Here is a 57,671-nt window from a genome sequence, read left to right as displayed (position 1 = left end):
AATTGTGGATCTTGCTGAGCGAAGGCAGGGACGCTCAGGGCAAGGACAAAAGGAAAGATTTTTATGATATTCATTTTAGTAATTTAAGGTTTCGAGTCGTTTCAGACTGGCAAAATGGAACCCTCAGTTGATTCTCAAATAACTGGATTGTTCAAAAACCGAGCGCAGCATCGTTTCGAAATCGACACCGTCGAACAGACCATTTCCTCTGATTTCGGCGTTCCATACCACATTATATTTTTTGTTGTCGGTATCAGGATTTTTGAAATCGATCATTTCCAGGTACCAGTAGTTTTCGCGAGTCTGAACGTAAGAGTACGAGGACGGGTAGCCATAGCCGTAGCCGGGAAAAAAACCTCCACCACCAAAGCCACCGCCCCAGTAATTGCCATAGTAAGGGTTGATAGGTTGTGATACAACATTGAGATAAGCGTTGCGTACCTGTGCCACATTGATTCCCACATCCGGGCTTTGCCTGGGACTGACGTATTGGTATCCCAGATTCTTCATTTGTTGTATTACAGTATTCAAAAATTGGACATCGGTGCCACTGAGCGTGGTGCCTGTCCTCTGATTCCCAATAATCAACACAGAGTCCACAATGCTAAAGGTTTTGAACTGCTTAAAATTGGTTGATTTAGTATAATTGGTGATGAACACTTGCGAATCTTCCACCGTTAAATCACTTAACGGGTCGTTCTGACAAGAAGAAAAAATTCCGATTAGAGCGAACAGCCCTAGTATTTTGGTGTATTTCATGGGTTGAATTGTTTTAAGTCGTAATAGTAACGCTCTTATGCTCCAAATCATTTTATCGAGCCTGGCTAACACTAGTACGTCGGATCACAGCGAACAAATACTATAATGAAGTTGTACATAAATTACTTTAATGACTCAATTGGCAGTATATGAGAGTTTTGACCCTTGTATTTTTTAAATGAGTTAAGTACTTAAATATAAAAAGATCGTGCCTATATATCTGTATAAAAAACTTTGATGCTGAAGATAGCCTATTGCCCTATATATTCACACCCATTACCTGAGGGGCATCGTTTTCCGATGGTCAAATACGAACTCATCCCTGAGCAATTGATCTACGAGGGTAGTTGTACTAGTGAGAACTTTTTTTGTCCAAAACTACTGTCGGAAAAATGGATTCTAGGTGTCCACGAAGAAAGGTACTGGCTAAGCCTAAAAAATGAGACGACCCCTCCCAAAATGATTCGAAGAATTGGATTTCCACTGTCTGCAAAACTAGTGGAGCGGGAAAGGATTATTGCACAGGGGACAATCGACTGTTGCCACTTTGCTAAATTAACTGGTGTAGCTATGAATGTAGCTGGCGGAACGCACCATGCTTTTCCCGACAAAGGTGAAGGTTTTTGCCTTTTGAATGATGTCGGAATTGCCGCAAACTACTTACTCGAAAACACTATTGCGAAGCGAATTTTGGTTATCGACTTGGATGTACATCAGGGGAATGGAACCGCAGTTATGTTTCAAAACGAGCCTCGCGTATTCACATTTTCAATGCATGGTAAGGCCAATTATCCATTACATAAAGAAAAATCAGATCTTGATATTCCGCTGAAAACTGGTACATCCGACGAAATATATCTCGATAGTTTAAGTAGATATCTGCCCAAATTAATTGAAAATCATCAATCTGATTTCATTTTTTTTGTAGCAGGAGTCGATATTCTCAATACAGATAAACTGGGCCATTTGGCCGTTAGCCGGGAGGGGTGTCGCCAGCGAGACGAGTACGTATTCAGCGAATGCAAACGCCGAAGTATCCCCCTAGTCGTATCGATGGGAGGTGGGTATTCACCTCGCCTTACCGACATCGTGGAGGCCCACTGCAATACTTTCCGAATGGCGCAGAAAATATATTTTTAGCATGAGAATTATTTGATTTTGTAGAAAAAAGCACGGATTTTGCAGGGTAAACCCTAACTGCTCATGCAATTATCTCTGGTTGAACTATTCCCAGAATTCAACCGAAGCCTGTTTCTCGATATTTTCGCCAAAATGTGCATTGACGCAAAGACTAAAAGTCTTACGCTCCGCACTTTAGCCGGGCAACGAGTACCTGCCGACTTGAAAGTTCGTTGTCTGCGCAAGTCTATAAACGCCTTTCCCGAAGGGACGATATATAAACTAGATGTGAGACTTGTAGATTTGAGAAATAAAAGACCTTATTTTTCCGCCATCAAGAATCATGAAATCAAACGTGCCATCGAATTTTATGATCATAATCTCCGACTTCAAAACGGTTTAGATTCTTGTCCAAAGCCAGTTCTTAAAACAGAGACTTTTCAGATCAAGTTGTGAGGGGATTTTTGCTTGATAAAATGTCTGTTTTAACTATTTACACCTGAGCTATCCCTAAGAATAAACTTTGCTCTACATATGCTCGTCCACACAATACGTCTCCTGCCTGGTCAGGATTTGAAAAATGAATTGGTAAACTTTGTAAATAAGCAGCGCGTCGAAGCTGGGTTTATCCTGACGGGCGTCGGTAGTTTGACCAACGCGAATATCCGGCTGGCCAATCAGGACACTGGCACTGAATATTTGGGATATTTTGAGCTTATCTCCTTAGCGGGTACTCTTTCGGTAAATGGTTCGCACTTGCACATCGCCATAGCCGATTCAACGGGCCAGACTACAGGCGGGCATTTGCTCGAAGGCTGTAAAGTTTATACTACCGCCGAGATCGTGATCGGCGTGTTGCCCGAAACGGTTTACAAACGCGAGCCAGAACCTGCGAGCGGTTACGATGAATTGAATGTGTACCGAAAGCAGAGAAAATAAGTCTGATTGACCTTATGCCATGCGCAGTGACGGTACCCGGCTCTTAATTAGCTCAAAGGAACCGAACAGCAACCCTGAAAAGAATATATCTCCCATAACAGTATTGAAGAAGAGATTGCCGAAAAAGTCTTGCTGATAAAACTGTAATCCAGCCAGATAGCAAGCCCCCAAGCCGGGAAGCGTTTGGGGATAAAAGCCCGCCGAACCGTACCACACGGCGAAGTTGGTGATAAGGAAAAACAAAATTGAAGAAATTACGGCGCTTCCAAGTACCCGTAGTGCGGTCACTTTCTGCAAGGCACCCATTCCGATTGCAACGATCAGCACGAATGAGAAATAGACTGCCCACATCGAGCTGTGAAAGCCAATAATTGCGTCGCTCAGTAGCATCGCAGCCAATGGAATTAAGAAAGCCAAATATTTTTTTGAGAAATAGGCTCCACCGAACAAGGCGATGGCCCCGATTGGCGTGAAGTTGAAAGGGTGGGGCAGGAGTCGGGTCAATGCGGCTGTGATAACTAACAGGGCAAGCGTGACGAAGCGGAGATTATTGATTTTCATGATTGTAAATTTCTTGAAATCAGAATGAGCCACAAAGATAAGCCAAGCTGGCAAGGCATCAAAATGGCAGACTATACAAAAAAACGGACGCTCATGTCCAAAGCGTCCGTTTTTGCGGTAATAGAAAAATAAACTTAACTGACATCCTGGTAAGGCTGAGCTATACCAAAGTCCGGCAGCTTAATTCACAATGATCGCTTTCATCTCCGTTTGACGAGCGGCGTTATTGAACGTTGGTACATCGCGGTTGAGGATTTCCGATAGCTGATTGAGTTGTTCGTCGATTTTCCTGGAGATGTTGTCGTAGGCTTCGTAACTCGACTTTGTGGGCTTTGCTTCGCTCGACATCACCACAGTTTTTACCCCGGCTAGTTTATCGTTCAACTGAATCGGAAAATTCAACGGATCCTGCCCGGCTTTGGACTTGGGCTGCATGAGGGTGTTTTCGATCTTTTCCAATTCTTCCAGCATTGGCTTCGAGAGCTCTTTAAGCTGTTTGGTCACTGAGGAATCTTTCACCGACTTCATGTAGTCTCCAATCTGCTTACGGACACTGCGAATTTTATTAATACCCTCGTGCGTTTCGGAAAGTTTGTCATTGATTTTTCGAGCCAAATCAAACTGTGCCTTAAAATCGGCATCGGTAGTTTTCAGTCGAGGATCTTTCTTAATCTCAAAATTTTCCTTGCCGATAAGCTTATCACCCGAGTACAGGTGGACCTGATAAGTACCCGGTACTGCCTTGGGACCAATGCCTGAACCCGACCACATCACGTTTGTGCCTTCGACCTTAGTGGCATCGGCGTAGCGCATGTCCCAGACGAATACGTTGGTGCCGGCTTGCGTGGGCAAACTACCAGGACGAGTGATGGTTTCATCGGTATAGAATTCTTTTGTCACCTTGATCGGTTCCCCTTTCTTGTCTTTGATGCTGGAAAAACTACTCACCGTGTCCTCGCTGGCTGTAAGAAAGTGCATTTTCAATTCTTCTTTCGCGGGTTCCTTCATGTAGTAGCGGATCACCGCGCCGTTAGGTGGGTTCTGGCCCGCTGATGGAATCTCCTGCTTTTGGCTACCGCCGCTCATGCGGTAGGCATGGGATGGCTTAAAAAGGTGAGCATCGGATTGGGCGATCTCTCTGTTCAATTCGTGCAGCGGGCTGATGTCGTCCAGAATCCAGAACGAGCGACCATGAGTGGCAACGACAATATCCTTTTCCCGCTTCTGTATCACCAAATCGTGGATCGGCGTAGTCGGTAGGTTTAGTTGGAGGGACTGCCAGGAGTCGCCACCGTCGAATGAGGCCCACACGCCCTGTTCGGTTCCGGCGTAAAGGAAGTCTTTCTTGTTGGGGTCTTCCCTAATGACCCGCGTGAACTGGTCTTTGGGAATGCCATCGGTTATCATTTTCCAGGATTTGCCATAATCGGTCGATTTGAGCAAATAGGGTTTGAAGTCGTTCAGCTTGTAGCGCGTTGCTGCTAAGTACACCGTTGCCGGGTCATGCGTCGACACTTCCACGATGCTCATCATTGAAAATTCGGGCAGGAGGGAAGACTTGGGTGTGATATCAGCCCAGTTTTTCCCGCCGTCCTTACTGATATGTACCATGCCATCGTCCGAGGCGGCGTAAAAAACTCCTTTTTCCAGGGTCGATTCTTCAAAAGCAAAAATGGTAGCGTAGGTTTCCACGCCAGTGTTGTCCTTGCTGATCGGTCCACCGCTGGCTCCCATAGTTGCAGGGTCGTGACGCGTAAGGTCCGGGCTTATTTTCTCCCAGCTCTGTCCCCGGTCGGTAGACTTGTGGACGTATTGCGAGGTCACGTACATGGTATTCGGATCGTGGGGCGAAAACATGATCGGGAATGTCCACTGAAAGCGGTACTCGCGGGTGTCGGAGCCGTGGCCCATATAAAACTCTGGATAGACATTTATGAGCCGCCGCTCGCCCGTACGGTGGTTATCCACGCTTAGAAATCCGTCATAACTACCGCCGTAAGTGATGTCAGGATTGAGTGGGTCTTCAACTACATACCCCGACTCGCCGCCCGCAACGGGCCACCAATCATCTGTGTCGATGGTGTAGCCGTTGGAGCGGCTGGCGATTCGTACCGTACTGTTGTCCTGCTGGGCACCGTACACGTTGTAAGGAAACTCATTATCGGTATGTACGTGGTAAAACTGCGCAGTCGGAATGTCCAACTCAGTAAAGTTACCGCCGCCATTGAAAGTCACCTCACCACCGCCATCGTCACCGATGATGAAGTTGTCGGGATTATCGGGATTGATCCACACGTCGTGGGTATCGCCATGGTGAACGTCGATTTCGGTGAAACTTTTGCCGCCGTCAAAGGATTTGTAGGCGTTAACGTTCAAAACGATCAGACCATTCTCATTTTTTGGATCAGCGGCGACGTTCATGTAGTACCAGGGGCGCTGTTTCAGGTTTGGGTCTTCGTTAATAAGCTGCCAGGTAGTTCCCGCGTCTTCTGAGCGGTATAAACCTCCCTTTTCCTTGTTTTCGATCATTGCGTACACCCTATTCGAATTGACGGGTGAGACCGAGATTCCTATTTTGCCCAAGATTCCTTTCGGCATGCCTGGATTCTTTGTGATTTCCTTCCAGGTATCGCCGCCATCAACCGATTTGTACAAACCGCTGCCCGTACCACCACTGCTCATTGAAAAGTGGTTGCGGTAAGCTTGCCACAAGGCAGCGTAAAGAACATTGGAATTATTGGGATCCATTTTTACGTCCACGGCTCCGGTGCTATCATTCTTTGCCAGTACCTGCTTCCAGGTGTTGCCCCCGTCTTTTGAACGATACACGCCTCGCTCGGGATTAGCCCCAAAAATATTGCCCATTGCTGACACATATACTAAGTCAGGATTAGTAGGATGTACTTGGATGTTGGCAATGGCATTGCCCTTTTCCAAACCCACGTGCCGCCAGGTTTTGCCCGCATTGGTGGATTTGTACATACCATCACCGTAGGAAATGTTGCCCCGGATGTCGGTTTCGCCTGTGCCGGCGTAAATTACATTGGCATTGGAAGGCGCTACTGCAATGGCTCCCACTGAACTAGCTTTAAAAGTAGAATCCGAAACAGGAAACCAGTCATTGCCGCCGTTGGTACTTTTCCACACACCGCCTCCACTGGCTCCAAAGTAATACGTATAAGGATCGCCGATGACGCCCGTCACCGCCGTGGAGCGGCCGCCGCGAAAAGGCCCGATATTCCGCCACTCCAACCCTTTCAGCATTGCCTTACTATAGGTAGCTTCAGACGTGTTGGTTGGCGCGTTGTTGTTCCTGGATTTTTTTTGTGAAAATGCCGGAGAGATAACCGCTGGTAGCGAAAGGAAAAGCAGCACGAGTGTGAAATTTAGGCTGCTACGGAAGTATTGTTTCTTCATGCCGATCTTGTTTAGGTTAAAGGTTGGAATGGGGGCTAAATTAAGTACAGATGGTTAGAGGCCCAAATCAAGTAGCTTATTTTCTGAACTTAGTTTTGGCAAATTGGCTTGTTTTGGATTAATCCCCCCGAAAAATAATATTTGCACACCAAACACCTTACAATGGAAACAAAAGAAGAACTCCTCCGAATAATAGATCTGCTCAACGATACCTACGAAAGCGAGGAAGCCTGGCACGGTTCATCGGTAGTAGAAATTCTGAGAGATGTTACGCCCAAGCTAGCTGACAATCGTCTGTCCCCCAAGACCCACACGATTGCCGAATTGGTGTACCACATCACCACTTGGCGGATTTTTGCCGTTAGGAAGTTGCAAGGAGATAAAGAGTTCGATATAAAGACCAAAGAGAAAAACTGGAAGATTTTCCCGATGGTGGATGCCCTTGAATGGGAAACGCTGCAAATGGAACTGAGCCTCTCACAAGAAGAGCTGGTGAGCGAATTGGAAAAGAGAACGGATGACGAATTTTTGGAAAAAATTGTCCCAGGACGAAATTATTCCTTTTACACCCTGCTGCATGGCCTAGTCAACCATGATTTGTACCACGCTGGGCAAATTGCTCTGATAAAAAAAGGACTAGGTCAGGCAATATTAGAGGAAGAAAGTTTGGAAGATAGTGATGATAGTGCTATTTTTGGTTCTGACTACGACGAATTCAACTGAGAAATAAGTTAATGAGTCGTCTTACCGCTTTATTTAATCGGGAGACGAATCAAAGAAAAAAGTTTGGTCCGCATGGGCTGGGCTTTTAATGGTGTGGATATATGTCGGAAAGCCATTCGAAATTTCGAATGGCTTTTTTGTATGGCCTACAATCGCTTTATCTTGTAATAATTATAAATATAATCCAACGATCGAACGAATGAGGATACTCGTGGTGGAAGATGAAACCAAACTCGCAGGCTTCATCAAGAAAGGCTTTGAAGAGCAATCTTGGGAGGTTGAAGTAGCATTTGACGGACGCATGGGCAAGTACCTTGCATTAGGCAGCGGGTTCGATTTGATCGTCATGGATGTCAATCTGCCTGTGATAAATGGCTTCGATCTTTCACAGCAACTGCGCCAAGAAGGCGTGTCGGCTCCAATTCTCATGCTGACGGCACTCGGAACCGTCGAAGATAAGTTACAAGGATTTGATTCAGGTGCAGACGGCTATTTGGCCAAGCCCTTTGAATTCAGGGAATTGATTGCTCGTGTCAAAGTACTTGCTAAGCGGAAATATAGCCCGGAGAGAAGTCAGCATTCGCTCAAAATCGCGGACTTGGAGTTGAATTTAGACGAAAAAATTGCCCGTCGAGCCGGGCAACGTATAGACCTTACCGCTAAGGAATTTGCCCTGTTGGAATATTTAATGCGTAATCGTGGGCGGGTTGTCTCACGCGTGGACATCGCCGAAAAGGTCTGGGATATTCGCTTTGATACGGGTACCAATGTCATCGATGTGTATATCAACTTCTTGCGGAAAAAGGTAGATAAATCCCATCCGACGAAACTAATTCATACAGTTGTGGGAATGGGTTATATATTTAAAGAAAAATGAACATAAAAGCCCGTCTTACGCTCCTATTCACGCTGCTGGTGGCTTCCATCTTGCTTATTTTTTGCTTTTTAATTTACTACTTCTACGATCAATACCGCGAGCAGCAGTTTTCGGCCTATTTGCATGAGCGAGTGGTTACGATAACTCGGCTACTCGAAGATGTGAATGGCATTACCAATGAGGAAATAACGCGCATCGAAGAAGCAAATAGCACCATTTTGTTCAAAGAGGAAATCACGGTTTACAATGAGCAAGATTCGGTTATTTATGATAGCGGTAAAACTCGAATTCCAGTCTCGGTGAGCGAATTGGCCCAGGTACGTGATGGGAAAGAAGTGCAGTTACGGGAGAGGAATCGTGAGATTATCCTGATCCGGCACCTACATGACTGGGAACAGGTCTGGGTCATTGTGGCAGATGCTGAGGACACAATCGGGCTGAGCAAGCTCGACCGCCTGCGTGACATCCTGGTAATGGGCTGGCTGGTGAGTCTGTTATCGGTAGCTGTAGCGGGTTGGTTATTTGCCCGTGACGCCATCAAGCCTGTGGCGGAAATCAATCACCAGGTTGATAACATCTCGGCGGGCAATCTTCATGATCGTCTTGTCGTGGGACGAGAAAAGGATGAGTTAGCAAAGCTTGCGCAGACGTTCAATCTCATGCTCGACCGCCTGGAACTGGCCTTCAAGGCGCAGAAAAGTTTCGTCTCCCGCGCATCGCATGAATTACGCACACCACTGGCGGTTATGATGGCAGACGTAGAGGTAACGCTCATGAAAGAACGAACTGCGGACGAGTACCGGAAAGGATTGAAAAGTGTCCTGGAGGAGGTTCGCAATATGAATCAGATGGTCAATCAATTGTTGGAACTAGCCAGAACAGAAGAGGGCGTTCCGCTGAAATCATACCAGAAAGTCAGGCTTGACGAGGTACTTTGGATGGCGCAAGAATCTGTGATGCAGAAGAACCACGGCTACGTGGTGACCGTCGAATACGATAAGATACCCGAAGACGAAAATGAAATTGCGGTACTTGGAGAAGAAACCCTGCTTAGAACTGCTTTTGCTAATCTGATGGAAAATGGCTGCAAGTACTCTGACACTAAGACGATGTCCGTTCATTTAAATGCCGAGTCGGGATCAATTGTTCTGCACTTTAAGGATGAAGGGGTAGGGATACCGGCCGCAGGCATTCCATTTTTGTTCGATACTTTTTACCGTGGCGAAGAGACGAAAAACCGCCAGGGCCATGGTATCGGCTTGGCGCTCACAAAGCGCATTATCGAAATTCACAAAGGAACAGTTACCGTTGAGTCCGTGCCGCAAGAAGGAAGTGATTTCATCCTTACGTTTCCCAAAGTCGGTTTTATAGAAATTTAATCTCTTTTTAATCCGACCTTAATTTTTCTTTGCCGCATTATAAAGAGCTTTGTGAAATCAAAGTCGAACATCTGTACACGCCAGAGCGGAACTTTGGATTCCTAAGTTCGAAAGTATACCTATTCCTATCAGCCGACTTCGCTGTTATGCGAAGAGTCTGCACTGACCCTATAATTTAGTTGAGTTGTGTTAATGTTACTTAAAGTGGCTCGGCGTCTGTCGGGTCACTTTTTTTAAGGGAAATCGGTATGTTTGGCAGAGCTTTAGGGTACTTGGCGTTGATAAACTCGATCATTTTCTCCCGCACTTCGCATCGAAGATCGAATGCGTCCGGAGCATTGCGGGCTGACATAACAGCCCGCAACACTATGAACTGATCTTTAGTGTCCGTCAATTGTAGAGCAGCCGTAGTACCATCCCAGAGCCGACTTTCCTGCAAAATTTTCATTAGTTGATGGCGGAGTTTGGAAACGGGTGTGTGGTAGTCGAGATAAAAGAATGCCGAGCCAATTACGCTCGAATCAGAGCGCGTCCAATTTTGAAATGGCTTCTCGACAAAATAAGTTATGGGCAGAATCATTCTTCGCAAGTCCCAGATTTTGACAACTACGTAGGTTAGGTTGATTTCCTCAATGTGGCCCCACTCGCCTTCCACAATGACTACATCCTCAATTTTAATGGGCTGCGTAAAGGCAATCTGAATTCCCGCCAGTAGATTGGCAATGGTTTTCTGCGCCGCGAAACCCACAATGACCGAGACAATACCTGCCGAAGTCAACATGCCTAAACCAAACTCCCGACCTCTCTTGAAGCTCAACAGAAGCAGGGCTACTGCCAAGACTAATACCGAAATCACAATCAATCGCTTTATAAACTTGACCTTGGTAAAAAGCCTGCGTTCCTGTAGGTTGTTGGTCTTGTTGAGATCTAGTTGATTAAGGATAATTCGCTCCATCAGTACGACAAGGCGAATTGCCAGCCAGGTACTTACCGCAATAAGAATAATCTTACTGGCGCTGAAAATAAAATAGCTTTCTGCCGCCGTTGCGTAACGGTTGTTAGCCAGAAGGTTAACAAAGAGTGCTGTAAAGAAGAAGTAAAGGACACTGGTGATACTTTCACGAACAGTACGCCAGCTTTTATTGCTTTGCTTTCGGGAGACGAACTTCAGTAGCCGAATAACCAACCAGCCTGTTAGTAGACCCGTCACTGCCGCCAGGGCCAGAATTTGCCAGTATTCTATTTGCATAAATTGAGAAGAAAAGAAGTCCTTCGACCGCCTTATGACCCGCTATGGTTGAGATGACGAGGTAAAATGGAAGGTGAAAATTACACCAGTACTGGTATCCTATCCATTTTTTAGCCATTCAATCGAAGTACGATAATTCCGCTGTGGCGCTTTACCGAATTGAGGTAGTCTGCTAGCGGTTCGGGACTCTCGATCACTTTTTTTGCCGTGGTAGAAGCATGGACGAGATACGCGCGGCCTTTCTGCATTTTCACGATGCCCTGATGGTTGCAATCCAGCCCGGCGATTGTAGAGGTGATGCCAATGATATCACCATCTTGCAGCTTACTTTCGATGTTTCGGACAGATGTTTTAGGAATATATTTATACTCCTCGGCGTTGACTGCCTGCTCGTTGTCTTTTATTTTGTTCAAAGCAGTTTCTGAGTCGATTCCTTTGTACAAATCGGCATGACCGGACATGAAGTTGATTTGTTTATCATAAGAAATGCCGCCTAAACCCTCGGTCACATCATTGAGCAGTCCGCTAGCTACGCCCTGATTCCGCCATGAGAGAAAATAATGTTGCCGCGAAGGGTAACCATCGATAACGCCGCCCATGTATCGCAGTTGGGTCATTATACTTAGAAACTGTTCGTAGGTCAAATCCTCTTTTTTGGCTAGAGCCAAAGCCACTGACACATCAACCAGAGTAGTGCAGTCCAATGCGTCGAAACGACAAACCAACTGCTCATTCGCATTACCTTCCAACGTGTGCGCAACGTAAGGAATCCCCATAAAGGTCTCGGCCATGCACAAAGTCAGTTCAGGAAGTGTCCCTGAACTGACCTTGGCAATCTTCTCCAAAAAAACTTGTTCGGGGTTCTCAACTCTTGGTACAAAACCAAGCAGCGCCGCTCCCCATAAAATTAACACTGTTTTGAAATACCTCATCTCCGAATAACGATAGAAAACACTTTACGAACCAGTTGAACATCTAGAAAGCATTTAGCACAATCAACCCACACAACTACTCTTTGAATGTGGTCAATAATTCCATGACCGCATACTGATTCTTAATGTGTTTCTTCGCGATGGAAAGTGCGTCACCCACTTTTACGGTATAGGCCGATCCAGGCAACGCTTCGAACATATCTTCGTCCGTGGTATCATCGCCCATTGCCAGTATGAAATCAAAATCATCTTCTTCAACGAATGATTTTGCCGAAGTACCTTTGTTGAAAGCGGTTTTTTTGACCTCAATTACCATATTGCCTTCGATGATCTGCAGGGCTTGCTCGGGCTGAATGAAGCTTTTGAGCTGCCAGGCTAGTTCCTGCGCTCGGCGTAATGCGTACTCATGATCGTCAGCTGTGCGGTAGTGCCAGGCCAAAGAAGTTTCTTTTTCCTCCACAAATGCACCCGGACAACGCTTTACGTACAATTCCAGAATCGGACGAATGCCGTCTTTCCAATCTTCTACATAAGCGGGATTCATCATAAATTCCCGCTCACCTTTTTTACGGATCAAAGCGCCGTGTTCGGCCACGATATGGACAGGTAGATCGCCCACAACGTTCATCAGAAAGGCCCGATCGCGACCGCTGATTACGACCACCGTGTCGCGCTCAGCTAGTTCGGCCACGATGGCTTTGGTTTCTGCCGAAATGATGGCATCCTCCGGCTCGCGGACGATGGGAACAAGGGTGCCATCATAATCGAAGAAAAACAGACGCTTTTTCGCTTTGGAGTAAGCTTGGTTCATCTCAACGATATCCGCATCCGTGAGGTAATCTAATTTCAGTCTTTTATGTTCTTGATCAATCATTAGCATTTGGGTAAAAAAGTCGTTAGTCCACGCAAATACGTCGTATTCTCGCAAGCGCTGCTGCATGGCTACCATGCGCTTCCGTTGGTCTTCGGGTTCCATCGCCAAGGCTTTGTTTATGGCATCGGCAATGTCCTGGCTATCAGTTGGATTAATAATCAGTGCCTCGCCCAATTCAGCGGCGGCCCCCGCCATCTCACTCAATACCAAAACACCTTGCTCATCTTTTCGACTGGCTACGTATTCCTTACACACCAGGTTCATGCCATCGCGAACGGGCGTAATCAATGCCACGTCACTGGCCGTATAAAGCCCCACCAACTCCTCAAAGGGCATTGAGCGGTACTGATAAATGATGGGCTGCCAATTGATTCTGCCGTATTGAGCCCCGATACGACCCACCATCTGGTCGATTTCGGATTTCATCTGTTGATATTGCTCGATTTGGTCGCGCGAAGGTACAACCATCATCACAAACGATACCCGTCCGTGCCACTCCTCATATTGTTCAAGAAAACGTTCATATCCTTTCAAACGATTGAGCAATCCCTTTGAATAATCTAGTCGATCGACAGAAAAAATAACTTTCTCCATTAACGGTACCCGAGCTTCCTGTCGCGCTTTGCTAACTTTCGGGTCGTCAAAGGCATCGTTGAATTTCTGATAGTCGATGCTGATCGGAAAGGCATCTACCTTTACCAACCTATTATTTAGATTGACATAGTGCATTCGGTTGCCCTGCCCAATGACCATCCGCACGGCTTTTAGGAAATATTCGACATAATCATTGGTGTGAAAACCTACTACGTCGGCCCCCATAATACCGTCAATAATGGCATCGCGCCAAATCGAGGGTAGTAGGCGAAAAATCTCGTAGGAAGGAAAAGGGATGTGAAAAAAGAAACCAATTTTATTATTGGGGAACTTCTGCCGAATCAAGTCGGGCAGCATCATCAACTGGTAGTCATGAATCCAGATCACGTCATCAGGCTGAATGACATCCACCATCGCTTCGTAGAAAAGCAGATTCGCTTTCTGGTATGCCTCAAAGAATTCATTTTCAAATTTGGCCAGTGTAGGGAAGTAGTGAAATAGCGGCCAAATCAGGTCATTACAAAATCCTTCGTAGTAGTTATCATTGAGTTCCTGAGAGATAAACACTGGATGTGCCTTGAAATTGTCGTTTTCAAGCGTAACGCCTTCAAGTTCCTCGGCAGTGTTGTCGGTATAGCCTATCCACTGGATTTTATCCTCAAACTCGAAGCTGGTATTCGTGGCACCCTGTGCCAGGGAAAGCACGGCGGAAACTAGTCCACCGGAATTTTGAAAAAGCGAAGTACCGCTACCGTTTTTGATTATTTTAAAAGGAAGACGGTAGGCGACGATGATTAATCGGCCTTTTTTTCGGATAGGTAGTTGATTCATAATATGCGCTGATGTTCTTGGGCTAGGGAAGTGCATGCTCACCCTCAATTTAGAAAAAATGTGCCAATGTGCCCGAAAAACAAGCTGTAATCTTTAAATCTTCCAAACTGCCTGTTTGATTATCCTGCTGTTGACGCGCTCACTTTTTTCGGTTCATCTTGCACTCGCAGACAAAGTAATCCGGCCAGAATCATCGAGCATCCCCCCAAAACCAATGCGTAGATCGGCTCGCCACCAAATAACGATTTTATCAAATACCCCAATAGGGCTGCGGCTACAATCTGCGGAATGACGATGAAAAAATTGAACACTCCCATATAGTAACCCATCTTGGCGGCGGGCAGAGATCCCGACAAAATGGCGTAAGGAACCGACAAAATAGAAGCCCAGGCTATACCTATTCCAACCATCGCCAGCATCAGATAGTCGGGATTGTTCATAAAATATATGGAGAGTAGCGCCAGTCCGCCTGCGCTCAAACAAAGCAAATGCGTAACGCGCCGACTTGTGAACCTCGCTACTACCGGTATACCAAACGCCACCAAGGCGGCGACGCCATTATATACGCCCATGCAGAGCCCAACCCAGTCGGCCCCGTCATTATAAAGTTTGGAAGTAGTGTTGGTGGTGCCGTAAAGGTGGCTTGTTACGGCTGGCGTCATATAAATCCACATGGCGAACAAGGCAAACCAAGAGAAAAACTGCACTACGGCCAGTTGTTTCATAGTAGCGGGCATGGTTTCGAAGTCGTTCATGATCGTCACAAAACCATTAGCGTACGAACCCTGCCGCTGCATCAGCCCCGAGAGCATAAAAAGCACGCCGACGATGAATATACCTACGGTGAAGACGTACAGTTCTTTATTTAAACTCTGAGAATAAAGCCAGCCCGATAGAATGAGGCCAACCACAGCCACAGCTAGACCTTTCATTATTTGCGATTGCCCTTTGCTATCCGATATTTTGGACTCAAGCACGCCCTTGCCGTCCAGCGTCTTTTTGTCGATTGGTTCCGAGAATGACCGCAACTCTTCGGGCGAGTACTCCCTGGATCGAAATACGGTCCAAAGCACTGCGATGAAAAACACCGCACCGCCCAGGTAAAAAGACCACTTGACCGAATCAGGAATAATTCCCTCGGCGGCTTGGTTGGGTACTCCAAACCAATTGGTTAAAACGTAAGGAAGCGAAGAGGCTATGATGGCCCCGGTACCGATGAAAAAACTCTGCATTGCGAATCCCGAGGTAGTTTGGTCGGTAGGGAGATTGTCACCCACGAAAGCCCGGAACGGCTCCATAGAAATATTGATCGACGCGTCCATGATCCATAACATCCCGGCGGCAAACCACAGAGTGGGGGAATTAGGCATCACGAACAGGGCCAGCGAAGCCAACACCGCACCCATCAAAAAGTAGGGACGCCGCCTCCCCAACCTCGTCCAGGTACGATCGCTGAAGTACCCAACTACGGGCTGAATTAACAGCCCAGTCAATGGTGCTGCTACCCACAGAATAGGAATGTCGTCCACACTTGCCCCCAGCGTCTCGAATATGCGGCTCACGTTGGCGTTTTGCAGCGCGAAGCCAAACTGAATGCCCAGGAAGCCAAAGCTCATATTCCAAATGTCCCAAAAACTCAACCGAGGCTTGGGCCGGACGGGGGGGATGTTGGCGGAGGGAGGAGGGGTGTCCACTATTTAATTTTGAATAAGTGAATTACTGTAAAAGTAGATGGAAGTTAAATACAAAATATGCTTGGATTTACGATATTATTTAATCATCATTGAGCCATAATCTCAATGATGATCACGGAAGAAGGAGGAAGCGTAATTGGGATACCTTGGGACGATATTTCGTTGGCATTCAATTGTTTCTCGTATTCTCTTCTTGGAAAAACTTCATTCAATTGAAAAGATTGACCATTTGCTAAACCCAGTGTATCCAGGATTACCACTTCCGGAATTTTGACCGATGTATTGATGGTGTTCGCTTTGTCAAAATTATAGATGCAGAGAAAACGCTGGGTTTTGGTGTAGCGCAGATAAGAATAAGTTCGGGTTTTATCGTAGCCAGGGCTCTGTCCATTGATGTTGACGTACTGCAAATCGTAAAATTTACCAGTGCGAATAGCCTCATTTTCTACGGCGAAGTGGTTGAGGTCATGGTAAAATTGGCGGAGTTTCTTTTGGTTTTCGTCCAGGCCTCCGCCGTCAAATTTGCCGCCGTTGACCCACTTTTGGAACTCAGGTACTCCCCAGTAGTCGAAAATAGTTGTCCGACCATCGTCACCCTGGAAGCCTTCGGGCTCCGTGGGGTTCACGCCTACCTCCTGCCCGAAGTAAATCATCACTGGCCCGGTATGTAACGTGGCGCTGAGGGTCATGGCAGGAACTCCCACCCATGGGTCGCCCGCAAAGAAGCGGGAGGCGATGCGCTGCTCGTCGTGGTTCTCCAGGAACCGAAGCATATGGCTGGCTATGTCGCCTGATTCGTTTTGCCACAACCGCGTGATGTCCTCGACCGTGCCGCTGCCCTCCATGATGGGCCGGAGGTAGTTGTAAAGTCCCACTTTGTCGTAGAGATAATCGAATTTGCCAGTTTTGATATAGTTGTGGTATTCAGCAGGATTGTAGATTTCGGCGATAAAAATAATATGGGGGTTTGCGTTTTGAATCTCGGGGATTACCCAACCCCAGAATTCCACAGGTACCATCTCGGCCATGTCACAACGGAAGCCATCTACGCCCTTTTGAGTCCAATAAAGCAAGATGTCCCGCATTTGGAGCCAAGTAGCGGGGAGCGGATCGAATTGTCTGCTGCGGCCATCGAGGTAGTTTACGCCGTAGTTGAGTTTGATAGTTTCATACCAATCGTATATGCTCGGATGAGGGGTGAACACGTCATTGCCTGTTGCTCTGGCTGGATTTTCCACGTAGGTTTCCTCGGCTGATACAGGCGATTCGATTGCTTCCGGCGAACAGAAAGGCTCACCCGGCAGGTAGTAAAAATTATTCTGCGGGTCGAAAGCCAAATCCATGCGGTCGCCTTCGCCAAAATCGCGCAGCCCAACGGGCTTCGAGTCGGAGGCGTATTGCCGTGCGACATGGTTGGGGACGAAGTCGATGACAAGTTTTAAGTCGGCGTCATGGGTGCGCTGGACTAAAGCCTCAAATTCAGCTATGCGATTGTTGACGTCCACGGCTAGGTCAGGATCCACATCGTAGTAGTCTTTAATGGCGTAAGGTGAACCCGCTCGTCCTTTAACGATCAATGGGTTATCGGCTTCTATTCCATACTCTGAGTAATCGGTCATCATGGCGTGCTCAATCACGCCCGTGTACCATACGTGCGATATGCCAAAATCTTTCAGGGCTTTGAGCGCTACGGTCGTGATGTCATTGAACTTACCTACGCCGTTAGTGTCGCGCGAGCCGTAATACTTATTAGTGAGATTCTGGTTGCCAAAAAGGCGGGTGAATATCTGGTAGATTATCAGCTTGTCGTGCTCTGGAACGGGGGATTGCATGAATTTCAAGTAGTTTTCTCGTACAAGCCGACAAAAAAGCAATAATTATTTGAATTAGAGTAAGAGAATTTCTCTAGGCATCCAGCAAAGGCTTCAATCTACAAAAATAGAGGGTATTTTTTATTACAAAAAGATCAAAAAAGCTTAATTTGGCCTTTTCAAGCTGTCTTCAATCTATGTTGCGTCTCTTTTCCAAAGCTCATGTTACGTTCCTCATCTGTTTGCTCGGACTGTGCCTAAAGGCATTTACCCAGCCCATAGTTATCGACCGTATTGCCCCGCTCAATTGGTGGGTGGGCATGAAAGACCCTCGTTTACAGATTATCGTGCACGGGGAAAACTTAGCCGCCGCCAAGGTGGTTATCAACTACCCCGGTTTGACCTTAGTGAAAGAAAATAAGGTCGATAATCCCAACTACCTCATTCTGGATTTGACCATTTCGCCCAACTGCCGGACGGGAACTTTCAATATCGAGCTAAGCCGCGAAACGGAAGTGAAAAGAGGCCGAAAGACTACGACTCGAACTTTTACCAAAACTATTCCCTACGAACTTCGTGCTCGCACCGATTTCGTTAAGGCGCAGGGCGTGGATGCATCCGACCTTATCTACTTATTGCTGCCTGACCGCTTCGCCAATGGCGATCCGAGCAACGATAAATTTGCCGACATGGCCGATACGCAGGCTGATCGCTCCAATCCTTTTCTGCGGCACGGTGGTGATTTGCAGGGAATTATAGATCATCTTGATTATTTTAAGGAGTTGGGCGTGACCGCACTTTGGCTGAATCCAGTCATTGAAAATGATCAGCCACTTACTGATGAAGGTGGCTCACCCCGCAGCGCCTACCACGGTTACGGCTTTACGGATCACTATCAGGTAGATAGGCGGCTTGGCGGCAACGACTCCTATAAAAAGCTGGTAGATGCTGCCCATGCCAACGGTCTGAAAATTGTGCAGGACGCGGTGTACAATCACGCAGGCGTCAATCATTGGCTGCTTCAAGATTCGCCCGCCGCCGATTGGCTTCACCAATGGCCTACTTACACCAATACTTCTTACAAAGAGCAGCCTGTCCTTGACCCTTACGCTTCGAAGCTTGACCAGAAAGTCACCTCTGACGGCTGGTTCGTGCCGTTTCTTCCCGACTGGAATCAGAATAATACTTATGTAAAAAACTACCTGCTGCAACACGCGATTTGGACTGTGGAGTATTTTGGAATTGACACCTGGCGCGTGGATACTTACATGTATAACGACCTGGAATTTATGAATCAGGTAAATGCGGCTTTACTGGCCGAGTACCCCAACATTCACATTTTTGGGGAGAACTGGACCAAGAGTGTACCTAACCAGGCTTACTTTCAGCAAAACCATCTTGAAGTGCCTTTCAAAAGCAACTTGCCCGGAGCCTGTGATTTTCAAACTTATTACGCCATAAATGATGCCCTGAATCAAGAAGTAGGTTGGGACAGTGGCGTGCAACGCATCTACGCTACGTTAGGACAAGACTATCTATACGAGAACCCGATGAAAAACGTGGTTTTTCTGGATAACCACGATACCGACCGTTACCTCTCCGTTGTTGGCGAAAATATGGACAACTACCGCATGGGCATTATCTGGCTTCTGACCACACGCGGCATTCCGCAACTCTACTACGGAACTGAAATCCTGATGAAGAATTTTAAAGACCCCTCCGATGCCGAGGTGCGCCGCGACTTTCCCGGCGGGTTTATAGGCGATAAGGAAAACAAATTTGCGGAAGTGGGACGCACAAATGCCGAAAACGAAGCCTTCGATTTTATAAAAAAGCTGGCCAACTACCGCAAAAACAACCCCGCGCTCCATAGCGGGAAGCTGACTCAGTTCTTGCCGATGGAAGGCGTTTACGTTTATTTCAGGTACGACGAGAACAAAACGATTATGGTCATTATGAACTCTAATAAAGAGTCTATTTCGCTCGAAACCGGGCGATTTCGGGAAAGGCTTGGTACTTTTGCCACAGCCATCGATGTACTTGAGGGCTCCACTTTTAACCTCAATCAACCTCTAAAACTAGCCGCACGAACTGCTTATGTGTTTGAGTTGGGAAACTAGATCACAGTGCTTAACAAGCAAATACAAACTGCGAACAGCTTTACTCTGAACCGCACGGGCGGCTATATCTGCTCTCCAAACAAGAAATAATGTCCGAACTAAAAGCATGTCTTTTCGACCTCGATGGGGTTATTGTCGATACTGCCCAATTTCATTATCTCGCCTGGCGCGAATTGGCCAACGGTCTGGGATTCGATCTCACCGTAGCTCAAAACGAGCAGCTGAAAGGCGTTAGCCGTGTGGAATCACTTGAAATTATTCTGAAAATCGGAGCGGTTGAACTAGATGCTGAAACTAAGAATCGATTAGCAGCTACGAAAAACGAACGTTACTTAGAACTCTGCCAAAAAATGTCGTCCGAGGATGTATTGCCTGGTGTGCAAGTTTTTCTCGACTCACTGATTCAGGAAGGCATCAAGATCGGCCTAGGGTCGGCCAGCAAGAATGCTCGGCTGATTTTGGCACAAATAGGGATGACGCGTTATTTCGCTACGATTGTGGACGGCAACCGAATAACAAAAGGCAAGCCCGATCCACAAACATTCCTGATGGGCGCGGAGGATCTAAAAGTTAAACCGATTAATTGTATCGTTTTTGAAGACGCTATCGCGGGTATCAAAGCTGCTAAGGCGGGCGGTATGATTGCTGTGGGTGTCGGCGAGCCCGCCGGACTTAAAGCCGCAGGCGCCGATATGGTCATCCCGGGTTTTCAGGACATTGACGCTACGACGGTGAAACACCTTTTTTAGCCTAGCGATAAATAGGTATTGTTGAGTAAGTGGCCGGAAATCCAAGTTTTGGGTTGGAGACAAATATATTCTCTTTCCCCCATTTTACTTGTAAACCCCTGATCCGTAGGTGCGGCTTAGCTGCAAGCATTAGAAATTCTCAAATAAAGACACACTTATCAGCAAATGATAAACTACATTACACACGCTCCCTGGTCAGTAATCGAAGAAGGTTTCCATCCTAAACACAACGAAATCACCGAAAGCCTAATGAGTCTGGGCAACGGGCGGATGGGACAGCGGGGAAATTTCGAAGAAAAATATTCGGGCAAAACTCTACTCGGCAACTACGTGGCGGGCGTTTATTTTCCTGACAAAACCCGCGTGGGCTGGTGGAAAAATGGCTACCCTGAATATTTTGCCAAGGTTATCAATGCCTGTAACTGGATCGGAATTGACGTCGAAATTGAAGGGGAAACCTTGGACTTACATCTATGTAAAATCGAGGAATTTCGGCGGGAGTTGGACATGAAGCGCGGTGTGTTGGAGAGAGAATGTACGGCAGAATTACCCAGTGGCAAACGGATTAAAATTCGGAGTCAGCGTTTTTGCAACATGGTTGAAGATGAGTCGGGAGCAATTGCCTATTCGATTACGGCGCTGAACTTCGACGGTCAAATTACACTCACGCCTTATCTTGATGGTAACATACGCAACCGCGATTCAAATTACGACGAGACATTTTGGAATGAGATCAAAAAGGAAACTTCCTTTGCTGAGGGCATCCTGACATTGCAGACAAAGCCCAATCCTTACGGGGTAGAGCAGTTCGAGGTGGCGACGGGAATGCGCTTTGACCTAAAAAAGAACGGCAACAAACTTGATTTTCAATCGCATCCCGTCAAGAACGAAAAGTACGTGGCGGGTAAAGTGCCCGTACAAATCAGCGAAGGCGATGAAGTGATGCTTTACAAATACGCAGTAAATCTCTCTTCTATGAACTATGAGCGAGAGGAACTGACGGAAAAGACAAAGGCTTACCTTGACCGCATCACCCACAAAGGCTACGACAAACTTTTGGCTGAACACGAGGCAGCCTGGGTGGAAAAATGGGAGCGTAACGACATCGAGATTGTTGGCGACATCGCGGCGCAGCAGGGGATACGTTTTAATATTTTCCACTTGCAGCAGACCTACACTGGCGAGGACGAATCGCTGAACATTGGTCCAAAGGGCTTTACAGGCGAAAAGTACGGTGGCGTGACTTATTGGGATACTGAAGCGTATTGTATTCCATTTTACCTGTCGACTTCGGGAAAGCACGTAGCACGTAATTTGCTGATCTACCGACACAAGCAACTGGGTAAAGCTATCGAGAACGCCCAAAAACTGGGCTTCAAGGACGGCGCGGCGCTTTATCCGATGGTGACGATAAACGGTGAGGAAAGCCACAATGAGTGGGAAATCACCTTTGAGGAAATCCACAGGAACGGGGCGATGGCCTACGCCATTCACGATTATATAAATTACACGGGCGACCAAGGCTATTTGGCTGAGTACGGCCTGGAAGTGCTGATAGCGATTGCGCGTTTCTGGAAACAGCGCGTCAATTGGTCGGCTGCGAAGGAGAAATACGTGATGCTGGGCGTAACGGGACCTAACGAGTACGAAAACAACGTCAATAATAACTGGTACACCAATTACATCGCGGTGTGGTGCCTGAAATACACGCTTGAAGGGATCGATTACGTGAAAAGCCAAGATAAAGCAGAAGCAATTTTTGCAAAAACCAGTTTTGATGAAGCAACGGAAATCGGCGACTGGCGGGAAATCATCGGGAAGATGTACTTTCCGTACGATCACGAGCGCGAGGTTTTCTTGCAACAGGATGGATTTTTAGATAAAGAATTGAAGTCCGTTGAGGAAATCGCCGACGAGCGGCCCATCAACCAAAACTGGTCGTGGGATCGAATCTTACGCTCTTGCTTCATCAAGCAGGCAGATGTGTTACAGGGGCTTTACTTTTTCGAGGATCATTTCGATGAGGCTACTATTCGTAGAAACTTTGATTTCTACGAACCCATGACGGTACATGAGTCTTCGCTTTCGCCCTGCGTGCATTCGATTTTGGCGTCTGGCCTTGGAAAAAAGGCGGAAGCTTATGAAATGTACGTCCGCACTGCCCGCCTCGACCTAGATGACTACAACAGCGATACCGAAGATGGCCTGCACATTACTTCTATGGCTGGTACTTGGATGAGCGTGGTGAAGGGCTTCGCCGGTCAGCGGGTACTGAACGATACGCTGGTGCTAAATCCTTATATCCCGGAAAAATGGGAGTCTTACGCCTTCCGTATCGACTTCCGCGGAGTCACTCTGCGGGTGGAGGTGACGCAGGAGGCAGTCGAAATAAATAATCCTACCCAGCAGGCAATCGACGTAGAAGTACTAGGTAGTAAAGGGAGCATTGTAGGAAAGAAGCGTTACGAATTGCAGAATACTGCTATGGAGTAGTTTTGAAATAAGAAATTGGTCGTCAATTCACGATCAGGCAATCCGCAACCAAGGATGTCGTTGAAAAAATGTCGGGTTTCCCTTAGCTTGACGAAGATGATTGTCCCCGAATAAAGAAATTGTGATGCTGAGGGTTAGGTTGGTTTGTGTGGTTTTGGGATTGTTGCTCTTGGTGAAAATCCAGGCAGCACAGGCTCAGGAATTCCGTGAATCCCAGGGTTTGTTTGAAAAACTACTTCGGGATTTTAACAAATCCTTTGCCGAAAATAACCCTCAAATCACTCGCTCCACCGACTACCGCCGCGATCTGATCACCCTCCAAAAGTCCTACCAATCATATCACAAGGCGAATTTCAATCCTGCTGATTCGATTCAAAAGTTCAATAATGAAGCGATGCTTAATGCCCTGTCGGGCAATTATAATAAAGCGCTTCGCTTACTCGGCTCGATCGACTCTCTCGATTCGCAAACAAATTATTCTATGGGCTTGCTTCACATGCTTAATCAAAATTATGAGCAAGCACTTCCATTGTTTGAGGATGCTGCTGAAAGCAAATCGGCAGCTCTGAATACCCTGGTCGTATATTGTAAGCAGGGTCGGATACAAGACGGGCTTATATATGGTCAGAACATAGCCCCTGGAAACACCCATGGAAAGTGGAACTACAATCTCGGTTTGTTATATAAACTTAACGGTCAATTGGAAGAGTCGGTGGCCGAGACATCGGCCGCCATCCGGCAAAGCGATGAAATGGCTTATCGGCTGTTGCGGGGAGATGCGCTCATGAAACTGAACCAACCAAAGCGTGCGGTATCAGACTTTGAAAAAATGGCCAAAAAGCACCCCAAGGCCCAAATCCGCTACGCCAACGCACTGTTGGATTTACAGCGTTACCAAGAGGCAACCCTTATTTTTCAAGAATATTTAGAAGGAAAAGACCCTGCCTTCCGCAAGGACGCTTTTTTGGGCTTAGGGCACGCCTACTATGGCCTCAATCAAATGGACAACGCCCAAAAGTACTATCGGCTGGCTGCAACCATGATTCGTGATAGCCCGGTAGCGATCTGCGGACAAGCTAATGTACTGGTATCCCAGCACGAATATCAAGCTGCTCAACTACTTTACAACCGAATTCTTGAAAAGGACAGTACCTATCTTTCCGCCAAACTAGGCAGGGGGATCACGCAATACGGATTAGGAAACTATGCCGAAGCGCTGGAAGACATGAAAGCCGCCGATCAGCTTTTTGACCCATCGGATCGCGCACTTGCGGATATTTTTGTGTGCCGGGGTTTTGCCAACTACTATACCGGAAAAGCTGGTGCGGCTATGGCCGACTTCGATTCGGCCTTACGGCTGGATGGCGCTCGCTTCGAAGCTCTGGCCGGAATAAGTAGTATATACGTTGACCAAAAAAACATTTCCGAGGCGGGCCGTTACCTTAGTAAAGCACTCGGTTTCGAGAAGAAGGACGACAAGATGTGGAGCAACTACGGGAACATGCTCCTGCATTTCGATATGCACAAAAAGAGCTATGATGTTTTCAAAAAAGCGATTGCTATAAATCCCGAAAATAATAAGGCTCAGAATGGTTGGGGTCTCGCACTATTGGAGAACGACAAGCTGGATCAATCCAAAGTACTGTTTGATAGTTTGGTGAAAGCCAACCCTGAAACTCCTTATCTACTCAATAATCGGGGAATCGTGAATGCGTACCACGGTAATCGTTTTGATCAATTGAGCCAACCAGAAGCGGCTGACAATCAGTATCAATTGGCCTTCGATGACTTCAAAGCAGCCATGGAAGTAGCGCCCGCTAGAAAATTTTACAACGTTAACCAAGGCAATGTCTACCGATATTGGCAACAATACGAAGACGCTAAATTGAGTTACCAGGCGCACCAAGACAAAAGTGCTTTGAATAATACCGCCGTGCTTTACGCGGGGTTAGAAAATCAGAAAGACGCCAAATATTATCTGGAAATTGCCTTGCAGCTCGACTCCGCGCACCGCGTATTTCAGTTTAACATGAACTTGTTGCTGAAAGGTAAGCAAAAGGAATTTGCCCAAACTTTGGCTCGGGCTGTGGCTTCAAACGACCAAGCTGATGGGCCATTTTCGGATATAGGTATCAAATATAGCCGTGACGGTTTCGTGACAATCTACTTGTACGACTATGAATATGACACGCTTCATTTTACTGGTAGACACCATCTGCCCTTGCCCGTAGCCGAGTACTCTGAGGAATACTTTATTCCGGAGTACGATTTTCAGCTGCTCCCTTATTCAAAAAAGAAGGAACCAAAAGAAAAGCAAAAGAAGCCGCGCTACAAATCTCAGAAAGTGCGTATGAGAGGAGGAAAGAAGCGTTCGGGGACTGATTGCACTGTTTTTAACTGATTTCGCATGTCGGGTGATTTGCCATCGTAGCGATTAATGAAAATCGAGTGCCTGTCACCATTATTCGTAAAGAGAAGTTGCTTCGACTTTTGTAAGATTACCCGTTTTATTTTGCCTAACAATCAACACCAAGGCTAAAATAAATAAAACTAATGCCGCAGCACCTGCAACAAACGCTATTGATTGATACACAGGCTCTACGTCAAGTCTCTTGATTATAATTCCGAAAAATGCCCATACAACCGCTAGCGCCACATAACCATTTTTGAGACGAAAGGAAGCGAATAGCACGATCAGAGCTCCTACCACAACCATAATTACTGCCCAGCTATCTTGTTCCAAACCGCCGCCCGTCCATCGGACGCCCGTAAGCCAGGTGGTAACGTTGGCGATTGATGCCACGCAAATCCAGCCCAGGTACACGCCGAAAGGCGCTTTGGTCAAAAACTTTTCTTTGCGAGTCATCACATCGTTGACATTTGCAATGCCGAAATTGGTCAGTAATAATGAAAGCAGGATGAACGTCATTATCGCCAGGGAGGCAGGCAAGAACTCGTAATGCCAAGCGACAATCCACATGGAGTTCATAAGTGATGAAACAAAGTACCATATCCCTATCTGCGAGACGATCGTATTTATACGGCTCGGCTTACCGCTGAACAAAGTACTAGCCTGATAGACAGTAAAAAGCAGCAGCAAAAGGTAGATCACACCCCAAATGCTGAAAGTTATTCCCGCCGGAACGAAAAGGTTTGGGTATTTATCGGAAAGTTCTCCTGTTGTCAAGCCATTTATTGGCAAGTAGTTTGCGAGAAAATTCATCGTAACCATCAATAGATAGCCTAAGATATTCAATACCTGAAATGTTTTGAGCCGTGAGTCAGAGGCTATTTGGTTCATTTTTTTAGGTAGTTAGTTGAAATTTGCTGCAAGTAGTACTAAACATTAAATCTGTACCAAAAACAATAGTTATGAAAACTTCAAAATATTTATTCCTTGCCCTGATTTTAGCTATTGTGACCACGTCAGGGCATGCGCAGAACCGAAATTTTAAATTTGGAATAAAGGCTGGTGCCAATCTTTCCAGATTGAAAGGTGGGGATGTCGTATCGAGCAGTGATCCGAACGTAAAAATAGGAAACACTAATGCTAGTTTGACCGGATTCGTTGGGGGTGTTTTCGTGCGACTGGGTAGCAGTATCTACTTACAACCGGAATTATTACTCTCTCAAAAAGGCGGTACAGTCAATATTTTTCGGTCATCCACTAGTTCCATGAACAATAGCAGTGTGGATTTGCGTTTCACAAATTTCGATGTCCCTGTCATGGTGGGTTTGCGCTTCGGTGATTTTTTTCGTATTAATGCTGGACCAATCGCCTCTTTGCGCCTGTCCGAGAACGGGGGACTGCGTCAGGCGCTGAATGAAGTCGGGGCCAATTCGGTGAAAGACAACTATAATTCGGCTGCTCTGGGTTATCAGGCTGGGGTAGGAGTAGATATTGGGAATCTCAGCGTTGATCTGCGGTATGAGGGTAATACTTCCAATATTATTAACGCAGATACCGATGATGCCAATTTCAATTCTCAACTAAAAAGGAAAGGCTCTCTCTGGCAAGCCACAGTTGGATTTGCGATATTTTAAAAAGAGGTATTTGACATATTGAACTGAAGCAAACGAAAGCTCAACCTTACGGATGAGCTTTCATTGTAAATATGCTGTAAGAGCGGGATTGAGTAGATGCAAACAGTAACTTCCGAAACGAATCAGCCGTTATCGGCAAATTCGGGATACAGAGTCATTCCACCGTCGATATAGAGCGTCTCACCGTTCACATAGTCCGATTCATCGGATGCCAGCCATGCCACAGCCTTTGCTACATCCTCGGCAGTACCAATACGGCGATAGGGGATAAGCGTCATCAACTCCTCTAATGTTTCTTGCTTCGACCAAACGGATTTGTTGATAGCTGTCTTGATAGCCCCAGGGCTTATCGAATTAACGCGAATTTTATAAGGGGCCAACTCCTGCGAGACCGACTTCATCATCATGGATACACCACCTTTGGAGGCAGCGTAGTTAACGTGTCCTGCCCAGGGAATGACATCATGCACAGAACTCATCATAACAATTTTGCCAATCGCGGGCCCTGTGTCAATTTTAGAATCACTTTCTTCCCTGGGTGACTGCTTGACAAATTGCTTGGCCGCTTCCCGAATGCAGATGAACTGACCCGTAAGATTCACGTCAATTACTTTTTGCCATTGTTTAGTGGTCATTTCTAAGAAAGGAGAGTCCACTTGTAAGCCCGCATTGCTTACCATGACATCTAGTCGACCGAATTTTTTTATCGTTTGCTCGAACATGGAAATTACATCAGCTTCCTTGCTAACATCTGCTTGAACGGTAATTCCATCGCCACCACCCGCTTTTATTTTTTTCAAGGATTCACTCGCTCCGTCCTCATCGTTATGGTAGTTTACAACGACATTCGCTCCAAGCCCACCAAAATAAATAGCGCATGCCTGACCGATTCCTGAGGAAGAACCCGTGACGATAATCGTCTGACCTTTAAATTTTAAAGATGAATCGATCATAACCCTTCCCTATCGACCTGCTTCAATTTCTTCCAAACATTGCCATTAACGCTCTTGACCGCCCAATTTTTGGCTTGCAAAATCGCCGTTCGGATTGCTTCTGTCGGAGTTAGTTGGTCTGTATTTACTAACTCCTGTGCCAACATGATGGCTCTTTCACGCGTCGTGGGTGATAGGTAGGCCAACTCGGGAGAACTGATGTTTTGATTCATGTATTGTATTTTGTTGATTGCGCGGATTAAGCTCAAAAAACAGTACCACAAACCCCGCGTTCAAGTCGATCTGGATACTGTAAATAATTATGCTCAGAAAAAATTATTGAGGAATAAAAATCCCCACTTCCAAAGCGGAAGTGGGGAAATAGATTTGTTTATATCTACTTGACTTCCTCAAAGTTGACATCTGTGACATCCTCCTCGGTTCCCTCGGGAGCCGCGCCATTCGGGGCGCCCGCCGTTGGATCACCTTCAGGGCCCGCCGCGTACATCTCCTGTGAGGCGGCTTGCCAGGCAGTATTTAATCCTTCCATTGCGGTGTCGATAGCGGCTACGTCCTGACTCTGATGAGCCGTGCGCAGCTCGGTCAAGGCACCTTCGATGGCTGACTTGCTGTCTGCCGAGAGTTTATCACCGTACTCGGTGAGCTGCTTTTCAGTGCTAAAAATAAGCGTATCGGCTGCATTGATTTTGTCGATTTTCTCGCGCTCAACTTTGTCCGACTCCTCGTTAGCTTTCGCCTCCTGACGCATCCGCTCGATTTCGGCGTCGGTCAGTCCACTGGACGCCTCGATGCGAATCTTCTGCTCCTTTCCTGTCCCCTTATCGCGGGCCGAAACATTCAGGATACCGTTGGCATCCACATCAAAGGTGACTTCTACTTGAGGGACGCCGCGCGGTGCGGGCGGAATGCCGTCAAGGTGGAAACGTCCCAGCGTCCGGTTTTGGTTGGCCAAAGGCCGCTCTCCCTGCAAGACGTGGATTTCTACGGATGGCTGATTGTCAGCCGCCGTCGAGAACGTTTCCGTCTTCTTAGAAGGAATCGTCGTGTTGGACTCAATGAGTTTTGTAAACACACTACCTAGAGTTTCGATACCCAAAGACAGTGGAATCACGTCGAGCAGAAGTACATCTTTGACTTCACCCGTCAACACGCCGCCCTGAATGGCCGCGCCAATAGCTACTGCTTCATCGGGATTTACGGCTTTTGAGGGCTTGCGGCCGAAGAATTTCTCGACTTCCTCCTGGACCTTTGGAATTCGGGTAGAACCACCGACCAGGATTACCTCGTCGATGTCGCTGGTGCTGATATTTGCATTTTTGATCGCTTTACGGCAAGGCTCCATCATCCGCTTAAACAAGCCATCGGCCAATTGCTCAAACTTCGCCCTCGTCAACGTCCGCACCAAGTGCTTGGGGATACCATTGATCGGGAAAATGTAAGGCAGGTTGATTTCTGTCTGCGTCGAACTAGAAAGCTCTACCTTAGCTTTTTCAGCCGCTTCCTTTAAACGTTGAAGTGCCATTGGATCCTGCGTTAGGTCGATGGCTTCATCCTTCTTGAATTCTTCGGCCAGCCAATTAATGATGACCTGATCGAAGTCGTCGCCACCCAGATGCGTATCACCGTCGGTCGCTTTTACTTCAAATACGCCATCACCCAATTCCAGAACCGAAATATCGAACGTACCGCCACCTAAGTCGAAGACGGCAATCTTCATGTCCTTGTGCTGTTTGTCCAGGCCGTAAGCCAATGCTGCAGCAGTAGGCTCATTGATGATCCGCTTTACATCCAGACCGGCTATCTGTCCGGCTTCTTTCGTAGCTTGGCGCTCGGCGTCGTTGAAGTAGGCAGGTACCGTCACAACGGCCTCCGTCACTTCCTGACCAAGGTAGTCTTCAGCGGTCTGCTTCATTTTTTGCAGGATAAGTGCCGAAATCTCCTGCGGTGTATATTGCCGATCGCCAATTTTGACGCGCGGTGTGTTGTTAGGACCCTTCTCCACTTCGTAAGCGATGGTTTTCATTTCATTAGAAACTTCGCCAAATCGCTTACCCATGAACCGCTTAATCGAACTGATGGTGTGGGTCGGGTTAGTGATAGCCTGTCGCTTTGCGGGGGCACCCACTTTGCGTTCCCCATTACCGCTATCCATAAAGGCCACAACGGAGGGAGTAGTCCTGGCACCCTCACTGTTTGGAATCACCACGGGTTCGTTACCTTCCATCACGGCCACGCAGGAGTTGGTAGTTCCTAAGTCTATGCCAATAATTTTTCCCATTTTATTTATTTGTTTTAGTTATCGTTGATTTCTGATTCCTACATCAAAAAGCTTGTACCAGAAATGATGGTAGTAGGTGATTGTGACAAATTGACAGTTACCAGGCAAGAGGGTGGTGAATGATGAAAGCACCTATTTTGTGGAAGCCTTAAAAAAAGCGGAGCCAATTTATTGGCTCCGCTCTAAAAACTACTTCTTTATGACTGTCAACCCCTCGGAGCCTTCTGCGTCAATTGTAAAATTACTTTCCAAACAAACCGCCCAGCATTCCGCCTAAATCCATGCCACCTTCTTGCTGTTGGTTGGAACTGCCGCCGCCCATCATGCTGCCGCCGATGCGCATCAGATCATTCATATCTAGTTTACCATCCGCCAGTGCATAACCAACTTGGTTGAAGTCAAAGCCGCTACCTCCGGCTTGTACTCCGGCGTTTCCGCCCGGTTGGCCGCCCATAAGGCTACCGAGGATGCTGTTGAAATCGATGCTTCCGTCTTGCGAATTACTAGTTTTGTTTATCAGGCTGCTAATGACGCCGGGAAGTACCGAAGCTACAATACCACTGGCCGCCGAGTTGGACATGCCAAACTTCTCCATAATGCTATGAATAGCCTTACCCGCAATGCCCGCCACTATGGGATTGCTCATCAAGCTCGATGACTGGCTAGGGTTGACAGCTTTGCCCGACAAGAGACCCATCAAACCACCGACGTTACCGCCTTGTGCTTCTTGCTGCATACCGCCCATGATCGAACCCATGAGGGTTTGCATGACGTCTTCGTTCTGTTGGTTGGGTACCTGGGGGTTTCTAACGATGGCCTCCTGGGAATTCTCCTGGATCATGCCCATAAGTTGCTCTAGCATAATAATTAGGATTAACGGTTAAGGATGAAAAGGTCAACGGCTACTGCGCCGTAACTTGCATTTGACGTAAAGGTGAACCGATGGTAACTAGCATGCAATCCGTTCACGCAAATAAAAAACCCCCATCTTGGTAGATGAGGGTTTGGTAGTCGCTGTTTTTACTTTATTTTATCGACGATGGCTTTGAATGCCTCGGGATGATTCATGGCCAAATCGGCCAGTACTTTACGGTTCAACTCGATGCCGCTGGTACCTAATTTGCCCATAAAAGCTGAGTAGGACATTCCGTGCTGACGGGTGCCAGCGTTGATTCGCTGAATCCACAGGGCGCGGAAATTTCTTTTCTTGTGCTTGCGACCGATGTAAGAATAGCCCATCGCTTTTTCGACGGCGTTCTTGGCTACGGTCCATACATTTTTGCGGCGACCGAAGTAGCCTTTAGCCATTTTGATAATCTTCTTACGTCTGGCCCGAGACGCGACGTGGTTCACTGAACGTGGCATAATGATGTTGTTTTTTGATGGCCGGTGCTTCGTTGAGGCTTAAAAACCGACAATCGGGTGGAAACTAAAACCAATTGAAATAAAAAAGGACTGGAAATGAATTACTTCAACCCCAGCATAAGCAGTACGCGCTTCTTCTCTGTCTCATCGACCAAGCCAGTCTTTACCAATCTGCGCTTCCGCTTGGTGGACTTCTTAGTGAGGATGTGACTGTGAAAGGCGTGCTTGCGCTTGATTTTTCCAGTACCTGTCAGCTTGAATCGCTTCTTGGCGCCAGACAATGTTTTCATTTTAGGCATAAAAAATCGTCTTTTATAAAATGTAAAGTTTAAACAGCCCGCAAAAATACGGGTTTCTCCCGCAAAAAAAAATCCCCAACCAAACGCGGGGTTTGGTTGGGGAAATGTATTGGTAGGAAATGAAGAGTATGAATAAGTGGGGATGGAGAATACTCAGGTAGTAAATTCACTCATCACTCATCACTCATCACTCATCACTATTTCTTCGGCGCGGTAGGTGCCATGATAATAGTCATTCGCTTTCCTTCTAATTTTGGCTCCATCTCAACCTTGCCTAACTCGGCTAGTGCTTCCGAGAAGCGGTTGAGTATATTAACGCCCCTTTCTTTGAAAACAATGGTTCGTCCAACGAAATGGACATAGGCTTTAACCTTTGCTCCTTCTTTCAAAAACTCCATAGCGTGCTTCAACTTGAAGTCGAAATCGTGATCGTCGGTATTTGGACCGAAACGAATCTCCTTGATAACTACCCGCTGTGCCTTGGCTTTGATCTCCTTTTGTTTCTTCTTCTGCTCGTACTTGAACTTCGAGTAGTCGACCACCTTACAAACGGGCGGCGTGGCGGTGGGAGCAATCTCCACCAAGTCCAGGCCCAACCCCTCGGCGATGGACCGCGCTTTCGTGATGTCGTACACACCGGTTTCGACGTTGTCGCCGACTACGCGGACTTCGCGTGCCTGGATGCGTTCGTTGACTTTGTAAGGTTCTTCGGGTACTCGGTATCTGCCGCGTGAGCGTGGGGATCTTAATGCCATAGAGTAATTTTTTGTAAAAAATTTGGATTTGAGGTTGAAAAAATTGGTGTCACTATAATATTCATCGAAAAAACAATGCCACTACGGTATAATGATAAGGAAAAATCAAAAACCTGCCAAATTCTCCTTAATTTCTTTTTCAAAAAGGGCGGAAAACTCAGACCATGACATCGCACCCAAATCCCCCTCGCCCTTTTTACGCACCGAAACTTGTTGGTCGTTTTGTTCTTTTTCACCAACAATGAGCATGTAGGGTACTTTCATAATTTCAGCGTCCCTAATTTTTCGTCCAATCTTCTCGTCGCGATGATCTACGAAGCCCCGGATATCGTCGTCCTGTAAGGCAAAGAAAACCTCATCGGCGTAGTCGGAGTACTTTTCCGAAATGGGCAAAATGGCAATTTGGTCAGGTGACAGCCAAAGAGGAAACTGTCCAGCTGTGTTCTCGATCAGGATGGCGATGAACCTTTCCATCGACCCAAATGGAGCGCGGTGAATCATCACCGGGCGATGCTTCTGATTATCGGAACCGATGTATTCCAATTCAAAACGATTGGGCAGATTATAGTCTACCTGAATAGTACCCAATTGCCACTTCCGGCCCAGGGCATCACGTACCATAAAGTCCAGCTTGGGGCCGTAGAAAGCGGCTTCACCTAGTTCGGTAACAGTGTTGAGATTCCGCTCAGCGGTAGCCTCAATGATGGCCGATTCTGCCTTTTCCCACAATTCATCACTGCCGATGTATTTGGCTTTGTCTTCGGGATCACGCAGGGATATTTGCGCGCTGTAGTCATCAAATCCCAGAGTTTTAAATACATACAATACCAAGTCAATTACCCGAACGAATTCTTCCTTGACCTGGTCAGGGCGGCAGAAAATGTGGGCATCGTCTTGCGTGAAGCCGCGAACCCGGGTCAGGCCGTGCAATTCTCCGCTTTGCTCATAGCGATAAACGGTACCAAACTCAGCCAGGCGTAGCGGAAGATCACGGTAGGAGCGGGGACGAGTTTTGTAAATTTCGCAGTGGTGCGGACAGTTCATGGGTTTGAGCATGAACTCTTCGTTCTCATCGGGAGTGCGAATAGGCTGAAACGAATCCTTGCCGTACTTTTCCCAGTGTCCCGAAGTCTCGTAGAGTGCCTTGCTGCCAATGTGCGGGGTCACAACAGGGAGGTAGCCCGCCCGCAATTGGGCTTTTTTCAAAAAACCCTCCAACCGCTCCCGCAGCATTGCACCTTTAGGCAGCCAAAGTGGCAGACCTTGGCCTACCTTCTCCGAGAAGGCGAAAAGATCCAGTTCCTTACCGAGCTTTCGGTGGTCACGCTTTTTGGCTTCTTCCACCTGGAATACGTACTCGTCGAGTTCCTTTTGCTTAGGGAAGGTAATGCCGTAGATGCGAGTCAGTTGTTTGTTATCTTGGTTGTTACGCCAGTAAGCCCCTGCAATGTTGGTCAACTTTACCGCTTTCACCACTCCTGTGTTCGGGAGGTGTGGTCCCCGACACAGGTCAGTAAAACTACCCTGAGTGTAAAGCGTGATTAGCCCGTCTTCCAATCCGTCGATCAATTCCAGCTTATACTCATCGCCTTTCTCAGTGAAGTACTTCGTGGCGTCGGCCTTGCTGATGGGCTGCCGCACGTACTCGTTTTTCTGTCGCGCCAGTTCCTTCATTTTCGCTTCGATGGTGACGAAATCGTCACTCGAAACCGTCTCTTCGCCCAAATCCACATCGTAGTAAAACCCTTTTTCAATCGAAGGCCCTGTGCCGAATTTCACACCAGGGTACAGGGCTTCTAAGGCCTCGGCTAGCAGGTGTGCCGAAGAATGCCAAAAAGTAGCCTGACCTTCCTCGTCGTTCCAGGTCAAAAGCTTGACGGTTGAATCTTTCTCTATGGGGCGATTGGAGTCCCAAACCTCTCCATTTACATTTGCCGACAGTACATTCCGGGCCAAGCCCTCACTAATACTGAGCGCAATCTCGTGCGCCGAAACCCCAGTAGGGTATTCCCTGACTGAACCGTCGGGGAGAGTGATATTTATATTCATTCCTTAATTTGTTTAGTCGATTAGTTATGGAGGGGTTCAGACATATAGCCGGAAAACTTCGCTTATTGTGAACAAGTCACCGCATAGCTATCAGTTCCTTACTTGATTTTGATCTGCATAGCCGAATCACGTCCCATGTCGATAGTGCGACGGGGTTGCAGGATTTTGATCTTAACCCGCAGGCTGTCTAGCGTTCGTGGAACGACGACGGGAGCGCGTGGTACAACTGTTTCTTTTTTGGAGGCAAAGATTCCGGCTGGATCATACTGCCTCTGCTTGCGATACTGGATACGAGCCAGAGCCGAGTTGGCGACTTCGTCGTCAGGGTTGAGCGCAGTTTCGGCAGTGTAAAACTCAGCAGCCCGTTCGTCGTTCCCTAATTTTTCTAGGCAATACCCAGCCAGATAGTTAGCCTGAGGGTAGCGGGGCCGGAATTGTAACGCTTTTTCAAAAGCAGCTAAGGCACCCGTGTAAACCTTCCATTTGACATAAATAATTCCAATTCGGTAGTGAGCCTGAGCCAAAGTGGAGTCAATATTGATAGCCTTATTGTAAGCATAGACCGCACTATCCAGTTTATTGTTTCTTTGGTAAATATCTCCCCGCTCAAATTGAAGTTCAGCCTTTTTTGGAAAACGATCAATAGCTAAGCCGTTGTAACGAAGTGCCTCACCTTTATTTCCTAGGTCAGTATATACCGAGCTGATTTGCCGATAGGCTCGCAACATGCGTGGATTAAGGGTAAGAGCGTACTTTAAATTTTCCAAACCCGTCAGACTGTCTGACATTTTGCTCTGCAGCATTCCCTTTACAAAATAGGCATCGCCTTCATAGGGCGCCATATTCAGAGCAGTGACAAGGTAGTTTTGGGCTTCGCGGTACTGCTTTTTTTCCTGATTGAGATCGGCCAACAATACATACAATTCAGGCAAATCCTGCTGCAACACTTCAGCACGTTGAGCGTCTTCCAGGGCGAGATCAATTTTGTTCAACTCGTGTCGAACCTTGGCGCGTAGCAGATAGTACTCGCCAACATTATCTTTCAGGTCAATGGCCGCGTTGACATCCGATTCTGCCAAAATGAATTCTTCCTGTTTCAGATATATTCTGGCTCTTTTGTAAAGATTGTTGTCCAAATCAATTTTTCGATCAATCAAATCTCCCAATGCCACCAAAGCGTCTTCCTGCCATGTATCTCCAATAATGCTGACGGGGGTAGGTGGAATCCGCGTGGTGTTACGGGCGTCGCTCTGGCAGGACCAGTAGCCCAACGAGAACAATACCAACCATAGTCCGACGGAAAACCTGTAATGTGACCTAAGTGGCATTTGGAAAGCAAACCTGATTCGTTTCAAAGGGCAAAATTCGGCATTCTTTTACAAAATGCCATTGTCCATCACCGTTAAATCAAGGTTTAGAACCTTTTTCAAGTAGAAATATCCGAAAACCGGGCAAATACGCCCAGTGGAAGTTTCTTACGAAATGAATCTTGCAGAAAGAGCTCTCCCGACTCGTAGCCAGTAGTCTGACCGAAATGACTATTAATCAGGTTGTCGAGAATAAGTGACGAAAAGCCAAGCGAATACAAGTTGATGATAAAGAAGTGGTTTTCTTTAGCCAGAAGTTCCGCGCAAAGACCAATCAGTTCGTTGATCTGCTCCTCGAGCAGCCACTTTTCGCCGTTGGGGCCACGGCCGTAAGCAGGCGGGTCGAGAATGAGTCCATTATATTTCTTGCCGCGCCTCACTTCGCGCTTCACGAACTTCATCGCGTCCTCAACTACCCAACGAATGTTGTCGAGGCTGCTCAGTTCCATATTTTCCCTCGACCAATTGATGACGGGTTTTACGGCATCCACGTGCGTTACGTCGGCCTCATGCGCTTTGGCAGCCAGCGAGGCCACGCCCGTATAGGCAAAAAGATTCAGGACGGTAGGCTTTTCTACGGGCATGACACTCAGTTTATGGGCAATATAGTCCCAGTTTACCGCTTGTTCCGGAAAAATGCCAACATGCTTGAAAGAGGAGAGCGTGAGTTTTGCCCGTAAATCTAGTAACGGTGTTGCGTAAACCATATTCCAGCGTTCGGGCATACGGGTTTTGAGCTGCCATTGGCCCTTCTCCTGCGAGTTTTTGTCGCGGGAAAATACCGCGTCAGCTCGGGCATTCCATTGGACGTCGCTCAGCGATTTGTCCCAAACCGCTTGCGGTTCAGGACGAATGAGCGTGTAAGCCCCAAAGCGCTCTAGTTTTTCGAAGCCACCCGAGTCTATCAGTTCGTAATCGGTATGTTGGGTAGGGGTGAGGAGGAGCAAACTCAGAATGTTATTTTATTCAGATAAAAGACATCGCGGCGTCCCCGGCTCTGCACATCCCCGGCGGGGTTAACTATGCGCTGAATGCCCCAAGCAAGGTAGTGGTTGTCGTACCAAAAATCTATGTCGTCGGTAGAGGTCTTGCGAACCTTATCGCCTTCCAGTCCGGTAGGTAACTCTACACTTTTACCGCTGTCAACTACTTGTTTCCCTTTGATAATTTTGCTGGTGATCGCGCCGTTCTTACTGTATACTAGTTGTGTGCGACCTTCTTCGGATACCATAACGTTGATTTTCTCCTTTAGCTCCATACTCTTCACGTTATCGAAACTGATGCTGTTGTCCCAGAGTAGTTTTCCGTCTTTATCGAAGTCGGCCACGATAGCATGAGTATAGACGAAGCCGTCGAAAATCTGATTATTGTAGCCGCCCCGCGACCCGTAGTAGGGATTCCACAGGTACGGATTGTACAATCCCCGGCCAAACGGAGAACCGAACATGAACGGGTTGCCCATAAATGAATTCATCCCCATGATATTGTTGTTGTTGCTACGGTATTCGGGATAAAAAACCTCAGAAACCATCACGTATTGATCCCCTTTGGGTATGATATCATGGACGAGCAAACGGTAGTTCAGTTTCAAATCGGCGCCTGAATCTTTCTTTCTTTTTATACGACGTTCCATTTTTTCCTGTTGCCGTTCGTTCATGAAGGAAAAGAAATTGGCGAAATCCGTAAAACTATGGTAACGCGTGTACTGAACCTCGTCAAAAAGGATTTTACTGATGAACATACCCTGCGAAGCTGCGCTATTAGAATTCTGCATATTTCGATACCCGTACGTGCCTATCATGAGCTTTACCGAGTCATTCAGGATTTGCAGCTTTCCGTTCAAAAATGAATAGTCATCTTCTGGCTCCACCATCACCTGCCCATACAATTGCCCCAAGGCATCATAGGTATGGGCCACAATCTTGACTTCCTTGCGACTCTTGACCGCAAAACTAACGTTGACCAACTGATGCACCGTGTCGACTTCAATCGACTGAATGGCATTGGAACCTCGAATGGCGGAGGGTAGAATTTTGGTTTGCTGCGATTGTAAATTAGTATGGATCAATACGGGCTCGTTGCGAACCGTCCCGGCCATAAACAGGGCGTAACCTAACGACTTAAAATCGGTAATTTCGAAGCGATCCAGCGTGTTGATCGTAAAAGTCTCGACGAAGCCCGGACCAATGTTCACTTTAACGATCTGGTAAATCGGACTGTGGTATCGACTGAAAAGTAAGAAGACTGAGCCACCATCGTAGGTAGAGGCCACATAGTCAAGATTGTTCTCAATGTTTCCATCGATGGACCACCGCCGTTCCAGGTCGGTGTCGAAAAGCTGTACGTTGTAGGCATTACGACCCGATTGAGAGATGAGCAAAACGCCTCGTCCGCCAAGTGGCACGGTCTGGTAGGTTTCGCTTTTGTCGGGAATAGGAAGCTCGACCCTTTTTGTTTCCTGGGCCGATACGGAGTGGAAAATGAAGGCGAACCACGATAAGAACAGAGCGGTGCGCAAACGTAATAGGCGCTTAGTCATGGGCTAATCCTACGATAATATCAAATTCTTCAGCGCGGATGGGAAGGACAGAGAGGCGTGATTGCCGAACCAGCGATATATTTTGCAGGCGGTCGTCGGCTTTGATCTGTGCCAAAGTAACAGCCTTGGGAAAAAGTTCGATCGGTACAAGATCTACAACTACCCACCGCTCGTCTTCAGTGGTTGGGTCTTGGTAATGTTCCTTCACGATTTTAGCCAGACCTACAATCTCCTTGCCTTTGTTACTGTGGTAGAAAAGCACGAGATCATCCAATTTCATGGCCTGCAAGTTGTTCCTGGCCTGGTAGTTCCTGACGCCGTCCCATACACCGCGCTTTTCTTGAACGAAGTCGTCCCACGAATATTTGAAGGGTTCGGATTTGACGATCCAGTAGTTCATTATCAAATTTTAAACATTATAAATTGGAAGAATAACTCACGGCTTTCAAATAGCTTCAATCTCCCAGGTATGATCGGCCAACATATTGACCTTAGCAATAAAAGCTTTGAACGGTTTCTTGCGTCCCCATTCCTGGGGACCAACAAGCGAGAGGGCATCACCGCCATCCGCTTTTTCGTAAAGGTAATAGGTGTTACCAATTAAAGGCTCGAAGCTCATCTGAGCCGAATAAATTCTTTCCGATACCTCCACACGTTGGCCAATGTGCTTGGCTTGTTCGGCCAAAAGCTGCATCTGCTTGTACAATTGGGCCAGTTGAATATCCGTCTGCTGGCGCATGGCCACCAGGCTCCGGCTCTTCACCTTACCCATGTCGTCGGGCCGGATTATTGCTCCGCCCACCGTGTGGGCATATTCCATTAATCCAGGATTCCGGGCTATCTTTTCGTCTCCCGTTTGTTGTGGTGTGTTGTTCATAGCTCTGCTTAACGGCCAAAAATACGCATTGTTTATGCTGAGTTAAAACCAATTTCCGAACTTAGGGTTTTAAATCGTCGCCATGAATAGCTGGACAAGCCACCGAGACAAGATTTTGCAGGAAGAAATTCCGAGCGATCCCTACTTCAAGTCGATCTATGATTTTGCCATAGCGTGGTTAAGTGGAAGAAAAACTTTCACGATCACAACGTCCGGCTCGACGGGTACCCCAAAGGAAATTGTCCTTAGCCGTACACAGATGATCGCTTCCGCTCGCCTGACCGGGCAAGTCTTGAATCTACTCGAAGGAACTTACGCCCTGGTCTGCCTCAACGTGAACTACATCGCGGGCATGATGATGCTAGTCAGGGGATTGGAACTTGGATGGCTGATTACTACAGTGAAGCCGGGTAGCAATCCTTTACTGGATGTACCAGAAGAGGCGTCCTTTGATTTCGTAGCGCTTGTACCTATGCAGATGTCGGCCATATTGCAAGATGCACAAACCCACGGCAGGGTAGGGGTCTTTGGAAAAATACTGCTTGGGGGCGCAGCCGTTTCCGAGGTACTCCTTCAAGAAATTCAGGCATTGGGTGTTCCTGTGTATCAAAGTTATGGAATGACGGAAACTGTCTCACACGTAGCGTTGCGACGATTAAACGGCGATGAGTCGCAAGAAGATTATCAGGTAATGCCAGGCATTGAATTTGGTGTCGACGAAAGAAGCTGCCTCTACATTTGCGGGGCAGTAACTGATAATAGGATCATTCAGACCAACGACCTGGTCGAAATTACTTCCTCGAACTCATTCCGTTGGTTAGGACGCGCCGATTCGGTTATAAATTCGGGCGGTGTCAAGATTTCGTTAGACAAGTTGGATCAAATGGTTGGAAAGATTTTGCAGGAAATGAACGCAACTACCGACTATTTTTCTTGGCACGAACCGGACGAAAAGCTTGGTCAGAAGTTAGTGCTTTTTCTGGAAGAGAAAGCTGCTTTTTTGAATACGGAAATACTTTTATCAAAAATCTCTGACCGAGTGAAACGCTACGAAATCCCGAAAGCTATTTACTTTGCAGAACAGTTTAAAAGAACACCTACCGCTAAAATCGACAAAAAAGCAACCGCTCAGAACTACTTAAAAACTCCCAATGACTAAACTTCCCGCAGATTGGAAAATGTTGATTATCAAATTTCAGACTTCCGAAATTACGCCACCGCCGTACGCTTATTTCTTCACTCTGACGCTAACCAAAGCAGACGAAGGATTACTGGCTGATTTCGATCATCAATACCTCGATCGTGATGAATTGGAAGAGGAAGCGATTCTGGAAGAAGGATTTGAGTTGAATAGCGATTATGCCTGGAAGGGTGAGCTGTCGGCGGTTTGGCAGAAGGAATTGGATAAGCTGCTGTCAAAAACCTCTTACAGACCTGAACGCAAGACCAATGATACAGAGGATTATATCGAATTGGTATTTCCGAATAAAAATAGCGGAGATGAACGTTATTTCCCGACCAATATCGCTGACTTTGAGTATTTCCTGCAAGAAATCATGCAGGCCATTTACGAAGTTTCGGAAAAGGAGCAGCCCTTCAAGCTAGACTACCGAAATATCGACCGCTTGGGCGAGTCTAAAATAAATTGTCGAGCCGCGTTTGCCGAGCGCATTTTCTCGGTGCAGCAAAACGACGAGCCACCGAAAATACTGGGCTGGAAGTGGACTCAAGAAGTAATGGGAACTGTTTTTATGGCCGATTTTGTCACGGAAGAAGCCACCCGGGAAGTACCAAAATTTAGTGGAAAGTACCTAAGCTTGGGTGATGGTCTTTGGTACGAGTTTGGCGAAACGCTCGTCGAACCGGCGCCCGATAGTGAAGTGCTACCCCGAATTAAGAAACTACTAGATCAGCTAGGAGAGGAAGCCGCCCGATGAAGTGTCGCGGTTTAGTTCATCGCGAAGGTTTCCGAGAATTTTTTTGAGGTTCTCGTGCGAAGGCTTTGACGCTGGCATCGTTTGACTGACAAAAGATTTTACCTCCCAAACTTCCAGTACATCACGTATTGGAAGTTCCAGATCGCTGCGCTTTGGGTCATCCGAACGGAGCAGAAGAATTCCTTTGGCCTTCACTTGATTATAAACCTTTCGGCTGATAACACCGGTATTTTTTATCAGTAATGCGTAGTGCGTTCCGTCCTTTATTTCGTACCAATTGCGTACGAAACTACCAACCAGCAAAGCACCTGGAAAGCTAAAATCTTCACTTGCTTCAAAGGCGCGGTAGTGACCCGAAGGTAGGTTGGGGAGTTGGAAAACGGGCAATCGATTCAGAAAAGCCGTGTCTTGGTAGTTGGCAAGGTATTCGTTCGCCTGACCACGTTTCACCCATTGAATGGTTTGTTGTGGTGCTTTTACCTCTATCGGCGGAGCAGATTTAGTTGCTCCATTTTCCTCGTAGTGGTTGTTGAAAGTCAAAGGCGCGTTTGCCGTAAACGGAGTTATTGGGGTGGCCGAACGCTCAAATTTCTCAGGTCTTACGGGTTTGAGGGCTACTTGCTTAGCCACCATACGTAACGCCGGCTTAGGCGGCTGAAATTTATTTACGATAGCCGAAAGTGGCTGCGGAGCGGAGGGGGCATCATCCTTAATTAGCGGTGCCATCGGCTTAAAGGCCGGGTTGAAGGGAATGCCCAAATCAGGCGTCTCTCGTAACCGCCTGAGATCATTTTTAAGCAAATGATCGACCGACACGCCAAATGCGGTGGCCATATTTTTCAGGTTGGTAAGGTTGGGATTGGCGCGGGCTTCTTCATAAGCACCAAGTAGAGAGCGCTTTATGCCGATTTTTCGGGAGAACTGTTCCTGGGTCAAGCCATTCAGCCGACGCAGGTACTTGATGTTATTGCTGACTAAAGACATGCTGATTTAGAACCAATTACCAACTAATTGACAAAATTATTAGTAAAAGCAGAAAGTACTCGAAGTCTAACGAATCATCAGCAGTTTTTGGTTTTTTATGTAAAGCAACTACTGGTAAATCTCCTTCCGAGCTGCTTTTAAAGTATTCGTTAGCAATCCACAAATTGTCATGAGTCCCACTCCACCCGGAACGGGAGTGATGTGGCTACTTTTTGGAGCAACTTCGTCGAACATCACGTCTCCTTTTAAAGCGAAACCGCTCTTTTTTGAATCGTCAGCCACGCGAGTAATGCCTACGTCGATCACGACGGTACCTTCTTTCACGTAATCTGCAGTTACGAATTCGGGACGGCCCAGCGCGACTACCAAAATATCTGCCGTTTGGCAAATCTCCTTCAAGTTCTGCGTTCGGCTATGGCAAATCGTTACCGTGCAGTTGCCGGGGTAGGTATTGCGCTGCATCAGAATCGCCATGGGAAGGCCGACGATTTGGCTGCGACCGATGACCACGCAATGCTTGCCCGTCGTTTCGATTTTGGCGCGTTCCAACATTTCCAGAATCCCAAAGGGCGTCGCTGAGAGATACGCGGGTAGTCCTTTACACATCCGTCCGACATTAATGGGGTGAAACCCATCCACATCTTTAGCGGGGTCGATGGCTTCCATAATTGTGTTTTCGGAAATGTGTTTCGGCAAAGGCAATTGCACAATAAAGCCGTCCACATCAGTATTTTCGTTAAGTTTACTAACTTCTTTCAATAAATCCGCCTCGCTGGTACTTTCCGCCAAGCGCACAAATGTGGAAGTAAACCCGACTTGCTCACAACTCCTGATTTTGGAAGCCACGTAAGTTTCGCTTGCGCCGTCGTTGCCCACCAATATCGCAGCCAGATGCGGTTTCTTACCGCCCTGAGCCATCCAGGCATCTACTTCTTCTTTTATCTCAGCCTTAATAATATTGGAAAGAGCCTTCCCGTCGAGGAGTTGCATTTATGGAGTGATGAATGATGAGTAGTGAGGAAAAGAGTACTAACTTTTTCTTATGACTAAATCAATACTCGCTCGGATCATTCGCTACGCGAACACCCGCATCAAGTTTGTTGAGTTGATCCATTTCGGCGGGGGATATCACAAAATCCCAGACGTCGAAATTCGCCTTGATGCGCTCCTGATTTGTCGACTTGGGTATCGTAACGATGCCGTGCTGCAATGCCCAGCGAATGAGAACTTGATAAGTAGATTTGCCATGATTGTTGGCTACAGCGACCAGCGTAGGATTGTTTTCATGTTTCCCTCTAACCAAAGGCGCATATCCTTCGGGTCGAATGGCCTTTTCATCACAATAGTTTAACAGATCAGGTAGATAGAGAAAAGGACTTTGCTCAAACTGATTGACCGCCGGAATGACAGAGGCGTAGCCAAAAAGCTCTTCCAGATGTGATTGGTAATAATTGGATACCCCGATGGCGCGCACGCGCTTTTCAACATATAATTTCTCCAATGCCAGCCAAGTTTCTTTCCGCGTCTTGCTGACGGGCCAATGTACTAGATACAGGTCGAGGTAATCGGTCTGAAGACGTTCCGAACTACGATCGAAGGCACGTAAAGTACTATCAAATCCCTGCTCGTCGTCCCAAACTTTGGAAGTGATAAATAGTTCCCCCCGCTTTATTCCGCTGTCGATGATTCCCTGTCCTACTTCTTCCTCATTCTTATACACACTAGCTGTGTCGATCAGACGATAGCCCGTCTCGATAGCCCATTCTACGGCTTGGCGCACTTCATTCTTCTCACCAGGAGCGTAAATACCTAACCCCAAAATAGGCATCTCAATGCCATTGTTTAAGATAACCTTTTCATTCTTATCCATCTGAAAAACTCCTGAACTCATAGACTCAAAACTCATATTCCCTAGACTTCTTTTACCAACTTGTCAAACAGCTTCACAGCGCCAACCGTCGCTTTCTCCTTAATGAAAGTCATGTTTTTACTCAGATTAATATCCGGCTGAACGGGGTCAATTAAGTAGATCGGGACGTCCTTATCCACGTAATACACCAAACCCGCTGCCGGGTAAACGGCCAGTGATGTGCCGATAACCACAAAAATATCAGCTTCCTCAGTGATTTGCGTCGCCACGGTCATCATGGGTACTTGTTCGCCGAACCAGACGATGTGGGGGCGGAGTTGACTGCCTTCGGCGCAGAAATCACCCGTTTTGAGCTCCCAACCTTCAATATCGTACACCAATTTAGGATTGCAGCTGCTACGTGACTTAAACAGTTCGCCGTGCAGATGCACTACCTTTCTCGATCCCGCCCGCTCGTGGAGGTGGTCGATGTTTTGGGTGATAATAGTTACGTCAAAGTAGTCTTCCAACTCAGCCAAAATGCGGTGCGCTCGATTGGGCTCCACGTCCATTGCCTGTTTACGACGTTCGTTGTAAAATTTCAGCACCAACTCAGGATCGCGCCGCCAGGCTGCGGGTGTGGCGACATCCTCCACCCGGTGCTCTTCCCACAAGCCACCGCTGTCCCGGAACGTCTTAATTCCGCTCTCGGCACTAATGCCCGCTCCTGAGAGAACGACTAGCTTTTTCATTAGGCTTTCTTAGCTTTCTTCGCCGCTGCCTTCTTTTTGGGTGCTGCTTTCTTCCGTCCTCTTGCCGCGGGTTTATCCTCTTGACCCTCGGCCAGTTTTAGCACATCGGCATAGGTCAGTTCAGCGGGCTCCATGTCTTTTGGAATCTTGATGTTGCGTTTACCAAAAGTAATGTAAGGCCCGTAGCGACCATTGACAACCTTGGCATCGGGGTTTTCGTCGTACTCCCGAATCAGGCGATTGCTGTCTAGCTTGCGTTTGGCTTCTATGATCTCGACGAGCCGATCGGTAGTCACGGCCATCGGGTCATCAGTTTTTTCGAGCGAGTAGAATTTGCCATCATGCTTTACATACGGACCATATTTACCAATGTTGACGACCAGACCCATATCTTCAAAGAAACCAACTTCGCGGGGTAGTTTGAACAATTCCAGCGCATCTTCCAGCGTGACTGTTTCCATGAGCTGACCTTTCAACAAACTAGCGAACTTCGGCTTTTCTTCGTCCTCGGCATCCCCTATTTGTACGTAAGGTCCATAACGGCCAATACGGGCGCTAATTGGTTTGCCCGTGGAGGGGTCTTCGCCCAGTAAACGGGTTGTCAGGCTCTTATCAATTGCTTCTCCCTCGGCAATGGTAACTTTCTGGTGAAATTTCTTATAGAAACCATCGATCATATCCTGCCATTGTACCTTGCCTTCGGCAATGTTGTCAAAATCTTTCTCAACATGGGCAGTAAAGGAGAAATCGACGATGTCATCAAAATTAGCGACCAAAAAATCATTCACGATCATGCCTGCGCTTGTAGGAAAAAGCTTAGCCTTTTCGTTACCATACGTTTCGGTATTTTCCTGCTTGTTAACCTTGTCGTCTTTGAGCGTGATCTCGGTGTACTGCCGCTCTAGTCCCTGCCGATCTTCTTTTACCACGTACTCGCGGCGAATGATTGTCGAAATTGTCGGGGCGTAAGTCGAAGGCCGTCCGATTCCCATCTCTTCCAGTTTTTTGACCAGACTAGCTTCTGTATAGCGGGGCGGGTTACGGGTAAAGCGCTCAGTGGCTTTCAGGATGTCCAAATCTAGCTTTTGGTCGATGTTGAGCGGAGGCAACATCCCTTTTTGCTCCTCGTCCTCGTCATCGCTGGATTCCAGATAGACTTTGAGGAAGCCTTCAAACTTGATGACTTCGCCCTGAGCAACGAGTTGTTCAGAGGTAGTGGAAATGCCGATCGTGGCCGTCGTTCGCTCTAACTGGGCGTCGGCCATTTGCGAGGCAATGGCGCGTTTCCAAATCAACTCGTAGAGCCGCTGTTCATTGCGGTCGCGACTGCCCACCAGCGTCGAGAAATCCGTGGGCCGAATGGCTTCGTGGGCCTCTTGCGCCGACTCCGATTTTGTTTTGAAAACCCGCTCTTTATGATACTCCGCGCCGTACTCTTTATTGATCTGATCTTTGGCCTTCTGCATGGCCTCGCCGGACAGGTTCGTAGAGTCCGTCCGCATGTAGGAAATTTTCCCCGCTTCGTAAAGCCGCTGAGCGACGGTCATAGTCTGCGAAACCGAGAAACTCAACTTGCGCGAGGCTTCCTGTTGAAGCGTGGAGGTCGTAAATGGAGCTGCTGGGGTTTTCTTGGCGGGTTTGGTTTCCAGGCTCTTTATTTGAAAAATCGCCCCCACGCATTTCTTAACAAACTCTTCGGCAAGCTCCTGATTTTCAAAATTTTTGGCTAGTTCAGCGTTAAGTTCTTTGCCATTTCCCAAATCAAAAACCGCCGTAATTTTATAGCTGCTTTTAGAATTGAAAGCTTCGATTTCACGCTCGCGATCTACCACGACCCGCACCGCCACCGACTGCACGCGCCCGGCGGAAAGCGAGGATTTTCCGATGCGGATTTTTTTCCACAGAACTGGGGAAAGTTCGTATCCTACAAGACGGTCGAGAATGCGCCGCGCCTGTTGGGCGTTGACCAGGTCGATGTCGATGGTGCGTGGTTTGCTAATGGCTAATTGAAGAGCGGATTTAGTGATTTCACGAAACACAATTCGCTTAGTCGCGTCCGGCAAGCCGAGTGCTTCCTTCAGATGCCACGATATGGCTTCGCCTTCACGGTCGTCGTCCGTCGCTAACCACACTTCAGAGCCTTTGGCAAATTTCTTTAAATCATTAATTACTTTAACTTTATCACTCGAAACTTCATATACAGGCTCATAGCCGTTTTCGGTATCCACGCCCATATCCTTGGCGGGTAAGTCCCGAACGTGGCCATAGCTGGACATAACAGTAAAATCGGCACCTAAATATTTTTCTATGGTTTTGGCCTTCGCCGGCGACTCTACGATCACCAGATTTTTTGACATAGCAGGGTAGGTTGGTATTTAGTTATATGGTGTTGAATAAGTGTCAAATATAGAGGAGTTTCTCGCAAAACTTAAACCTGGCAAGAAATTGATTGGGGATAAACTGCCACCATTTGAACCCTCATTTTGGACTCTTATTTAGCAAGAATCCTGGGTGAAAGGTTCATTTCAAGCTTCATAAATCGTCGTTATGAGTATTTATGGGGCTTTTAAATTTGGTTTTTAGAAAGCAATCATTGCCACAAAATCGCCAAAAATCCGTACTTTTAAGCTTTCAAGAAAACTATCCATTAAAAAGCAGCAAAACCAACCTTATGGCATTTGACTTAGACATGATTAAGGGCGTATATGCCCGCATGGAGCAACGCATCGCCGCCGCCCGCAAAGTTGTAGGTCGTCCCCTTACTCAAGCCGAAAAAATATTATACTCCCACCTCTGGGAAGGCACCGCCACGCAGATTTATGAGCGCGGCAAAGCCTACGTGGACTTTGCCCCTGATCGCGTTGCCATGCAGGACGCCACCGCCCAGATGGCACTATTGCAGTTTATGCAGGCGGGGCGCCCGCAGGTAGCTGTGCCTTCGACCGTCCATTGCGACCACCTGATTCAGGCGGAAGTGGGGGCCGATAAGGATCTGGAAGTTGCAAAAAGCCGGAACAAAGAAGTTTATGACTTCCTCTCGTCTGTGTCTGATAAATACGGCCTGGGGTTTTGGAAGCCCGGTGCGGGCATCATTCACCAGGTAGTCTTGGAAAACTACGCCTTTCCCGGTGGGATGATGATCGGGACCGATTCGCACACACCTAACGCAGGTGGTTTGGGTATGATCGCCATTGGTGTGGGCGGTGCCGACGCCAGTGATGTGATGTCGGGCTTGGCTTGGGAACTGAAAATGCCGCGCCTGATCGGTATTAAACTGACTGGAAAACTCTCGGGCTGGACATCGGCCAAGGACGTGATTCTATGGGTAGCGGGACAGCTCACTGTGAAAGGCGGAACAGGATACGTGGTCGAGTACTTTGGCCCCGGTGCTGAAAGTTTGTCCTGCACGGGTAAAGGCACGATCTGCAACATGGGGGCCGAAATCGGTGCAACTACATCGCTGTTTACCTACGACGAAAAAATGGCCGAGTACCTGCGCTCCACGGAGCGGGCCGATATTGCTGAAGCTGCCGACGAGGTGCGCGAACACTTGCGGGCCGACGAGGAGGTATACGAAAATCCTGAAGAATATTACGATCAGGTCATCGAACTCGACCTTTCGACGTTGGAACCACACATTAATGGACCCTTTACGCCCGATTTGGCGTGGCCGCTATCGAAATTTGCGAAGGCCGTCGTTGAAAACGAGTGGCCCGAGCGGCTGGAAGTTGGCTTGATTGGTTCCTGCACTAACTCTTCCTACGAGGACATGACCCGTGCCGCCTCGGTTGCTGGTCAAGCATCCAGAAAAAACATCAAGGCAAAAGCCGAATTTACGATCACACCCGGTTCTGAAATGGTGCGCTTCACCGCAGAGCGCGATGGCATCCTGGATACTTTCGAGAAAATCGGCGGCGTGGTACTGGCTAATGCTTGCGGACCGTGCATTGGGCAGTGGGCACGGCACATGGACGACCCTTCGCGCAAAAACTCGATTATCACTTCTTTCAACCGGAATTTTGCTAAGCGCAATGACGGTAACATCAGCACCCATGCTTTCGTGGCTTCACCCGAAATCGTAACGGCCTTCGCCATTGCTGGCGATCTGAAGTTCAACCCGATGACGGACAAGTTAATGAATGAAGACGGCCAGGAGGTGATGTTGGACGAACCGCGCGGCATCGAACTACCTATCCAGGGCTTCGATGTGGAGGATGCCGGCTACCAATCACCCGCCGAAGATGGCAGTCAGGTACAGGTGAAAGTCGATCCTGAATCGGATCGTCTGCAAATACTGGAACCTTTCAAAGCCTGGCAAGGCGCCGACCTCACAGGCTTAAAGTTATTGATCAAAGCCAAAGGAAAATGTACGACCGACCACATTTCGATGGCAGGACCCTGGTTGAAGTACCGCGGGCATTTGGACAATATTTCCAACAATATGCTCATCGGCGCGATCAACTACTTCAACGACAAATCGAACACGGTTAAGAATCAATTGACGGGCGAATACGGAGAAGTACCCGCCACACAACGGATATATAAGGCCCAGGGCATTGGCACGGTGGTCGTAGGCGACGAAAACTACGGAGAAGGGTCGTCGCGTGAACATGCCGCTATGGAACCACGATTCCTGGGTGTCCGGGCGATTATCGTGAAGTCATTTGCCCGTATCCATGAAACGAACTTGAAAAAGCAGGGAATGCTCGGCCTGACTTTCGCCAACACGGCCGACTACGACAAAGTGCTGGAAGACGATACGATCGATATCCTGGGTCTGACTGAGTTTACCCCAGGCAAGCAACTCACAATCAAACTTCACCACGCCGACGGCACGTCTGAAGAATTCCCGGTAAACCACACTTACAACCAACAGCAAATCGAGTGGTTTAAAGCAGGTTCGGCCTTAAACATCATTCGGGCAACTGTGGGGGCGTAAAGCAATTTGTGGGCGTCAATAGCTAATTTTTTTAAAATTCACAATATTAAGAGACCTCGATCAATATTTCGGGGTCTCTTTTCATTAAATATTTAATTTCTAGAACGTTTGGTGAAAACTCAGTTCTTCAAATTATTAAAGCTCTTGTAAGGATTTGACTATAACTGAAACATTGGAACCAACCTTGAAAACCACTCAATACACTTTTCTCTTAGCCTGCATCATCCTTCCCTCCTTAACGACAAGGGCGCAAGACACCCTTCGCACCAACCAACTCGAAGAAATTACGGTCAACGCCTTCGAGTCGCGGCGGAATGTGTTGGAAACGACCGCCTCGGTAGGAGTCATTAGTCCGAGGACGTTGGAACGTTACTCTACCACAACTTTTACTAACGCTGTCAACTCCGTACCGGGTGTCAGGATGGAAGAGCGATCACCGGGTAGTTACCGCTTTTCGGTACGGGGTAGTTTGCTGCGATCACCGTTTGGGGTCAGGAATGTCAAATTCTACTGGAACGGGATTCCGCTGACTGATGCGAACGGTAACACACCGCTCAATTCGCTGGATTACGCCTCAGTGGGACGCATGGAAATCATTAAAGGTCCCGGCAGCAGCGTGTATGGCGCGGGAACGGGTGGCGTAGTTCTGCTATCTACGGCTGCCCGGAATGCCGAGAATAAAGTAGAGCAGGCGGTTGGTTTCGGCAGCTACGGTTTTCAAAGTCGTAACACGGAAGTCATTATTGGCGATGTATCGGTTCGCTACGGACACCAGCAACAGGACGGCTACCGCCAGCACAGTGCGATGGTACGCGATGTTTTTCAATTCAATTCAACTTCCAGGTTAAGCGACAAAGCCACGCTATCGCTGTTAGGTATATACTCCGACCTTCAATACCAAACACCGGGCGGCATTAACCTCGCCCAATACCAACGCGACCCGACTTTGGCTCGGCAACCCACGCCGACGCTGCCGGGTAGCGAAACGCAGAATGCGGGTATTTATACGAAATACTCCCTCTTCGGTGTCCAACACAAACTAAACCTGTCGGCGCATTGGGATCAATCACTCTCGCTGTATGTGACGACAAATGACTTTGCTAACCCATTCATCACCAATTATGAAAAGCGCAGTGAATTGGGGTTTGGGGGAAGGAATGTCTGGACTTTTTCCAAAAATTTCGCTAACACCAACTTCCAATGGACGAGTGGTTTCGAGTGGCAGTACGGTAAGTCGGCGCAGCGGAACTATAATAATGACAAAGGAACGCCGAGCGGTTTTCAAACCTCAGAAGATGTCCGCAGCACTGCGTTGACGGTCTTCACCCAAGCCGAAGTCAAACTTTTGCAATCGCTTACCCTGAACGCCGGAGCGAGTGTGAATGCGAACCGCTACGGCTATGAGCGGTTTTTTCCAACGCCCTTTTCCAGAGAGCAGCGCAAATTCGACAATGTGGTAAGCCCCCGAATCGCGGCTAACCAGATTTTTGGTCGAAACTGGTCGCTGACAGCATCACTAAGTTCTGGATACTCACCGCCCACTTTGCAGGAAGTGCGCCCCTCGGCGGGCGGCTTTCGCACTGATTTGCAACCTGAGCTCGGGCTCAACCGGGAGGTTTCTCTTCGCCGAGTAGGGGACAGGCTGCGGCTGGATGTGACAGCCTACCAATTCTCTCTTAAAGAAACTATTGTTCGCCGGTCAGACGAGCAGGGGGCGGAATTTTTTATCAACGCTGGACAAACCGACCAGAAAGGTATCGAGTGGAGAGTGGACTACGACCTGCTGCGAGGAGCCGGATTACTGCGGGATATTAAAATATGGAATGCTGGAACGGCTACGAACTATCATTTCAATGACTATCGACAAGGAACGAATGATCTGGGTGGCAACAGATTGCCAGGCATCCCAAGTTTTACCCAAAATACGGGACTCGACATTTTCTTGAAAGGCGGTGTTGCGGCTTATGCAACGTACCAGCACGCGGGTAAGGTTTTTCTGAACGATGCTAATACAGTGGAAGCACCTGCCTACGATCAATTGCTCCTGCGTCTGACGTGGAAAAAGAATTGGGGTAATCATTTTTATTCCGAACTGTCGGCCTCGGCTGACTTTGTTTCGGCGGAGATTTACAGCCTGGGCTACGATTTGAATGCTTTTGGGACTCGCTACTACAACGCCGCCCCCAAGCGGACGCAATGGGTTGGCGTGAAGGCGGGCTGGCGCTGGTGATGAGGTACGGACGTCCCGCCCGTTGATGAAAATAATTTTCAAAACGGGCGGGACGCCCGTACCTCATTAAAACACGGCCTTCCAAATACTATTCCCTCCCAAAACCAGCGTCACCAGAAATATCAGCAGCAAAAAAACGTTCTGAGCCAAGGAGTTGACATACCTCTCCGGCAGCAGCCCTTTGTCGTTAACGCACCTGAACAATTGCCAGGTCACGAACGGCAAAAGCAGACCATTGGCAATTTGCGCAGCCAGGATGACAGGAATCGGTTTGAATTGAGCAATTCCAAAAATAATTCCGATTCCCAGAACACTCTTCCAAACGTAAGCCGTTTGCTTCTCATCAATGGCAAGCAAAGATTTGGCCGCAATCGAAGCCGCGAAGGCAGCCGTTACCACAGAGGTGAAACCCGCCCCAAATAGTCCGATAGCATACAAAACCTCTCCGGACTTCCCCAGTCTTTGCCCCAAAACGAGCGCGGCATTTTGAAAAGAAAATTCACCTTCGATGAGCGTTCCGGCCAGCAGAATCGACATTGAGATCAAACCCCCGATCATAACGGCTAAAATAATTCCCTGCCGCATTTCGTAAATGCTCTGGCCTTGACCAATGCCTGAACCGAGAAATAAATTATAGGGAACAATGGTCGTGCCGACCAATCCGGTAATAATCAGTGCGGAGTTAACGGGAAAGTTGGGGATTACACTGTTATTCAAAATTTGAACGGGGTTTTGAAAAGCCTGGATGCTCACCAGGATAAAGGCAAAACCCAAAACGAAGACAAGTAAACCCAGAAGTCGGGTAAGCAACGAAATGCTACGAATAGCCAGCAAGAGGTACGCTCCCATCCCGATGCAGAGACTCAGCAGCCAATTGGGTACATCGGCCAATAACCTTAACCCCGCCACCGCACCCAGCAAGTTTCCCGCTTCGTAAGCCGCGCAGCCCAGAACGACACCTCCCGCAAGCATTCGGCTGATCCACATGCCACCAGTTCCGTGGCGCTGCAACATAATTTCTCCCAGACTCTTCCCCGATGCCAGCGTGACCCGTGCTGCGGTTTCCTGCAAAACAATGGTGGCAAGCGTAGAAAAAGTCAACGCCCAAAGCAGGGAGGTACCAAAACTGACCCCCGCCAGTGAGCAGGTCGTGACGGTGCCGGGACCAATGAAGGCCGCCGAAATGACCGACCAGAACAACATCCGGGAAAAGCCTTTACTAAGGGAGAGAGATTTCAAAAAGTGTTGATTTGTCGATTAACGTAATCGTTTAATAAAAGTTGATTTGTGAACTTTACATTTGACGAATGACTTCCCGTTGACCGTTGACCGTTGACCGTTGACCGTTGACCGTTGACCGTTGACCGACAGTCAACTATGTTTTCGGCAAAAACACACTGAAAGTCGACCCCTGGCCTGGTTGGCTGACGACTGAAATGGCTCCACCGTGATTGAGGGCCACTTTCTCGCAGATGGCCAGGCCGACGCCCGTGCCGGGGTAATCGCTCTTGCCGTGCAGACGCTGGAAGACCTGAAAAATGCGGTCGGTGTATTTATCATCGAAACCGATGCCTTCGTCCGTCACATCGATTCGATGATATTGATGGGCTTGTCGCGATGGCTTGGTGCCGGATGGCAGGTCGCGGGCCAACACCTCTTCGGAACGAATCGTCACGACCGGGTTCAGTAATTTTCCTTCCTCAGTTTTTTGCCTAAATTTCAACGCGTTAGACAGCAGGTTTTGGAAAAGCTGGCCCAACTGAGTAGGATCTCCCTGTATCACAGGGAGTTCGCTTAGCGTCACTTGAGCCTTTGTTTCGGCCACGGTCAGGGATAAGTTTTCCAGAACCTGGCTCAGCGTGAGGGAAAGTGGAACGGTACTGGCGGCCTGCTGGCGGGTCGAAATTCGGGAATAGGTCAGCAGATCGGTAATCAAAATTGACATCCGGCTGGCTGATGACTGCATCCGCTGCAAATAATCCAGCCCCTTGCCCAGGTTGTCGGCATGCTGCGATTTGAGCAGGTCGCCGAAAGCCTGAATCTTGCGCAGAGGTTCCTGCAAATCGTGGCTGGCGATGTAGGCGAATTTCTCCAAATTTTGGTTGGAGCGGATCAAGTCGCGGTTCATCTCATCGAGTTCCTGAGTACGCTGCTGGACGCGCTCGTCCAAATCTTCCGAAAGCTGGCGGTATCTCGACTCGCTGGCTTCGATGTGTTGGCGAGACATCACCTGTTGCGTAATCTCGTTGGCCACGACCATGATGCCAGTAATTTTTTCTTCGGCGTCATAGTAAGGTTCATAGACAAAATCAATGTACGTTTGTTCCATTTGCCCGTTTCGGAAAAGTTGAACGGGCATTTCCGGGGAGTAGAACGGGTTGCCGGTGTTGAACACTTCGGTCAGCAACTCCTCGAAACCCTGGCCGCTGGCTTCGGGCAGCGCCTCGAACAGCGGCTTATGCATCACCTGTTCGCGGGTGCGCCCCCAGAATTCCAGGACCCGCTCGTTGGCCAGTTCGATGACGAACTCGGGGCCGTCGAACAAAGCAATGGCGACGGGGGCCTGCCGAATCAGATGCTGAAAACGATTTTCGCTCGCCACCACGGCGGCCAGAAGTTTTTCTTTCTGTTGCCGCTCACGCTCCCGGCCTTCGGTCAGAGCCTGTTCCCTTTGCCGCGCTTCCATTTCCAGCGTCAGTTCCTGCGCGATACCCGCAAATCGGTAAGCTTTGCCCGATTCGTCGAAATAGCTTTGGCCAATGAAACGCGCCCAGCGGAGTTTCCCGTCTTCTACCCCGGTAGTACGGTAGGTTTCATCGTACGAACCGCCCGATTCGGCTTTCATGGCTGTTTTCACGGCTTTGTCCACCCGACTCGCATCTTCGGGATGGATGTAGTTGAGGGCTTCCTCGTAGGGCAAAGTATTGCGCTCGATCACCCCGAAGAGCTCCCGACACCGATCGTCCCAGATGACTAGATTCGTGGCCGGATCTAGTTCCCAGACGCCCAGTTGAGCGGCTTTTATCGCAAAATCGACATCCAGGCGTTTATTGAGGTTTTTGGCTGTGCTCTGGGGCATTTTTCAATCAATTTTGAATGATAGAATGTGTGAATGAGTAGTTGAGTGGATATGGGAAATTTGGAAAATAGTACTCTAGCATCGCACGGGCGACCCCATCACTCATTCAAAATTAAACAACCTCCCCGTACCCGCCGCCACCCGGCGTCTCAATGCGGAGGCGGTCGCCTTTACTGACGGCTACGCTACAGGTACCTGGGAATTTTTCGATTTTACCATTAGCCCGAAGAATGGTCTCATCGGCGGTTTGTCCACTATTGCCTCCCGCCAGTCCGTATGGAGCAAAGTAACGATGTTGGGTCAACAGCGTTATGTCCAGATTATCCAGAAATTCGATTTCGCGCACGATTCCGTCGCCGCCACGCCATTTGCCCTTTCCGCCCGAATTAGGACGAATGCCAAACTGCCGTACCCGAACGGGGTAGCGGCGTTCCAGTTCTTCGGCGTCGGTGATGCGGGTATTGGTCATGTGCTGATGCACGCCCGAGCGTCCGGCAAAACCGTTGCCCGCACCTACGCCACCGCCGATAGTTTCGTAATAGCCGAGATTAGCGTTTCCAAAAAGAAAGTTGTTCATCGTTCCCTGGCTACAAGCGGCCAATTCAAAAGCTTTCAACAAGGTATCTACCAACCGTTGGCTCACTTCGGTGTTGCCACCCACCACGGCCGGACATCGTCGGGGATCATCCTCAAATTGTGGATGTAGCAGGGAGTTTTCAGGAAGCAGAATCTTTACCTGCTTCATCAATCCGTCGTTGAGCGGAATTTCTTTGTTGACCAGCAACCGCAATACGTACAAAATTGCGCTGTGGATGATACTCAAATTGGCATTGAGATTATGCGGGTGAACATCAGAAGTACCCACGAAATCAAAAATTAACTCTTCCGACTTTACCTCCACACTCACCGAAATCCGATAGCCATCATCCAGAAACTCCGAGGCATTTATTTTTTTATCGAGATAAGGCTCCAGCGCGATTTGCAGTTGCTCCTGGGCGTTGATTTTGAGTTTATTCATATAATAATGAACCTTCTCCAAACTAAAACGCGCCACAAGTTTCAATAAATCTTCCTGTCCCTTGCGCAAAGAAGACAGCGCAGCCACGATGTCCGCCTCGTTTTCGGACCACATCCGGGTGGGGTAGGGGCCATCATTGAAAAGATGTCGAATGGTTTCCCATTGCGGTTCGCCCGCTTTGATCAGATATTGCGGCAGAATGGCGACGCCTTCCTCGTACAAGAATTTAGCGTCCGGCGGCATAGAACCGGGACGACTGCCGCCTATTTCGGCGTGGTGCGCCCGGTTGATGACGTAACCCACCAAAGTTCGATCCTCGGTGAAGACTCCGGCCAGTAAAGTCACGTCGGGCAAGTGTGAACCGCCGTATTTGGGGTGATTGGTAATGACGACATCGCCCGGCCTGATGTCGATTTTGTCCCTCACCAGCCGAGTGCACAAACCCAAACTACCCAAATGTACCGGAATGTGCGGCGCGTTGACCAGCAACTCGGCATCGGCATCCAGCAAGGCACAGGAAAAATCCAGGCGTTCTTTTACGTTAACTGAGAAGGCAGTGCGCTGCAATTGCGCCCCCATTTCCTCCGCGATGGCATAGAAGCGATTGGTGAATAGTTCCAACTCGATCTCCTCAGGTTGGGGCGCGTCAATTAGCTGATCATTTTCTTTATTGTGGGTCAAAATCAGATCTAGACTCGGCTGCATGGCAAATTCCCAATCGGGCGGCACGAAGGTTGTCGAGCTTTGCGCGGTGATGATGCATGGACCAGTAGCGATTTGCCCTGGTGCCAAGTCGGCCCAGCGATAGACCGCGTACGTTTTATCCGAGTCGAAGGGTACTTTGATCGTCCTGTCAGACTGAGCGGGAATTGGTTCCGCGGTCGCTGGTTCGGAAATTGAAAAATCGACTTTTTCCTGGACTTGCAGCCGAATACTTTCCAGCTCGATAGCTCGATTGTCCGGGACATAGCCATAAAGGGCTTTGTATTGTTCCAGGAAACTCTCGGTTGTCTTTTCGCCTTCGTAAGCTACTTCCAAAGCGGTTTCTTGCCCCGCGTAGCGCAGAAATAAGGAGCAAAAACCACGTTCGTTGTCCGTGATGCCTTCGTGCGAAAGTGCCTCCTGTAATCCAACTTCCATGTCGGCCAGCCAGTCGGAAAGGGGGATTTGGCTTTGTTGCCAGTCGGCCAAAATCTGCCGGGTGGCGATGCGACTGAGTTGGGCTTGTCCCATCCC

Annotated in this window: 46 protein-coding genes (1 of these 46 running past the window's edge); 15 read left to right on the top strand and 31 right to left on the bottom strand. The window is 48.0% G+C overall.

The window, feature by feature from the left end; translation table 11 throughout:
- A protein-coding gene (locus ACEW8P_RS10730; RefSeq protein ID WP_373513081.1) for a hypothetical protein crosses the window boundary here: on the bottom strand, positions 1 to 74 show its beginning. It extends 583 nt beyond the left edge of the window; only the first 74 of its 657 coding nucleotides appear in the window; the start codon lies at positions 72 to 74; its stop codon lies beyond the left edge, outside the window.
- A gap of 49 nt (positions 75 to 123) precedes the next feature.
- Positions 124 to 759, bottom strand: a complete 636-nt coding sequence (locus ACEW8P_RS10725; RefSeq protein WP_373513080.1) for a DUF4136 domain-containing protein — start codon at positions 757 to 759, stop codon at positions 124 to 126.
- Positions 760 to 996: 237 nt separating this feature from the next.
- Here ACEW8P_RS10725 and ACEW8P_RS10720 point away from each other — a divergent pair, with 237 nt between their 5' ends.
- The 3 genes from ACEW8P_RS10720 to ACEW8P_RS10710 all read left to right on the top strand — a co-directional run bounded on the left by ACEW8P_RS10720 (position 997) and on the right by ACEW8P_RS10710 (position 2,817).
- Positions 997 to 1,899 (top strand): histone deacetylase, encoded by a 903-nt coding sequence (locus ACEW8P_RS10720; RefSeq protein WP_373513079.1) that lies wholly within the window; start codon positions 997 to 999, stop codon positions 1,897 to 1,899.
- 63 nt (positions 1,900 to 1,962) lie between these two features.
- On the top strand, positions 1,963 to 2,334 hold the full coding sequence (locus tag ACEW8P_RS10715; RefSeq protein ID WP_373513078.1) for a hypothetical protein: 372 nt from the start codon (positions 1,963 to 1,965) through the stop codon (positions 2,332 to 2,334).
- A gap of 78 nt (positions 2,335 to 2,412) precedes the next feature.
- Positions 2,413 to 2,817, top strand: coding sequence for a PPC domain-containing DNA-binding protein (locus tag ACEW8P_RS10710; protein ID WP_373513077.1), 405 nt, complete (start codon positions 2,413 to 2,415; stop codon positions 2,815 to 2,817).
- A gap of 12 nt (positions 2,818 to 2,829) precedes the next feature.
- Here the strand turns inward: ACEW8P_RS10710 and ACEW8P_RS10705 are convergent, their stop codons facing one another.
- Positions 2,830 to 3,378: a DUF6580 family putative transport protein gene (locus ACEW8P_RS10705; protein WP_373513076.1), complete on the bottom strand. Its 549-nt coding sequence runs from the start codon at positions 3,376 to 3,378 to the stop codon at positions 2,830 to 2,832.
- Between the two features lie 180 nt (positions 3,379 to 3,558).
- The gene (locus ACEW8P_RS10700) at positions 3,559 to 6,795 is read right to left on the bottom strand and encodes a glycosyl hydrolase (protein WP_373513075.1); all 3,237 of its coding nucleotides are present in this window, start codon (positions 6,793 to 6,795) and stop codon (positions 3,559 to 3,561) included.
- Positions 6,796 to 6,957: 162 nt separating this feature from the next.
- Between ACEW8P_RS10700 and ACEW8P_RS10695 the strand changes: the two genes are divergently transcribed.
- From ACEW8P_RS10695 to ACEW8P_RS10685, 3 genes are all read left to right on the top strand, one after another.
- Positions 6,958 to 7,518 carry a DinB family protein gene (locus tag ACEW8P_RS10695; RefSeq protein ID WP_373513074.1) on the top strand — a complete coding sequence of 187 codons (561 nt, stop codon included), beginning with the start codon at positions 6,958 to 6,960 and terminating at the stop codon, positions 7,516 to 7,518.
- Positions 7,519 to 7,717: 199 nt separating this feature from the next.
- A complete protein-coding gene (locus ACEW8P_RS10690; RefSeq protein WP_373513073.1) occupies positions 7,718 to 8,395 on the top strand; it encodes a response regulator transcription factor in 678 nt (225 codons plus the stop codon).
- Positions 8,392 to 9,774, top strand: coding sequence for an ATP-binding protein (locus tag ACEW8P_RS10685; RefSeq protein WP_373513072.1), 1,383 nt, complete (start codon positions 8,392 to 8,394; stop codon positions 9,772 to 9,774). Before ACEW8P_RS10690 ends, ACEW8P_RS10685 begins: the two co-directional genes overlap by 4 nt.
- Positions 9,775 to 9,973: 199 nt before the next feature.
- Here the strand turns inward: ACEW8P_RS10685 and ACEW8P_RS10680 are convergent, their stop codons facing one another.
- From ACEW8P_RS10680 to ACEW8P_RS10660, 5 genes are all read right to left on the bottom strand, one after another.
- The gene (locus ACEW8P_RS10680; protein WP_373513071.1) at positions 9,974 to 11,023 is read right to left on the bottom strand and encodes a mechanosensitive ion channel family protein; all 1,050 of its coding nucleotides are present in this window, start codon (positions 11,021 to 11,023) and stop codon (positions 9,974 to 9,976) included.
- Between the two features lie 110 nt (positions 11,024 to 11,133).
- A complete protein-coding gene (locus tag ACEW8P_RS10675) occupies positions 11,134 to 11,868 on the bottom strand; it encodes an N-acetylmuramoyl-L-alanine amidase-like domain-containing protein (RefSeq protein ID WP_373513070.1) in 735 nt (244 codons plus the stop codon).
- A gap of 163 nt (positions 11,869 to 12,031) precedes the next feature.
- Positions 12,032 to 14,254 (bottom strand): bifunctional alpha,alpha-trehalose-phosphate synthase (UDP-forming)/trehalose-phosphatase, encoded by a 2,223-nt coding sequence (locus tag ACEW8P_RS10670; RefSeq protein ID WP_373513069.1) that lies wholly within the window; start codon positions 14,252 to 14,254, stop codon positions 12,032 to 12,034.
- A gap of 119 nt (positions 14,255 to 14,373) precedes the next feature.
- The gene (locus ACEW8P_RS10665) at positions 14,374 to 15,948 is read right to left on the bottom strand and encodes an MFS transporter (RefSeq protein WP_373513068.1); all 1,575 of its coding nucleotides are present in this window, start codon (positions 15,946 to 15,948) and stop codon (positions 14,374 to 14,376) included.
- An 86-nt stretch (positions 15,949 to 16,034) separates the two neighbouring features.
- Entirely contained in the window at positions 16,035 to 17,780 is a 1,746-nt protein-coding gene (locus ACEW8P_RS10660; protein ID WP_373513067.1) for an alpha-amylase family protein, read from the bottom strand.
- Positions 17,781 to 17,956: 176 nt separating this feature from the next.
- Between ACEW8P_RS10660 and ACEW8P_RS10655 the strand changes: the two genes are divergently transcribed.
- The 4 genes from ACEW8P_RS10655 (at position 17,957) to ACEW8P_RS10640 (ending at position 25,522) form a co-directional block, all read left to right on the top strand.
- The gene (locus ACEW8P_RS10655; RefSeq protein WP_373513066.1) at positions 17,957 to 19,879 is read left to right on the top strand and encodes a glycoside hydrolase family 13 protein; all 1,923 of its coding nucleotides are present in this window, start codon (positions 17,957 to 17,959) and stop codon (positions 19,877 to 19,879) included.
- Positions 19,880 to 19,968: 89 nt separating this feature from the next.
- Complete coding sequence (gene pgmB / locus ACEW8P_RS10650) at positions 19,969 to 20,628, top strand: beta-phosphoglucomutase (protein ID WP_373513065.1); 660 nt, start codon at positions 19,969 to 19,971, stop codon at positions 20,626 to 20,628.
- A 165-nt stretch (positions 20,629 to 20,793) separates the two neighbouring features.
- A complete protein-coding gene (locus tag ACEW8P_RS10645) occupies positions 20,794 to 23,121 on the top strand; it encodes a family 65 glycosyl hydrolase domain-containing protein (protein ID WP_373513064.1) in 2,328 nt (775 codons plus the stop codon).
- Positions 23,122 to 23,221: 100 nt separating this feature from the next.
- Positions 23,222 to 25,522, top strand: a complete 2,301-nt coding sequence (locus ACEW8P_RS10640; protein WP_373513063.1) for a tetratricopeptide repeat protein — start codon at positions 23,222 to 23,224, stop codon at positions 25,520 to 25,522.
- A 60-nt stretch (positions 25,523 to 25,582) separates the two neighbouring features.
- Here ACEW8P_RS10640 and ACEW8P_RS10635 read toward each other — a convergent pair whose 3' ends face one another.
- Complete coding sequence (locus ACEW8P_RS10635) at positions 25,583 to 26,422, bottom strand: hypothetical protein (protein WP_373513062.1); 840 nt, start codon at positions 26,420 to 26,422, stop codon at positions 25,583 to 25,585.
- Positions 26,423 to 26,493: 71 nt separating this feature from the next.
- On the opposite strand from ACEW8P_RS10635, the gene ACEW8P_RS10630 reads away from it, so the two are divergent.
- Positions 26,494 to 27,165 carry a porin family protein gene (locus tag ACEW8P_RS10630; RefSeq protein WP_373513061.1) on the top strand — a complete coding sequence of 224 codons (672 nt, stop codon included), beginning with the start codon at positions 26,494 to 26,496 and terminating at the stop codon, positions 27,163 to 27,165.
- A gap of 122 nt (positions 27,166 to 27,287) precedes the next feature.
- Here ACEW8P_RS10630 and ACEW8P_RS10625 read toward each other — a convergent pair whose 3' ends face one another.
- The 13 genes from ACEW8P_RS10625 to ACEW8P_RS10565 form a co-directional block, all read right to left on the bottom strand.
- On the bottom strand, positions 27,288 to 28,118 hold the full coding sequence (locus ACEW8P_RS10625; RefSeq protein WP_373513060.1) for an SDR family oxidoreductase: 831 nt from the start codon (positions 28,116 to 28,118) through the stop codon (positions 27,288 to 27,290).
- Positions 28,115 to 28,330 carry a hypothetical protein gene (locus ACEW8P_RS10620; protein ID WP_373513059.1) on the bottom strand — a complete coding sequence of 72 codons (216 nt, stop codon included), beginning with the start codon at positions 28,328 to 28,330 and terminating at the stop codon, positions 28,115 to 28,117. The genes ACEW8P_RS10625 and ACEW8P_RS10620 overlap by 4 nt, the downstream gene beginning before the upstream one ends.
- Before the next feature lie 164 nt (positions 28,331 to 28,494).
- Complete coding sequence (gene dnaK, locus ACEW8P_RS10615; RefSeq protein WP_373513058.1) at positions 28,495 to 30,396, bottom strand: molecular chaperone DnaK; 1,902 nt, start codon at positions 30,394 to 30,396, stop codon at positions 28,495 to 28,497.
- Between the two features lie 241 nt (positions 30,397 to 30,637).
- On the bottom strand, positions 30,638 to 31,258 hold the full coding sequence (locus ACEW8P_RS10610) for a hypothetical protein (protein ID WP_373513057.1): 621 nt from the start codon (positions 31,256 to 31,258) through the stop codon (positions 30,638 to 30,640).
- A 158-nt stretch (positions 31,259 to 31,416) separates the two neighbouring features.
- Complete coding sequence (rplT, locus tag ACEW8P_RS10605; protein WP_373513056.1) at positions 31,417 to 31,761, bottom strand: 50S ribosomal protein L20; 345 nt, start codon at positions 31,759 to 31,761, stop codon at positions 31,417 to 31,419.
- A gap of 101 nt (positions 31,762 to 31,862) precedes the next feature.
- Positions 31,863 to 32,060 (bottom strand): 50S ribosomal protein L35, encoded by a 198-nt coding sequence (gene rpmI / locus ACEW8P_RS10600; protein ID WP_373513055.1) that lies wholly within the window; start codon positions 32,058 to 32,060, stop codon positions 31,863 to 31,865.
- Between the two features lie 197 nt (positions 32,061 to 32,257).
- Entirely contained in the window at positions 32,258 to 32,815 is a 558-nt protein-coding gene (gene infC / locus ACEW8P_RS10595) for a translation initiation factor IF-3 (protein WP_373513054.1), read from the bottom strand.
- A 105-nt stretch (positions 32,816 to 32,920) separates the two neighbouring features.
- Positions 32,921 to 34,864, bottom strand: coding sequence for a threonine--tRNA ligase (thrS, locus tag ACEW8P_RS10590; RefSeq protein ID WP_373513053.1), 1,944 nt, complete (start codon positions 34,862 to 34,864; stop codon positions 32,921 to 32,923).
- Between the two features lie 98 nt (positions 34,865 to 34,962).
- Positions 34,963 to 36,219 (bottom strand): tetratricopeptide repeat protein, encoded by a 1,257-nt coding sequence (locus tag ACEW8P_RS10585; protein ID WP_373513052.1) that lies wholly within the window; start codon positions 36,217 to 36,219, stop codon positions 34,963 to 34,965.
- 71 nt (positions 36,220 to 36,290) lie between these two features.
- On the bottom strand, positions 36,291 to 37,178 hold the full coding sequence (locus ACEW8P_RS10580; RefSeq protein WP_373513051.1) for a class I SAM-dependent methyltransferase: 888 nt from the start codon (positions 37,176 to 37,178) through the stop codon (positions 36,291 to 36,293).
- A 2-nt stretch (positions 37,179 to 37,180) separates the two neighbouring features.
- Entirely contained in the window at positions 37,181 to 38,770 is a 1,590-nt protein-coding gene (locus tag ACEW8P_RS10575; protein ID WP_373513050.1) for a hypothetical protein, read from the bottom strand.
- Positions 38,763 to 39,170, bottom strand: a complete 408-nt coding sequence (locus tag ACEW8P_RS10570) for an EVE domain-containing protein (protein WP_373513049.1) — start codon at positions 39,168 to 39,170, stop codon at positions 38,763 to 38,765. The genes ACEW8P_RS10575 and ACEW8P_RS10570 overlap by 8 nt, the downstream gene beginning before the upstream one ends.
- Positions 39,171 to 39,215: 45 nt before the next feature.
- The gene (locus tag ACEW8P_RS10565; protein ID WP_373513048.1) at positions 39,216 to 39,647 is read right to left on the bottom strand and encodes a DUF2452 domain-containing protein; all 432 of its coding nucleotides are present in this window, start codon (positions 39,645 to 39,647) and stop codon (positions 39,216 to 39,218) included.
- Between the two features lie 82 nt (positions 39,648 to 39,729).
- On the opposite strand from ACEW8P_RS10565, the gene ACEW8P_RS10560 reads away from it, so the two are divergent.
- The gene (locus tag ACEW8P_RS10560) at positions 39,730 to 40,806 is read left to right on the top strand and encodes an AMP-binding protein (protein ID WP_373513047.1); all 1,077 of its coding nucleotides are present in this window, start codon (positions 39,730 to 39,732) and stop codon (positions 40,804 to 40,806) included.
- Complete coding sequence (locus ACEW8P_RS10555; protein ID WP_373513046.1) at positions 40,799 to 41,584, top strand: hypothetical protein; 786 nt, start codon at positions 40,799 to 40,801, stop codon at positions 41,582 to 41,584. The genes ACEW8P_RS10560 and ACEW8P_RS10555 overlap by 8 nt, the downstream gene beginning before the upstream one ends.
- Here the strand turns inward: ACEW8P_RS10555 and ACEW8P_RS10550 are convergent.
- From ACEW8P_RS10550 to topA, 5 genes are all read right to left on the bottom strand, one after another.
- Entirely contained in the window at positions 41,561 to 42,568 is a 1,008-nt protein-coding gene (locus ACEW8P_RS10550; protein ID WP_373513045.1) for a helix-turn-helix domain-containing protein, read from the bottom strand. The genes ACEW8P_RS10555 and ACEW8P_RS10550 overlap by 24 nt on opposite strands.
- A 108-nt stretch (positions 42,569 to 42,676) precedes the next feature.
- On the bottom strand, positions 42,677 to 43,558 hold the full coding sequence (locus ACEW8P_RS10545; RefSeq protein WP_373513044.1) for a bifunctional 5,10-methylenetetrahydrofolate dehydrogenase/5,10-methenyltetrahydrofolate cyclohydrolase: 882 nt from the start codon (positions 43,556 to 43,558) through the stop codon (positions 42,677 to 42,679).
- A gap of 61 nt (positions 43,559 to 43,619) precedes the next feature.
- Positions 43,620 to 44,474 (bottom strand): aldo/keto reductase, encoded by an 855-nt coding sequence (locus ACEW8P_RS10540; RefSeq protein ID WP_373513043.1) that lies wholly within the window; start codon positions 44,472 to 44,474, stop codon positions 43,620 to 43,622.
- 5 nt (positions 44,475 to 44,479) lie between these two features.
- Positions 44,480 to 45,169, bottom strand: coding sequence for an NAD-dependent deacylase (locus ACEW8P_RS10535; protein WP_373513042.1), 690 nt, complete (start codon positions 45,167 to 45,169; stop codon positions 44,480 to 44,482).
- Positions 45,169 to 47,526 (bottom strand): type I DNA topoisomerase, encoded by a 2,358-nt coding sequence (gene topA, locus ACEW8P_RS10530; RefSeq protein WP_373513041.1) that lies wholly within the window; start codon positions 47,524 to 47,526, stop codon positions 45,169 to 45,171. Before topA ends, ACEW8P_RS10535 begins: the two co-directional genes overlap by 1 nt.
- A gap of 314 nt (positions 47,527 to 47,840) precedes the next feature.
- On the opposite strand from topA, the gene ACEW8P_RS10525 reads away from it, so the two are divergent.
- Together ACEW8P_RS10525 and ACEW8P_RS10520 are read left to right on the top strand one after the other, a co-directional pair.
- The gene (locus tag ACEW8P_RS10525; RefSeq protein WP_373513040.1) at positions 47,841 to 50,108 is read left to right on the top strand and encodes an aconitate hydratase; all 2,268 of its coding nucleotides are present in this window, start codon (positions 47,841 to 47,843) and stop codon (positions 50,106 to 50,108) included.
- A 184-nt stretch (positions 50,109 to 50,292) separates the two neighbouring features.
- Entirely contained in the window at positions 50,293 to 52,338 is a 2,046-nt protein-coding gene (locus ACEW8P_RS10520; RefSeq protein WP_373513039.1) for a TonB-dependent receptor, read from the top strand.
- 66 nt (positions 52,339 to 52,404) lie between these two features.
- On the opposite strand, the gene ACEW8P_RS10515 is transcribed toward ACEW8P_RS10520, so the two are convergent.
- The 3 genes from ACEW8P_RS10515 to ACEW8P_RS10505 all read right to left on the bottom strand — a co-directional run.
- Positions 52,405 to 53,577 carry an NRAMP family divalent metal transporter gene (locus ACEW8P_RS10515; protein ID WP_373513038.1) on the bottom strand — a complete coding sequence of 391 codons (1,173 nt, stop codon included), beginning with the start codon at positions 53,575 to 53,577 and terminating at the stop codon, positions 52,405 to 52,407.
- A 136-nt stretch (positions 53,578 to 53,713) separates the two neighbouring features.
- On the bottom strand, positions 53,714 to 55,417 hold the full coding sequence (locus ACEW8P_RS10510; RefSeq protein ID WP_373513037.1) for an ATP-binding protein: 1,704 nt from the start codon (positions 55,415 to 55,417) through the stop codon (positions 53,714 to 53,716).
- A gap of 112 nt (positions 55,418 to 55,529) precedes the next feature.
- Positions 55,530 to 57,671: hydantoinase B/oxoprolinase family protein (locus ACEW8P_RS10505; protein WP_373513036.1), on the bottom strand; the 2,142-nt coding region annotated here is incomplete at its 5' end.

The organism is Persicitalea sp. (assembly GCF_041751555.1).
Lineage (GTDB): Bacteria > Bacteroidota > Bacteroidia > Cytophagales > Spirosomataceae > Persicitalea.
The sequence above is the reverse complement of the archived record's forward strand: the minus strand, read 5'-3'. Positions and strand labels throughout refer to the sequence as shown.

Excerpts from the sequence above, each read along its gene's own strand:
- ACEW8P_RS10560 (WP_373513047.1), top strand. The coding sequence starts at position 39,730 with ATGAATAGCTGGACAAGCCACCGAGACAAGATTTTGCAGGAAGAAATT.
- ACEW8P_RS10565 (WP_373513048.1), bottom strand. The coding sequence starts at position 39,647 with ATGAACAACACACCACAACAAACGGGAGACGAAAAGATAGCCCGGAAT.
- ACEW8P_RS10630 (WP_373513061.1), top strand. The coding sequence starts at position 26,494 with ATGAAAACTTCAAAATATTTATTCCTTGCCCTGATTTTAGCTATTGTG.
- ACEW8P_RS10510 (WP_373513037.1), bottom strand. The coding sequence starts at position 55,417 with ATGCCCCAGAGCACAGCCAAAAACCTCAATAAACGCCTGGATGTCGAT.
- ACEW8P_RS10670 (WP_373513069.1), bottom strand. The coding sequence starts at position 14,254 with ATGAATCAACTACCTATCCGAAAAAAAGGCCGATTAATCATCGTCGCC.
- ACEW8P_RS10690 (WP_373513073.1), top strand. The coding sequence starts at position 7,718 with ATGAGGATACTCGTGGTGGAAGATGAAACCAAACTCGCAGGCTTCATC.
- ACEW8P_RS10655 (WP_373513066.1), top strand. The coding sequence starts at position 17,957 with ATGTTGCGTCTCTTTTCCAAAGCTCATGTTACGTTCCTCATCTGTTTG.
- ACEW8P_RS10700 (WP_373513075.1), bottom strand. The coding sequence starts at position 6,795 with ATGAAGAAACAATACTTCCGTAGCAGCCTAAATTTCACACTCGTGCTG.
- pgmB (WP_373513065.1), top strand. The coding sequence starts at position 19,969 with ATGTCCGAACTAAAAGCATGTCTTTTCGACCTCGATGGGGTTATTGTC.
- ACEW8P_RS10720 (WP_373513079.1), top strand. The coding sequence starts at position 997 with ATGCTGAAGATAGCCTATTGCCCTATATATTCACACCCATTACCTGAG.
- ACEW8P_RS10555 (WP_373513046.1), top strand. The coding sequence starts at position 40,799 with ATGACTAAACTTCCCGCAGATTGGAAAATGTTGATTATCAAATTTCAG.
- ACEW8P_RS10525 (WP_373513040.1), top strand. The coding sequence starts at position 47,841 with ATGGCATTTGACTTAGACATGATTAAGGGCGTATATGCCCGCATGGAG.
- ACEW8P_RS10535 (WP_373513042.1), bottom strand. The coding sequence starts at position 45,169 with ATGAAAAAGCTAGTCGTTCTCTCAGGAGCGGGCATTAGTGCCGAGAGC.
- ACEW8P_RS10715 (WP_373513078.1), top strand. The coding sequence starts at position 1,963 with ATGCAATTATCTCTGGTTGAACTATTCCCAGAATTCAACCGAAGCCTG.
- rpmI (WP_373513055.1), bottom strand. The coding sequence starts at position 32,060 with ATGCCTAAAATGAAAACATTGTCTGGCGCCAAGAAGCGATTCAAGCTG.
- ACEW8P_RS10610 (WP_373513057.1), bottom strand. The coding sequence starts at position 31,258 with ATGCTAGAGCAACTTATGGGCATGATCCAGGAGAATTCCCAGGAGGCC.
- ACEW8P_RS10620 (WP_373513059.1), bottom strand. The coding sequence starts at position 28,330 with ATGAATCAAAACATCAGTTCTCCCGAGTTGGCCTACCTATCACCCACG.
- ACEW8P_RS10695 (WP_373513074.1), top strand. The coding sequence starts at position 6,958 with ATGGAAACAAAAGAAGAACTCCTCCGAATAATAGATCTGCTCAACGAT.
- ACEW8P_RS10685 (WP_373513072.1), top strand. The coding sequence starts at position 8,392 with ATGAACATAAAAGCCCGTCTTACGCTCCTATTCACGCTGCTGGTGGCT.
- rplT (WP_373513056.1), bottom strand. The coding sequence starts at position 31,761 with ATGCCACGTTCAGTGAACCACGTCGCGTCTCGGGCCAGACGTAAGAAG.
- thrS (WP_373513053.1), bottom strand. The coding sequence starts at position 34,864 with ATGAATATAAATATCACTCTCCCCGACGGTTCAGTCAGGGAATACCCT.
- ACEW8P_RS10710 (WP_373513077.1), top strand. The coding sequence starts at position 2,413 with ATGCTCGTCCACACAATACGTCTCCTGCCTGGTCAGGATTTGAAAAAT.
- ACEW8P_RS10575 (WP_373513050.1), bottom strand. The coding sequence starts at position 38,770 with ATGACTAAGCGCCTATTACGTTTGCGCACCGCTCTGTTCTTATCGTGG.
- ACEW8P_RS10725 (WP_373513080.1), bottom strand. The coding sequence starts at position 759 with ATGAAATACACCAAAATACTAGGGCTGTTCGCTCTAATCGGAATTTTT.
- ACEW8P_RS10635 (WP_373513062.1), bottom strand. The coding sequence starts at position 26,422 with ATGAACCAAATAGCCTCTGACTCACGGCTCAAAACATTTCAGGTATTG.
- ACEW8P_RS10550 (WP_373513045.1), bottom strand. The coding sequence starts at position 42,568 with ATGTCTTTAGTCAGCAATAACATCAAGTACCTGCGTCGGCTGAATGGC.
- ACEW8P_RS10625 (WP_373513060.1), bottom strand. The coding sequence starts at position 28,118 with ATGATCGATTCATCTTTAAAATTTAAAGGTCAGACGATTATCGTCACG.
- ACEW8P_RS10680 (WP_373513071.1), bottom strand. The coding sequence starts at position 11,023 with ATGCAAATAGAATACTGGCAAATTCTGGCCCTGGCGGCAGTGACGGGT.
- ACEW8P_RS10540 (WP_373513043.1), bottom strand. The coding sequence starts at position 44,474 with ATGAGTTTTGAGTCTATGAGTTCAGGAGTTTTTCAGATGGATAAGAAT.
- ACEW8P_RS10570 (WP_373513049.1), bottom strand. The coding sequence starts at position 39,170 with ATGAACTACTGGATCGTCAAATCCGAACCCTTCAAATATTCGTGGGAC.
- infC (WP_373513054.1), bottom strand. The coding sequence starts at position 32,815 with ATGGCATTAAGATCCCCACGCTCACGCGGCAGATACCGAGTACCCGAA.
- ACEW8P_RS10705 (WP_373513076.1), bottom strand. The coding sequence starts at position 3,378 with ATGAAAATCAATAATCTCCGCTTCGTCACGCTTGCCCTGTTAGTTATC.
- topA (WP_373513041.1), bottom strand. The coding sequence starts at position 47,526 with ATGTCAAAAAATCTGGTGATCGTAGAGTCGCCGGCGAAGGCCAAAACC.
- ACEW8P_RS10645 (WP_373513064.1), top strand. The coding sequence starts at position 20,794 with ATGATAAACTACATTACACACGCTCCCTGGTCAGTAATCGAAGAAGGT.
- ACEW8P_RS10545 (WP_373513044.1), bottom strand. The coding sequence starts at position 43,558 with ATGCAACTCCTCGACGGGAAGGCTCTTTCCAATATTATTAAGGCTGAG.
- dnaK (WP_373513058.1), bottom strand. The coding sequence starts at position 30,396 with ATGGGAAAAATTATTGGCATAGACTTAGGAACTACCAACTCCTGCGTG.
- ACEW8P_RS10660 (WP_373513067.1), bottom strand. The coding sequence starts at position 17,780 with ATGCAATCCCCCGTTCCAGAGCACGACAAGCTGATAATCTACCAGATA.